Origin of the sequence: Campylobacter sp. CNRCH_2015_0814 (assembly GCF_025772765.1) — a bacterium.
GTDB lineage: Bacteria > Campylobacterota > Campylobacteria > Campylobacterales > Campylobacteraceae > Campylobacter_D.
In genome coordinates this window covers 1-57,671 of record NZ_JAKMSR010000006.1, presented here as the reverse complement: position 1 = coordinate 57,671, position 57,671 = coordinate 1, and the positions used below count along the sequence as shown (strand labels likewise).

At 29.7% G+C, this 57,671-nt stretch carries 56 protein-coding genes (1 of these 56 running past the window's edge); 10 read left to right on the top strand and 46 right to left on the bottom strand.

Annotated elements, in window-relative coordinates; translation table 11 throughout:
* The 10 genes from L8X24_RS04520 to nspC all read right to left on the bottom strand — a co-directional run.
* Positions 1–350 carry the 5' portion of a bifunctional proline dehydrogenase/L-glutamate gamma-semialdehyde dehydrogenase gene (locus L8X24_RS04520; protein ID WP_263663804.1) on the bottom strand. 3,148 nt of this gene lie to the left of the window's left edge, so the window shows 350 of its 3,498 coding nt (coding positions 1–350); it begins with the start codon at positions 348–350; the stop codon falls past the left edge of the window.
* A gap of 140 nt (positions 351–490) precedes the next feature.
* A complete protein-coding gene (selD, locus tag L8X24_RS04515) occupies positions 491–1,522 on the bottom strand; it encodes a selenide, water dikinase SelD (RefSeq protein WP_263663803.1) in 1,032 nt (343 codons plus the stop codon).
* The gene (gene yedF, locus L8X24_RS04510) at positions 1,519–2,097 is read right to left on the bottom strand and encodes a sulfurtransferase-like selenium metabolism protein YedF (protein WP_263663802.1); all 579 of its coding nucleotides are present in this window, start codon (positions 2,095–2,097) and stop codon (positions 1,519–1,521) included. The genes selD and yedF overlap by 4 nt, the downstream gene beginning before the upstream one ends.
* Before the next feature lie 48 nt (positions 2,098–2,145).
* Positions 2,146–2,874 (bottom strand): winged helix-turn-helix domain-containing protein, encoded by a 729-nt coding sequence (locus L8X24_RS04505; RefSeq protein ID WP_263663801.1) that lies wholly within the window; start codon positions 2,872–2,874, stop codon positions 2,146–2,148.
* A gap of 55 nt (positions 2,875–2,929) precedes the next feature.
* Positions 2,930–3,499 (bottom strand): formate dehydrogenase FDH3 subunit beta, encoded by a 570-nt coding sequence (fdh3B, locus tag L8X24_RS04500; RefSeq protein WP_039662920.1) that lies wholly within the window; start codon positions 3,497–3,499, stop codon positions 2,930–2,932.
* Positions 3,500–3,509: 10 nt separating this feature from the next.
* Complete coding sequence (locus L8X24_RS04495) at positions 3,510–6,332, bottom strand: formate dehydrogenase subunit alpha (protein ID WP_263663800.1); 2,823 nt, start codon at positions 6,330–6,332, stop codon at positions 3,510–3,512.
* Positions 6,333–6,348: 16 nt separating this feature from the next.
* A complete protein-coding gene (locus L8X24_RS04490; protein WP_012661099.1) occupies positions 6,349–6,552 on the bottom strand; it encodes a twin-arginine translocation signal domain-containing protein in 204 nt (67 codons plus the stop codon).
* Positions 6,553–6,728: 176 nt separating this feature from the next.
* Positions 6,729–7,409 (bottom strand): molecular chaperone, encoded by a 681-nt coding sequence (locus L8X24_RS04485; protein ID WP_263663799.1) that lies wholly within the window; start codon positions 7,407–7,409, stop codon positions 6,729–6,731.
* A 63-nt stretch (positions 7,410–7,472) separates the two neighbouring features.
* The gene (locus L8X24_RS04480) at positions 7,473–8,402 is read right to left on the bottom strand and encodes a formate dehydrogenase subunit gamma (protein WP_263663798.1); all 930 of its coding nucleotides are present in this window, start codon (positions 8,400–8,402) and stop codon (positions 7,473–7,475) included.
* A gap of 136 nt (positions 8,403–8,538) precedes the next feature.
* Positions 8,539–9,702 (bottom strand): carboxynorspermidine decarboxylase, encoded by a 1,164-nt coding sequence (gene nspC, locus L8X24_RS04475; protein ID WP_214134996.1) that lies wholly within the window; start codon positions 9,700–9,702, stop codon positions 8,539–8,541.
* A 144-nt stretch (positions 9,703–9,846) separates the two neighbouring features.
* On the opposite strand from nspC, the gene L8X24_RS04470 reads away from it, so the two are divergent.
* The 6 genes from L8X24_RS04470 (at position 9,847) to L8X24_RS04445 (ending at position 15,879) form a co-directional block, all read left to right on the top strand.
* Positions 9,847–11,391, top strand: a complete 1,545-nt coding sequence (locus tag L8X24_RS04470; RefSeq protein WP_263663797.1) for a multicopper oxidase family protein — start codon at positions 9,847–9,849, stop codon at positions 11,389–11,391.
* A 9-nt stretch (positions 11,392–11,400) separates the two neighbouring features.
* Complete coding sequence (locus L8X24_RS04465) at positions 11,401–11,622, top strand: MoaD/ThiS family protein (protein WP_087689516.1); 222 nt, start codon at positions 11,401–11,403, stop codon at positions 11,620–11,622.
* 3 nt (positions 11,623–11,625) lie between these two features.
* The gene (locus L8X24_RS04460) at positions 11,626–12,072 is read left to right on the top strand and encodes a molybdopterin synthase catalytic subunit (protein ID WP_039627992.1); all 447 of its coding nucleotides are present in this window, start codon (positions 11,626–11,628) and stop codon (positions 12,070–12,072) included.
* Between the two features lies 1 nt (position 12,073).
* The gene (locus L8X24_RS04455) at positions 12,074–13,255 is read left to right on the top strand and encodes a molybdopterin molybdotransferase MoeA (RefSeq protein ID WP_263663796.1); all 1,182 of its coding nucleotides are present in this window, start codon (positions 12,074–12,076) and stop codon (positions 13,253–13,255) included.
* A 34-nt stretch (positions 13,256–13,289) separates the two neighbouring features.
* Positions 13,290–14,633, top strand: coding sequence for a hypothetical protein (locus L8X24_RS04450; protein ID WP_263663795.1), 1,344 nt, complete (start codon positions 13,290–13,292; stop codon positions 14,631–14,633).
* Positions 14,634–14,796: 163 nt separating this feature from the next.
* Positions 14,797–15,879, top strand: a complete 1,083-nt coding sequence (locus tag L8X24_RS04445; RefSeq protein WP_263663794.1) for an NAD(P)-dependent alcohol dehydrogenase — start codon at positions 14,797–14,799, stop codon at positions 15,877–15,879.
* Here L8X24_RS04445 and L8X24_RS04440 read toward each other — a convergent pair.
* From L8X24_RS04440 to L8X24_RS04425, 4 genes are all read right to left on the bottom strand, one after another.
* The gene (locus L8X24_RS04440; protein ID WP_263659472.1) at positions 15,876–16,328 is read right to left on the bottom strand and encodes a lipocalin family protein; all 453 of its coding nucleotides are present in this window, start codon (positions 16,326–16,328) and stop codon (positions 15,876–15,878) included. The genes L8X24_RS04445 and L8X24_RS04440 overlap by 4 nt on opposite strands.
* Positions 16,325–16,654 carry a MarR family transcription factor RrpA gene (gene rrpA / locus L8X24_RS04435; RefSeq protein ID WP_263663793.1) on the bottom strand — a complete coding sequence of 110 codons (330 nt, stop codon included), beginning with the start codon at positions 16,652–16,654 and terminating at the stop codon, positions 16,325–16,327. Before rrpA ends, L8X24_RS04440 begins: the two co-directional genes overlap by 4 nt.
* Positions 16,655–16,880: 226 nt before the next feature.
* Positions 16,881–18,602 (bottom strand): GMC family oxidoreductase, encoded by a 1,722-nt coding sequence (locus L8X24_RS04430; RefSeq protein WP_263663792.1) that lies wholly within the window; start codon positions 18,600–18,602, stop codon positions 16,881–16,883.
* Positions 18,603–18,605: 3 nt separating this feature from the next.
* Positions 18,606–19,334, bottom strand: a complete 729-nt coding sequence (locus L8X24_RS04425) for a gluconate 2-dehydrogenase subunit 3 family protein (RefSeq protein WP_263663791.1) — start codon at positions 19,332–19,334, stop codon at positions 18,606–18,608.
* Between the two features lie 233 nt (positions 19,335–19,567).
* Between L8X24_RS04425 and L8X24_RS04420 the strand changes: the two genes are divergently transcribed.
* Positions 19,568–20,152, top strand: coding sequence for an NAD(P)H-dependent oxidoreductase (locus L8X24_RS04420; RefSeq protein WP_263663790.1), 585 nt, complete (start codon positions 19,568–19,570; stop codon positions 20,150–20,152).
* Here L8X24_RS04420 and L8X24_RS04415 read toward each other — a convergent pair.
* From L8X24_RS04415 to lgt, 6 genes are all read right to left on the bottom strand, one after another.
* Complete coding sequence (locus L8X24_RS04415) at positions 20,142–21,959, bottom strand: dynamin family protein (RefSeq protein WP_263663789.1); 1,818 nt, start codon at positions 21,957–21,959, stop codon at positions 20,142–20,144. The genes L8X24_RS04420 and L8X24_RS04415 overlap by 11 nt on opposite strands.
* Positions 21,949–24,174 (bottom strand): dynamin family protein, encoded by a 2,226-nt coding sequence (locus L8X24_RS04410; RefSeq protein ID WP_263663788.1) that lies wholly within the window; start codon positions 24,172–24,174, stop codon positions 21,949–21,951. The genes L8X24_RS04415 and L8X24_RS04410 overlap by 11 nt, the downstream gene beginning before the upstream one ends.
* Positions 24,152–24,877: a fumarate reductase iron-sulfur subunit gene (locus L8X24_RS04405; protein WP_012661078.1), complete on the bottom strand. Its 726-nt coding sequence runs from the start codon at positions 24,875–24,877 to the stop codon at positions 24,152–24,154. Before L8X24_RS04405 ends, L8X24_RS04410 begins: the two co-directional genes overlap by 23 nt.
* Positions 24,870–26,861, bottom strand: a complete 1,992-nt coding sequence (locus tag L8X24_RS04400) for a fumarate reductase flavoprotein subunit (protein ID WP_066007209.1) — start codon at positions 26,859–26,861, stop codon at positions 24,870–24,872. Before L8X24_RS04400 ends, L8X24_RS04405 begins: the two co-directional genes overlap by 8 nt.
* Positions 26,845–27,624: a fumarate reductase cytochrome b subunit gene (locus L8X24_RS04395; RefSeq protein ID WP_012661076.1), complete on the bottom strand. Its 780-nt coding sequence runs from the start codon at positions 27,622–27,624 to the stop codon at positions 26,845–26,847. The genes L8X24_RS04400 and L8X24_RS04395 overlap by 17 nt, the downstream gene beginning before the upstream one ends.
* 77 nt (positions 27,625–27,701) lie before the next feature.
* Positions 27,702–28,517, bottom strand: a complete 816-nt coding sequence (gene lgt, locus L8X24_RS04390) for a prolipoprotein diacylglyceryl transferase (RefSeq protein ID WP_263663787.1) — start codon at positions 28,515–28,517, stop codon at positions 27,702–27,704.
* Between the two features lie 72 nt (positions 28,518–28,589).
* Between lgt and L8X24_RS04385 the strand changes: the two genes are divergently transcribed.
* A complete protein-coding gene (locus L8X24_RS04385; protein WP_263663786.1) occupies positions 28,590–29,387 on the top strand; it encodes a membrane lipoprotein lipid attachment site-containing protein in 798 nt (265 codons plus the stop codon).
* Here the strand turns inward: L8X24_RS04385 and L8X24_RS04380 are convergent.
* The 6 genes from L8X24_RS04380 to L8X24_RS04355 are packed head-to-tail and all read right to left on the bottom strand — an operon-like array spanning position 29,374 to position 33,563.
* Positions 29,374–29,913 (bottom strand): hypothetical protein, encoded by a 540-nt coding sequence (locus L8X24_RS04380; RefSeq protein WP_263663785.1) that lies wholly within the window; start codon positions 29,911–29,913, stop codon positions 29,374–29,376. The two genes, L8X24_RS04385 and L8X24_RS04380, sit on opposite strands and share 14 nt — an antisense overlap.
* Complete coding sequence (locus L8X24_RS04375) at positions 29,897–30,451, bottom strand: hypothetical protein (RefSeq protein WP_039627963.1); 555 nt, start codon at positions 30,449–30,451, stop codon at positions 29,897–29,899. The genes L8X24_RS04380 and L8X24_RS04375 overlap by 17 nt, the downstream gene beginning before the upstream one ends.
* On the bottom strand, positions 30,448–31,413 hold the full coding sequence (locus L8X24_RS04370) for a hypothetical protein (protein ID WP_263663784.1): 966 nt from the start codon (positions 31,411–31,413) through the stop codon (positions 30,448–30,450). The genes L8X24_RS04375 and L8X24_RS04370 overlap by 4 nt, the downstream gene beginning before the upstream one ends.
* Positions 31,414–31,418: 5 nt before the next feature.
* A complete protein-coding gene (locus L8X24_RS04365; RefSeq protein ID WP_257928654.1) occupies positions 31,419–32,042 on the bottom strand; it encodes a lysophospholipid acyltransferase family protein in 624 nt (207 codons plus the stop codon).
* Entirely contained in the window at positions 32,026–33,324 is a 1,299-nt protein-coding gene (gene miaB, locus L8X24_RS04360; RefSeq protein ID WP_263663783.1) for a tRNA (N6-isopentenyl adenosine(37)-C2)-methylthiotransferase MiaB, read from the bottom strand. Before miaB ends, L8X24_RS04365 begins: the two co-directional genes overlap by 17 nt.
* Positions 33,321–33,563: an HP0268 family nuclease gene (locus L8X24_RS04355; protein ID WP_039617566.1), complete on the bottom strand. Its 243-nt coding sequence runs from the start codon at positions 33,561–33,563 to the stop codon at positions 33,321–33,323. The genes miaB and L8X24_RS04355 overlap by 4 nt, the downstream gene beginning before the upstream one ends.
* A 123-nt stretch (positions 33,564–33,686) precedes the next feature.
* On the opposite strand from L8X24_RS04355, the gene nusA reads away from it, so the two are divergent.
* Complete coding sequence (gene nusA, locus L8X24_RS04350) at positions 33,687–34,778, top strand: transcription termination factor NusA (protein WP_039617565.1); 1,092 nt, start codon at positions 33,687–33,689, stop codon at positions 34,776–34,778.
* Here nusA and L8X24_RS04345 read toward each other — a convergent pair.
* From L8X24_RS04345 to L8X24_RS04335, 3 genes are read right to left on the bottom strand one after another with little or no spacing between them, the layout of a single operon-like run.
* Entirely contained in the window at positions 34,775–35,128 is a 354-nt protein-coding gene (locus tag L8X24_RS04345; RefSeq protein ID WP_039627957.1) for a membrane protein, read from the bottom strand. The two genes, nusA and L8X24_RS04345, sit on opposite strands and share 4 nt — an antisense overlap.
* The gene (locus tag L8X24_RS04340; RefSeq protein WP_263663782.1) at positions 35,125–36,498 is read right to left on the bottom strand and encodes a cytochrome P450; all 1,374 of its coding nucleotides are present in this window, start codon (positions 36,496–36,498) and stop codon (positions 35,125–35,127) included. The genes L8X24_RS04345 and L8X24_RS04340 overlap by 4 nt, the downstream gene beginning before the upstream one ends.
* A gap of 9 nt (positions 36,499–36,507) precedes the next feature.
* Complete coding sequence (locus L8X24_RS04335) at positions 36,508–37,638, bottom strand: DUF829 domain-containing protein (RefSeq protein WP_263663781.1); 1,131 nt, start codon at positions 37,636–37,638, stop codon at positions 36,508–36,510.
* Positions 37,639–37,802: 164 nt separating this feature from the next.
* On the opposite strand from L8X24_RS04335, the gene L8X24_RS04330 reads away from it, so the two are divergent.
* On the top strand, positions 37,803–39,311 hold the full coding sequence (locus tag L8X24_RS04330) for an SGNH/GDSL hydrolase family protein (protein ID WP_263663780.1): 1,509 nt from the start codon (positions 37,803–37,805) through the stop codon (positions 39,309–39,311).
* Here L8X24_RS04330 and L8X24_RS04325 read toward each other — a convergent pair.
* The 17 genes from L8X24_RS04325 to L8X24_RS04245 are packed head-to-tail and all read right to left on the bottom strand — an operon-like array spanning position 39,308 to position 57,584.
* Positions 39,308–40,486 carry a capsule biosynthesis protein gene (locus tag L8X24_RS04325; protein WP_263663779.1) on the bottom strand — a complete coding sequence of 393 codons (1,179 nt, stop codon included), beginning with the start codon at positions 40,484–40,486 and terminating at the stop codon, positions 39,308–39,310. The two genes, L8X24_RS04330 and L8X24_RS04325, sit on opposite strands and share 4 nt — an antisense overlap.
* Complete coding sequence (locus tag L8X24_RS04320) at positions 40,483–42,510, bottom strand: capsular polysaccharide biosynthesis protein (RefSeq protein ID WP_263663778.1); 2,028 nt, start codon at positions 42,508–42,510, stop codon at positions 40,483–40,485. Before L8X24_RS04320 ends, L8X24_RS04325 begins: the two co-directional genes overlap by 4 nt.
* Positions 42,507–43,013 carry an adenylyl-sulfate kinase gene (locus L8X24_RS04315; RefSeq protein ID WP_263663777.1) on the bottom strand — a complete coding sequence of 169 codons (507 nt, stop codon included), beginning with the start codon at positions 43,011–43,013 and terminating at the stop codon, positions 42,507–42,509. Before L8X24_RS04315 ends, L8X24_RS04320 begins: the two co-directional genes overlap by 4 nt.
* Positions 43,010–43,771, bottom strand: a complete 762-nt coding sequence (locus tag L8X24_RS04310; RefSeq protein WP_263663776.1) for a phosphocholine cytidylyltransferase family protein — start codon at positions 43,769–43,771, stop codon at positions 43,010–43,012. Before L8X24_RS04310 ends, L8X24_RS04315 begins: the two co-directional genes overlap by 4 nt.
* On the bottom strand, positions 43,768–44,367 hold the full coding sequence (locus L8X24_RS04305) for a gamma-glutamyl-CDP-amidate hydrolase (protein ID WP_263663851.1): 600 nt from the start codon (positions 44,365–44,367) through the stop codon (positions 43,768–43,770). The genes L8X24_RS04310 and L8X24_RS04305 overlap by 4 nt, the downstream gene beginning before the upstream one ends.
* Positions 44,364–46,688: a PEP-utilizing enzyme gene (locus L8X24_RS04300; protein ID WP_263663775.1), complete on the bottom strand. Its 2,325-nt coding sequence runs from the start codon at positions 46,686–46,688 to the stop codon at positions 44,364–44,366. The genes L8X24_RS04305 and L8X24_RS04300 overlap by 4 nt, the downstream gene beginning before the upstream one ends.
* Before the next feature lie 12 nt (positions 46,689–46,700).
* Positions 46,701–47,474 carry a class I SAM-dependent methyltransferase gene (locus L8X24_RS04295; protein ID WP_263663774.1) on the bottom strand — a complete coding sequence of 258 codons (774 nt, stop codon included), beginning with the start codon at positions 47,472–47,474 and terminating at the stop codon, positions 46,701–46,703.
* 49 nt (positions 47,475–47,523) lie between these two features.
* Positions 47,524–48,291: a class I SAM-dependent methyltransferase gene (locus L8X24_RS04290; RefSeq protein ID WP_263663773.1), complete on the bottom strand. Its 768-nt coding sequence runs from the start codon at positions 48,289–48,291 to the stop codon at positions 47,524–47,526.
* 54 nt (positions 48,292–48,345) lie between these two features.
* Positions 48,346–50,172 (bottom strand): DUF2972 domain-containing protein, encoded by a 1,827-nt coding sequence (locus L8X24_RS04285; RefSeq protein ID WP_263663772.1) that lies wholly within the window; start codon positions 50,170–50,172, stop codon positions 48,346–48,348.
* Complete coding sequence (locus tag L8X24_RS04280) at positions 50,169–50,771, bottom strand: HAD family hydrolase (protein WP_263663771.1); 603 nt, start codon at positions 50,769–50,771, stop codon at positions 50,169–50,171. Before L8X24_RS04280 ends, L8X24_RS04285 begins: the two co-directional genes overlap by 4 nt.
* Positions 50,768–51,256: a YhcH/YjgK/YiaL family protein gene (locus L8X24_RS04275; RefSeq protein ID WP_263663770.1), complete on the bottom strand. Its 489-nt coding sequence runs from the start codon at positions 51,254–51,256 to the stop codon at positions 50,768–50,770. The genes L8X24_RS04280 and L8X24_RS04275 overlap by 4 nt, the downstream gene beginning before the upstream one ends.
* Positions 51,256–51,930, bottom strand: a complete 675-nt coding sequence (locus L8X24_RS04270; protein WP_263663769.1) for a cyclase family protein — start codon at positions 51,928–51,930, stop codon at positions 51,256–51,258. The genes L8X24_RS04275 and L8X24_RS04270 overlap by 1 nt, the downstream gene beginning before the upstream one ends.
* Positions 51,927–52,802 carry an NAD-dependent epimerase/dehydratase family protein gene (locus tag L8X24_RS04265; RefSeq protein ID WP_263663768.1) on the bottom strand — a complete coding sequence of 292 codons (876 nt, stop codon included), beginning with the start codon at positions 52,800–52,802 and terminating at the stop codon, positions 51,927–51,929. Before L8X24_RS04265 ends, L8X24_RS04270 begins: the two co-directional genes overlap by 4 nt.
* Positions 52,795–53,748, bottom strand: coding sequence for a phosphoglycerate dehydrogenase (locus L8X24_RS04260; protein ID WP_263663767.1), 954 nt, complete (start codon positions 53,746–53,748; stop codon positions 52,795–52,797). Before L8X24_RS04260 ends, L8X24_RS04265 begins: the two co-directional genes overlap by 8 nt.
* Positions 53,745–54,509, bottom strand: coding sequence for an HpcH/HpaI aldolase family protein (locus L8X24_RS04255; RefSeq protein ID WP_263663766.1), 765 nt, complete (start codon positions 54,507–54,509; stop codon positions 53,745–53,747). The genes L8X24_RS04260 and L8X24_RS04255 overlap by 4 nt, the downstream gene beginning before the upstream one ends.
* Positions 54,506–55,180 (bottom strand): cytidylyltransferase domain-containing protein, encoded by a 675-nt coding sequence (locus L8X24_RS04250; RefSeq protein WP_263663765.1) that lies wholly within the window; start codon positions 55,178–55,180, stop codon positions 54,506–54,508. The genes L8X24_RS04255 and L8X24_RS04250 overlap by 4 nt, the downstream gene beginning before the upstream one ends.
* Positions 55,170–57,584: a glycosyltransferase family 2 protein gene (locus L8X24_RS04245; RefSeq protein WP_263663764.1), complete on the bottom strand. Its 2,415-nt coding sequence runs from the start codon at positions 57,582–57,584 to the stop codon at positions 55,170–55,172. Before L8X24_RS04245 ends, L8X24_RS04250 begins: the two co-directional genes overlap by 11 nt.
* Positions 57,585–57,671: the final 87 nt, after the last annotated feature.

The following is a 57,671-nucleotide window of genomic DNA, read 5'->3' as shown; positions in this document are numbered from 1 at the left end:
TCTAAAACCATAGCTTTAGTATCTTCTCTTAAATGCTTAATGAAAAATGGCACACTAAGAGTTGGTGCAAATTTTCCAAAATTTAAAAATGAAAAAAGTAAAAATTTTTCAAAAGCACTAAAAAAATCAGCTATACCATATTTGTTTAAAGTATGTTCTATAAGCTCAAAACTCGCACTTTTATCTTTACATCTAAAAGAGCGATCTAAAAGCTCAATTAGCATTACTTTATTTTTAGGATTGTTTAAAAGTTTTTGCATTTTGGCATGAAATTCTTTTTCGCTTTGAGAGATATTACTTTCTATCTTTCTTTGTAATTCTTCAGCTAATTGCAAAGCTTTTTGTATCATTTTTTCCTCCACTTTAATAGTTAATATGTATTTATGATACAAAAATTGCAACGAAAATCAACATATATTTATTTGTAATTTATTTTTTTATGTAAAAAAGTAACAAATATAAACATATATTTTTGATTGTAAATAAAATATTAGCGCAATAATAAATAATTATGAGTATTTCTTACACATCTAGCAATAATCTTTGCCTCTATATTGTGATCTTTCAAAATTTTTAAAGCTTCAATTGCTTCATTTTCACTCATACTAGCTAAAAGTCCACCTGAAGTTTGAGGATCAAAATACACTATATCCTCATCTTTTTCATTTAAATTTTCAACCCAAATTTTTAGACTATCTTTATTTTTATAAGCTCCAGCTGGGATTATCCCCATATTAGCCATCGACAAAACTCCATCCATTAAAGGAATTTCATTTTTATATACTTCTATCATAAGCTCTTTATTTAACATTTCTTTTAAATGTCCCAAAAGGCCAAAACCGGTAACATCGCTTAAAGCACTAAGACTTTTAAAGCTCTTTAAAATACGACTTGCATAAAGATTTAAAAAACTCATTTGTTCTACTGCTTTTAAAATCTTTGCTTTTTCTAGCAAACCAGCCTTGATAGCAGTACTAATAATACCACTACCTATAGGCTTGGTAAGTAAAATCATATCACCATCTTTTGCGCTATTATTAGCTGTAAATTTCTTAGGATGAACTACACCTGTTACACTAAGACCAAAAATAAATTCATCATTTTCTATAGTATGCCCACCTACTAGCACAGCACCAGCTTCTTCAACCTTAACTCTAGCACCCTCTAACACTTCAAGTAAAATTTCATTATTAAAATGACAAGTATCAAAGCCTACAATATTTAAGGCATTAATCACCTCAGCGCCCATAGCAAATACGTCACTTAAAGCATTTGCAGCAGCTATAGCACCAAAATGATACGCACTATCAACCACAGGTGTGATAAAATCAAGAGTTTGCACTAAAGCTAAATCTTCATTTAACTTATAAACACTTGCATCTTCATTATTATCAATACCACTTAAAATATTTTCATGCGGTTTTAAAATGCCAAGAATTTTGTCAAGACCCACCGAGTCTAATTTGGCAGCTCAACCCGCAGCTTTTACATATTGGGTTAGTTTTTGATCTTTATATATCATAAAGAGATAATCTTTGCCTTTCCAAAAAGTTCATTTAAAATTTCATAAGCATTACCTATTTTACCTATTTTAAGCTCTTTGCTTTTGCCAAAAAATTCCAAACACGCCCCGCAACTATAAATTTCAACTCCTAAATTTTCAAGTTCTTTCATGGCTTCAAATGCCATATGAGAGCAATCAGTATTCATCAAAACACTATCATTAACACAAAGGATTTTTGCAGGTTTATTAGGTAAATCTTTTAAAGTTTTTAAAAAGCCTAGCATTAAATTTTTTCCAAGTTCTCCCTCGCCTACCCTATCGCTTTTTAAAAATAACACATTGTATTCTTGTAAATTTTGTTCTTGATTATGAGCTATATTGCCATCTTTTACAATGCTAATAATACTCTCATCATCTAAATCTTTAGCACTAAATTCCAAATTTAAAGATTTTAAAAATCTCATTACATTTTCTTTAGAAGCTTGAGAATTTAAAAGAATTTCTAAATTTTCATTTTCTTTTAACTCTTCTAAAGCTTTTTTTGTTTCTATCACAGGACGTGGACAAGCTAAATCTCTACAATCAATTTTCATCTTTTACCTTTTTTATTTAATGATATATTGTTATAACTTGTATTCAAATTAAGTTTTATCTTTTTCTTGATTTTTCTTGAAAAATAATTCTTTAAAGCGTTTATTGGTGTATTCTTCTACATCTTGTTGTAAAATTTTAAAATTTTGAATTAACTCATAAGCTCTTGGAGTAAGTTTGCTACCTGACTCACTTCCTCTTCCTTTTTTAGCAATAAGTAATTCTTCTTTCATATTTTTTTCTAAATCTTGTATATAAAGCCATGCTTTTTTATAATTAATCCCTAGTTGTTTAGCTGCTTGAGAAATACTTCCACATTCTCCTACTAATTCTAAAATATCTGTTTTACCTTTACCAAAAAGCAATTCTCCATCAGGATTTTCTACCCAAATTTTACTTTTTACATGAAATTTTTTACCCTTTTTTTCTTCAAAACAACCAAGTTCACAGTATTTAACATCAATCTTATAAGTTTTAAGCGTAGCTCTCATATCAGCCATGTTAAAGTCTTTAGCACATTCTAAAGCATCTTTACATGATATGCGACGCTTAGAATCTAATTTTGTTTCTAATTTTTCCAAAATTTCACTTTTTGCTATATTTTTATTTAACTTGCCAAATTGACCTAGCTCACAATCTGAAATTTTTACGCCTAATTCTTTTATAATGGCTTGAAAATCTTCTTTAGAGTATTGTTTTAAAAGTTCTAGTGCTTTTTTACAAGTAAGTTTATTATTTTCATCAAGATTTTTTTGAATTTGTAAAATTAGCTCTTCCATGAATTAACCTTGGATTATAAGTAGTAAAAAAGGGTGCTTGTAAACACCCTTTGAGTTATTTTGCATCAAGTCCTAAGTTTTGACCCTTGAGTAAAACTCTTTTTCTATACATTGCACTAACTTCAGCTGCATCACCAACCAAAAGTGCATTTGTAGAACAAACCGCAGCGCACATAGGTACTTTACCTTCTGCAATACGATTTTGTCCATAAAGCTCTCTTTCTTCATGAGAGTTAGTAGGCTCAGGACCACCTGCACACATAGTACATTTATCCATTTCACCCTTAATGCCAAAAGCACCATCTCTTGGAAATTGTGGAGCGCCAAAAGGACATGCATAAAGACAATACCCACAACCTATACAAGTTTTTTTATCATGTAAAACAATACCATCAGCTCTAATATAAAAGCATTTTACAGGACAAACTTGCTCACACGGAGCATCTGTGCAGTGTTGGCAAGCAAGAGTTGTTGAAAACTCTTTGCCTTCTATACCTTCATTTAGAGTGATTACTTTCCTTCTATTAATTCCCACTGGTACTTCATGCGCACTTGAACAAGCTACTTGACAAGCAAAGCAAGAAATACAGCGATTATTATCTACATAAAATTTCATTCTAGCCATAACTTACCCCTTAAGCCTTTTCAAGTCTGCAAAGTCCTGCATTAAACTCAGAAATTTGCGTATTTATATCAAAACCATAGTTAGTAACCGTGTTAGAACTTTCCCCTATAGTATAAGGTTTAGTACCTTCAGGATAATTGTAACTTAAATCCACTCCTTGCATAATACCTGCAAAATTATAAGGCAAGCAAATTCTATCTGGTGTAACTGAATGATTATGTACACATTTTACTTTAATCTTAGTACCTTGTGGCGAGTGAATCCACATCATATCACCATCATTTATACCATATTTTAAAGCAAGTTCAGGGTGTACATTAGCAAACATCTCAGGTGTGATTGCAGCAAGATATTTACTAGTTCTCTCAAGCATACCCGCGCCACTTAAATTTACTAAGCGCATACTTGAAATAATAGTTGGAAACTCTTTACTCCAATCTGTTTTTTGTTGCTCGCTAATAAATTTACTCTCAACCCTAAAGTTTTTCTCTTGATCACCCCAAGTAGGATATTTTTTAACCAAATCCCAGCGAGGCGAGTGAATAGGCTCTCTATGTAGTGGAATAGGATCAGCAAATTCCCAAACTTTCATTCTCGCTCTTGCATTACCTAAACAACAAGCACTTTTTTCTCTACATTTTTCTAAGATTATACCTGAAATATCTGTGCTCCAGCTAGCGCCCATTAATTCTTTTTCTTTATCGCTTAGTTTGATATTAAACACTTTTTCGATATTTTCTTTAGTGATTTGCGGGTAGCCACCTTTAACTTTACATCCTTTTGGAGTAAAGGCCTCATCTGCTAATTGAGAATGCCCATCATGCTCTAAACCAAAGCGATTTCTAAAGCCCATACCACCTTCTTCATAAGGAATATCTGTATTCCACATGATAGAAGTACCTGGGTGTTGTTTATCCCAACAAGGCCAAGGTAAACCATAATATTCACCTTTAACTTCACCGCCAATACCTCTTTGAGTATCAGGATCAAAATGCTCCCAATTTTGTTGGTGTTTTCTTAGACGTTCAGCTGAAATACCTCTTAAGCCTATACTTAAAAGACCATTACTCATTTCTCTTGTAGCATCATCAGGCCATATGAAATTATCATCACTATCATCTCTTGTTTGTACAAGTTTATGATCTTTTAATTCCATTTTCATACCACGAGTATATTCTTTATAAAAACCAAATTTTTTAGCAAAAGCAAACATAATCTCTTGATCTTCTTTACTTTCATAAATTGGTTTTACTACTTGAGAACGCCATTGCATAGCACGGTTAGTCGCTGTTACATAACCTTCTGTTTCAAATTGAGTACAAGCTGGGATGATATAAATACCATCTGGACGATCTGCTAAAACTGCTACTTCATTTACAAAAGGCTCAGCAATTACGATCATATCAAGTTTTTTAAGTGCTTCTTGAATTTTTACCGTATGTGCCATAGAAGTAATACCTGTTCCTTGCACCCAAAGTACACGGATAGGTGAGTTAGAATAAGTTTTCTCTTCATGTAAAACGCCTTGCCACCATTTTGCTAGCGAAAAGCCTTTTTCATGCATCCATTCTTTAGAATAAAATCTTGAATTTAAATACTCTCTCTCAACATTCCATACATTAGAGAAGTGATTCCAAGCATTATCATCAAGTCCATAATAAGCTGGTAAAGTATCTGCCAAACAACCCATATCAGTAGCACCTTGAACATTATCATGACCTCTGATGATATTTGTTCCTGCGCCTGGTTTACCTATATTACCAAGAACAAGTTGCAAGATAGCTAGAATTCTTGTGTTAGAGCTACCTACTGAGTGTTGAGTAATACCTAAAGCCCAAAATAGCGTAGCAGGTTTGATTGTAGCTAGCATTCTTGTGATTTTTTCAAGTTGAGCAGCTGGAACACCTGTTACATCTTCTACAACTTCAGGAGTCCATTTAGCAGCTTCTGCTTTTATTTCTTCAACCCCATAAGTTCTGGTTTTTATTAGTTCTTTATCTTCCCAACCGTTTTTGAAGATCAAATGAAGCATACCATAAACTAAAGCTATATCTGTACCTGGACGAATTCTTACGTATTCATCAGCATGTACTGCAGTTTTTGTAAATACAGGATCTACAACTACTAATTTAGCATTATTACGATCTTTTGCTTGCAATAAGTGTTTAAATCCAATAGGATTAGCCACAGCAGTATTTGCACCAAAAATAATCATCATTTTTGAATGTTTAGTCACATCACCAAAATGATTTGTCATAGCGCCATAACCCCATGTATTCGCCACACCGGCGACTGTTGCGCTGTGTCAAATTCTAGCAACGTGGTCTATATTATTAGTACCCCAAAATGCTGCAAATTTTCTAAAATAATAAGCTTGTTGGTTATTAAATTTAGCCGAACCTAAGAACATAACGCTATCAGGTCCATTTTCTTTACGGATTTCAAGCATTTTATCACCAATTTCATTGATAGCTTGCTCCCAAGTTAAACGTACCCATTTGCCATTTTCTTTTTTCATAGGATATTTAATACGCTGTTTTGATTTAGTAAGATCGATTTGATCTATCCCTTTACAGCAGTGTGATCCTTGAGAAATAGGATGTTCTATAGCGTTTTCTTGACGCACCCAAACTCCATCTTGCACTTCTGCTTTAATTCCACAGCCTGCACTACAGATACTACAGATTGTTCTAACAATCTTAGAATCCGGATAAGGATTTGCTACTTCTTGTTCACTTGCAACTCTAATAGCTTTGTTTTCACTACCAAAAGCCGCGCTTCCAAGACCAGCAATACCAGCAAGCTTAAGAAAATTTCTTCTTGCTAATGCCATCTTCTTCCTTTCTTAATTAGTAAGCTATTTTGTAGTATTTTTCCCAATGCATAGTTTTTTTATAAAGCACTTCTTTTTTAGTACTTTTTCCTAAAACTACGGTATTTTGCTCTTGGTAATCATCTTTAGCTAAAGCATTAACGCTCGCTCCAGCTACTACCCCTAAAGCACCAATTTTCAAAGATTTTTTTAAAAAATCCCTTCTTTGATTGGCCTCCATGTTCTCTCCTTTGAAATAAAAGTAAAGAATAACTATAAATACTTAATTTTAAAGTATTTACACACTTAAACATTATAACTTTTGCATATTTTCACTTAAGATTTTATTTAATTTCTATTTTCATAAAAAGATGATTTTGATAATATGTATTTTGGTAACAAAATACATATTTATTTTTATAATTTGCTAAGTTCTTCTATATTTGTTTTACTAAATTTAGTAGGAAGTCTTGGTTCATAAGGAAGTCTTTGTAAAGCTTCATCTGCTATACTTTTACCTTCTTTTTTTATAGGTGCTTGTACTTCTAAATAAGCTCTTTCGTTTGTAAAAAAGACTTTCATAATATTAGCAATAGCAATGTAAAAATTTGAATTTTTGTGGATTTGTAATTTTTCTATAAACTCATCTATTACAGGATTTATCACAAAGCGAAATAATTGCTGTGCAACTTTCAAATCATGCTCAATAATGCTTGCCATAAAAGCAAACAAAAAGCCAAATTCATCTTCACTTTGTCTGCAATCTTCTTTTTTTCTAAATTTGGTTTTTCTAATGATTTCACAGGCTTGAAGCTTCATTTTGCCATCATCTCTGCCCTCATCATAAAAAGAAGCGCTAATAGGCACATTCACGTAAGAAAAATCAAAAAACACCGCATTTTGTTCTTCTTTAAAACTTGCAAAATCGCATGCGCTAAGTTTTTCAAAATCAGACTTTAAACTATCATCTAAAGGACTTTGAGCTAAAACTAAAACTTGTTCATGCCAAATTTTAAACTCTTTTTCATCGATAAAATTAAAAGCTTTTGAAAAAAATTCATAAAAATATTTGCGCGAAAGATCAATATCTTGTATCATTAATTTTCCTTGTTATTTTTATTTGATTATAACAAGGAAAATTTAAAAAAATCAAGTGAGATTTTAAAATTTTGTTTTAGAATCGTAAGTAAATGATGGATTGATTTGTTTTTTATCGCTTAATTCTTTATACCAATAAGAATGTAAAATATAAACTTCCTCTTCTTCTTTATAACCACTAATCATAGAATGGATACTTCCTTTAATAGCAAATACAGCCATATAAATATGAATAGCAAAAAATACCGCACATAAAATACCCAAAATATTATGGATGATAGCTGAAGCTCTTAAAATATCTATATGAGAAATTCCAAAAATAGATTGTAAAGAAGTAGAATTAAAATCAAGGAAAAACATAAACGCACCGGTGATTATCATCAAAAATCCACCAAAAACAGCTATATAATACCAAGATTTTTGACCAAAATTAAACTTGCCAGCAGGCACAGGTTTTTTCTCTTTACTTAAATATCCACCAACCATCATCATCCATCTTAAATCATAACTTGCAGGAAGCATTCTTTTAATCCAACATAAAAGCATAGGAATGATAGAAATGATAAATAAAATAGTAGCAATGCCATGTAAGTTTTTACACATTCTTACAAAAAATCCACCACCAAAATATGATCCAAAAATCATAATAAGACCGGTTGGCACAAGGATAATCCAAGAAATTGCCGCTACAAAATGAAACAATCTTTCAAATACCGAAAAGGCATAAATTTTCTTACCATCATGAGAAAATTTCTTTGGACCTATGACCATATAATGCAATGCAAAAGCTGAAATTACCACTATAAGTATAATCAAAACAGCACTTGCAATATATTCACCTTGTAGTTTAGTCCACAAAGCACCAAAATTTTGATAACTTTCTATATTCATCACTCTTTGCACATCCCAAATTTGAGTATTTTTAACTTCAAAATTTTCTTGAGCAAATAGAAAGTTAAAACAGGCTAAAAGAGCTAGTATAACCCTATGCATAAATTACTCCTAAACATTACACGCTAGCTAAAGCTTAGCATTGTAGTTTTGTTAATTTTCAGTTTCCATTTTTATTTTAAAAAAAGTTTTATTTAAAAAACATAAATTTGCAAAAAACTACAAAAAAACTCAATTTTTAGTTTCTTTTTGAATAATTTTCATAACCAAATTCTCTTACCATAGATAAATTTTCATTCTTATCTAAGAACATTAAATTTGGAAGTCTTACTCCATTAAAAGTGGTGTTTTTAACTATAGAATAATGAATTTGATCTAAAAATACTATTTTTTGTCCTATTTTTAACTCTTGATTAAAAGCATACTCACCCATGATATCTCCTGCTAGACAAGTATTGCCACCAAGTAAATAAGCAAATTCATTTTCTTTTAACTCACTATATTTTTCCCCATCACGACTTGATAAAATTCTAGCATTTAAAACCTCGCTTGTATAAGGCATGATGATAGTATCTGGCATATGAGCTTCGCTTGAAGTATCTAAAATAGCTATTTTTTTCTCATTTTCTACTATGTCTATCACACTTGCAACTAAAGTCCCACACTGCCAACCCACAGCCTCACCTGGCTCAAGATACACTTGCACCCCGTATTTATCGCTAAATTTTTTACAAAGATCAATTAATTTTTGCGTGTCATAACCTTCTTTTGTGATATGATGGCCTCCACCAAAATTAACCCATTTCATATTTTTAATAAATTTTGAAAATTTAGCTTCAAAAGCATTTAACACAAGCTCTAAAGAATGTGCACTTTCTTCACATAAAGCATGAAAATGAAGCCCACTTAAGGCACTTAAATCTTCATTTTCAAAATCAATCGCACGAATTCCTAGTCTTGAAAATCTACCACAAGGATTATAAAGTTCTTTTGGAGCCACTGAAAGCTCTGGATTGCAGCGCAAACCAAGAGACTTTTTACTTGCTTTGTCTTTAAATTTTTTAAACTGATTAAAAGAATTAAATACTATATGATGTGAAAGATCGATGATTTCATCTATTTCATCCTCTTTAAAAGCAGGTGAAAAAGTATGAATTTCTTTATCCATATATTCTTTTGCAAATTTAGCTTCCCAAAGCCCACTGCAAGTACAACCTGATAAATACTCACCCACTATATCCATAGCACCTGAAAAAGCAAAACCCTTTAGAGCAAGTAAAACTTTTGCTCCACTTTGCTCGCTCACTTTAGCCAAAAGTTCACAATTTTTTCTAAGTTTATCTTCTTCTAAAATATAAGCGGGGGTTTGAAAGTCTTTATCTAAATGATTTTTAATTAGCATTATTTATCCTTAATTTTTGATTTAAAACCACTTGTATAACAAATCATATTAAAATTATATCTTGTTTTTATAATTTACAATCATTAATCAAATAATAGCTATAATCAAAATCCAAATCAAAATTAATTTAGGAGTAAAAATTTGATGGACAGAAGGTTATTTTTAAAATTTAATGCTTTAGGTTTAGCAAGTATTAGCAGCGCTTATGCAATGGGGGATCATTCTCATCATAATATGCACTCAAAACATACACAAAAAGATACAAAAGAAATCGATACTTCTTTTATCAAACTAGAAAATCCAAACATTAAATTACTCGATGAAAAAGACTTTCCTAACGGACAAACATTAGCAAATTTAAAACTTCTAAAAAACACAAGCACAAAGAAAAATTTCTTTAGATCAAGTATAGAAGTCAAAGAAAGTCAAATAGAACTTGTTAAAGGTAAAAAAACAAAATGCTTTACTTACAATGGCTCTATACCTGGACCTAAAATAGAAGTTTATGAAGGTGACACTGTAGAAATTTTGGTAAAAAATAGTTTAAAAGAACCAACTACTATCCACTGGCATGGACTTGATATACCACCTGAACAAGATGGTAATCCACATGATCCTATCATGCCTGGTAGAGAAAGAATTTATCGCTTTAAACTTGGAGAAAATTCAGCAGGAACCTACTGGTATCATCCACACCCACACTATACCACAGCAAAGCAAGTTTATAAAGGTTTAGCAGGGATATTTGTAGTAAAAGCTAAAAAAGATGCATTGTCGCATTTACAAGAACAAGATTGGGTGATTAGCGATTTGCGTTTAGATGAAAATGCACAAATTCCTGATAATAATTTATTTGATTGGCTAAATGGTAGAGAAGGAAATTTAGTTCTTATCAATGGACAATTAAAGCCAAAAATAACACTTGACAAAGCTCAAAGAATTCGTATTTATAATTTTTGTGCGGCAAGATATTTAAATTTACGCATTAAAGGTGCTAAATTTATTTTAGTAGGAACTGATGGAGGGCTTATAGAAAAAGGTATTGAATTAGATGAGTTATTTTTAAGTCCTGCTTCAAGAGTAGAAGTATTAATCAAAGCAAATAAAGGTGATTTTAAACTTGAAAGTACTTATTATGACCGCGATAAAATGCTTGTTAAAGAAGAACCTTACACTCTTATGTTAGCTGATCTTAAAGTAGAAAAAACTATAGAAAACATACCTGAAAAATTACGCGAATTTCCACCTTTAAAAGAAGCTACAAACTTTAAAGAAGTGATTATGAGTGAAGATCATATGCAAATGCATGGTATTGATAAAAAAAGTGAAGAAGAAATCAAAAAAAGCCTTGCCTCTATGTTTTTAATCAATGGTAAAACATTTGATATGAATAGAACGGATTTAACCTCAAAATTAAATGAAGTAGAAGAATGGGTAGTAAAAAACAAATCACATATGGATCATCCTTTCCATATACACGGAACACAATTTGAACTCATTTCTTCTAAATTTAAGGGTAAAATAACAAAAGCAAAATTCAGAGCATTGCAAGATACGATTAATGTAAGACCTGGGGAAGAATTAAGACTTAGAATGAGTCAAAAATTTACCGGTATTAGAATGTTTCACTGCCATATTTTAGAGCATGAAGATCTTGGAATGATGGGAATTTTAGAAATCAAAGAATAAAGGTAAAAAATGGTAAAAGTCGAATTTCTAGGGCCAATTGACAAAGAAAGCTTAGAACTAAACATAAACAATCTTAAAGAATTAAAAGCAATTTTAGGGCAAGATGAAAGCTTAAAAGAATGGCTTGAGCTTTGTGCGGTTGCTTTAAATGATGAAATGGTTTTTGATGATGAAACCACCTTAAAAGATGGGGATAAAATCTGCCTACTTCCGCCGGTTTGTGGAGGATGAGTTATGTTTGAATTACACCAAGGAGCCTTAGAAATTCCTAGCATTTATGCTAGATGGTATGAATATGCTAAAGACAAAAACTGCGGAGCTTTGATCACATTTTGCGGTATAGTCAGAGCTGAAGATGAGATTGAGGCTTTGAGTTTTGATATATATGAGCCTTTATTAAAAACTTGGTTTGAAAAGTGGTGCCAAAAACTTGCAAATGAAAATGTAAGCTTGATGTTTGCTCACTCTATCGGCGAGGTTAAGGTGCATGAGAGTTCTTATTTTGCTGGGGTTTTAAGCAAGCAAAGAAAACTAGGACTTAAGCTGATTAATGACTTTGTAGAAGATTTTAAAGCAAGTGCGCCTATATGGAAATATGATATCATTAATGGCGAAAAAATTTATGCCAAAGAACGCTCTTTGAAACTTCAAGGAGCAGGAATTTTAAGCACTAAGGACTAAAATGCTAACTTCTTATAGTCAAAGTTTAGACATACTTCATTCACATATAAAAGCATATGAAAAGATAGAAAATATCGCTTTAACACAGTGCTTAGATAGAATTTTAGCCATAGACATCAAAGCTTCTACTAATAACCCTCAATTTCCCACTGCTTCTATGGATGGCTATGCGATTAAATTTAGTGAGCAAGATGAGCCTTTGTCTATCATAGGTGAAGTGCCTGCGGGAGTTTTTCCAAGCTTTAAAATACAAAATAAAGAATGTGTTAAAACCTTTACAGGCTCTTTAATGAGTGATGGTTGTGATACCTTAGTACCTGTGGAAAAAGTAGAAGTTAAAAACGATGTGATTTATATAAAAGAAAAAGTTCCACAAGGCTTTGCTGTAAGAAAGGTGGGCGAGAGCTACACCGAAGGTGAAATTTTACTCACTAAAGGTACAAAACTAGGCTATAGCGAGATAGCACTTTTAGCCGAGCTTGGACACTTTCACATTAGTGTTTTTGCTAAACCTATCATAGGCGTGCTAAGTAGTGGAAGTGAAATCAAAGACTTGGGCGAAAGCTTAGAGCACCCTGCACAAATTCGCTCATCAAACCATGTAGCCATAGCTAATATGGCAAAAAAACTTGGTACTGAAGCTAGAATTTTCCCACTTTTAAAAGATGATATGCAAAAAACTCCAAGTGTTTTAAAACAAGCACTTAATGCATGTGATATTTTAGTTACCACTGGTGGAGTTTCCATGGGGGATTTTGACTTTTTAAAGCAAGCTGTTAAAGAGTATGAAGTCATCATAGACAAAGTCGATGTAAAGCCTGGCAAACACATCAAAATAGCCAAATTTGAAGATAAATTCATCTTTGCGCTACCGGGTTTTCCATACTCGGCTATGGTAATGTTTAATTTATATGTAAGAGAACTTTTAAATGCTTGGCTTTTACAAGAAAAAGACTATGTATTTAAGGCATTTGCAAATACTGACTATAAGAAAAAAAGTTCGCATTTAGAATTTGTAGCTTGTAATGTAGAATTTAAAGACGGAAAAATTTATGCCAATTTAAAAGGCAAAAAACAAGGTTCAAGTGCCATCATCAACAACCTTAACCACAAAGCCGCATTAATGATAGCGCATGATAATATAAAAGAAAATGATTTGGTAGATATTGTTTTAATGCCTTAATACTAATTGTGATAATATAAAATAAGGATTATTAATGAATTTTGAAACTCTGTTAGCTACAAAAGAAAAAAAGCTACAAGATTGTCAAGAATTAATTGAAGAACTTAAAAAAGAAGAAGAAATTTTAAACCATGAGAATATAAAGATAATAAATAGAAGATTACAAGAACTTATAAATAAAGAAATATTATTTTTTAATAATTTAGAATACACAAAATTTAAAAACAATCCTCATGAAATCAATGATTTAGAAGATGAAATTTATTTTTGTTTTAATTTGTATGTAAAGAATATTGATGAAATAAAACTAGAAAAGCTCAATAAACATAAATCCGAACTTACAAAATCTCATAGAATAAGAAAATATATGCAAGATTTTACTAATACATTAAAATCAATTTTTAAAAACCCAAAAGAGTTAATTTTTAAATCTGAATCCAAATTTATAAAATATAAAGAATCTTATAGAGCAAGAAAAGATACGCAATATTTTACCAATATTTCAAAATTAGTTTTAGAAAATTCAAAAGATTTATTTTCATTGATTAATATCGTAGGATTTTTTATAGTCATATTCATACTAACACAGCATTTTATACAAACAAAAACTATTCCTTTTATAGACAGCCAAAAGATAATCGCTTTGGCAGTAACAGGTATTTTATTTGGAGGTATTTTTTGTTTTTTCTATATAGCAATATTCGTTTTTTCAAGAGAATTGCATAAATATTTTCTTAAAACACCAAGAATAATTCCTATAGTAATTTGCTTTACCGCATCAACAACAGCTTTTGTTACACTAAGCGACCTTAGTTTATTTTTAATTATATTAGTTATTGTAAATATAATACTATTGTTTTTTGGGAGAAAATATATAATTTCATCAAACACGATAGAAATTTGCGCAATGCAGATTATATTAATATTTATATTATATGCAGTTATTGCTTTTATTTATGCCCTTGTTATTATTAAAACACAAAAAATTAATGATATTTATTTATTCTTTGCTTGTATTCTTATTTTAGGTTTATTCAGTTTTTTATTTTACATTAATGATTTTAAATTTTTTATACTTGCCAATGCCATCATCTTGATTTTTTCTCTTTATGCTTTAAATAAAAATATTATTTCATATTTAAAAATAGGTAATTTTGACGCAGAATTATTACTAAGCAAAAATAAAACTCTAAAAGATAAATTAATAGATAATAATATCAGCTTTATTGAAAACACAGAAGATATAAAAGTAGAAAATGTGCGTATTCTATCGGATGCAAAAGATGTTTATTATATACAAAGCAAAAAAGAAGATAATACATCCACAGAAAAATCATTTATAATAGATAAAAAATATGTTTTAGATAAAAATTTTTAATTTTTGAAAAATTCACAACTACCGAGAAAAACTCGGTAGTTAAATTATATATTTTTTTTGCAAAACCCACAAACGCACCTTGAGTATAGTATCTTACTTTATTTTCCCTATTGCAATAAAAACCTAGCTTTAATATAATTTCAAAAACCACAAAGGAGAGAAAATGGACTCAAAAATCTTTTTAGAAAATGGTCGTGTTAAAAGTAAAGGTTATGCCATGCTTAGCAAGGATTCTAAATTCACGCCTTTTGAATTTACACGCCATAAAGTAGGTAAAAACGACATCTTAATCGCTATCAAATACGCAGGAATTTGCCATAGTGACATTCACACCGCAAGAAGCGAATGGGGCGAGGCAACCTACCCTTGCGTACCTGGCCATGAAATAGCAGGAGAAGTTATAGCGGTGGGTGAAAATGTGAGTAAATTTAAAGTAGGTGATTATGCTGGGGTTGGGTGCATGGTAAACTCATGCGGAGAGTGCGAAGCATGCAAAAAATCTCAAGAGCAATTTTGTGAAAATGGTAAAACCATCTACACTTATAACTGCAAAGATGTATTTCATGATAATGAAAACACCTATGGAGGCTACTCAAACAACATCGTAGTAAGTGAAAAATTTGCTATCAATGTACCAAAAAATGCTCCACTTGACAAAGTAGCGCCTTTACTTTGTGCGGGTATTACTACCTACTCACCGCTTAAATTTTCAAACATCAAAGAAGGCTCAAGTGTAGCCGTAGCAGGTTTTGGTGGGCTTGGTATGATGGCAGTTAAATATGCTGTAAAAATGGGAGCAAAAGTAAGTGTTTTTGCAAGAAATGAGAACAAAAAAGCGCAAGCTTTAGCTATGGGTGTGAGTAATTTTTATACTAGTACAGATAAAAGTGCGGTAAAAGAAAGATTTGACCTCATCATCTCTACTATACCAACCCCTTATGATCCACTAGCTTATATGGATTTGTTAAAATTTGGTGGTGAGATGGCTATCGTAGGATTACCTCCACATGAAGTAAGTCCTAGCATTAACATCATTCACTTTGTACATAAAGCAGGTAAAAAAGTATATGGCTCGCTTATTGGGGGCATTAAAGAAACTCAAGAAATGCTTGATTTTTCTTTAGAACATGGAATTTATCCTGAAATTGAACTCATCAAGCCAAGTGAGATTGACAAAGCTTATGAAAACCTCACTTCAGGAAAAGCCAAATTCCGCTATGTAATCGATATGAGTGCAGAAAATTAATACTCATCAAAAATCACATCGCTAGTATCAAAACCTCTTTGCTTGGCTATTTCAAGCAAAGAGTTTATTTGCTCTTTTGCTAAAATCTCTCTTGATAAAATCCAAAGATATTTTTTATCAGGACTACCTACGATAGAAACTTGATAATTTGTATCAATGTAAATAATCTCATAATTTGGTTTGTTAAAAATATTCATAAATATACTAAATTTAACCGCTAAAGATCTTGGAGATTTTACCCTAGCTTTGCCATTTGCTTGAGAGATTTCTCCATTTTCTTTTGTGCATATATTTTTAACTTTAATTATAGGCGTAGAGCCTTCATACTCTAGCTCATATTCTGCCTTGGCGCTTTTGCAAGTTTTTTGAAAAAATGCAGGTTTTCTAGCCATTTCTAACCATGTACCCATGTATTTTTCTAAATTTATACCATCTAATAATTCTATCATTTTTCTTCCTTTTGATTTGCCTCGCCCCAATCACACATCGCTTGTAAAATAGGGATCAAGCTTTGTCCTTTTTTAGCAAGGCTGTATTCTACTTTTGGAGGGATTTGTGGATATTCTTTACGCGTGATTAAATCATCATTTTCAAGCTCTCTTAAAGTATGTGTCAAAGTCTTAAAAGAAATATTGCCAAGATATCTTTTAAGTTCATTATATCTTACAACTTCATAGCGAAACAAGCAGTACAAAACACTCATCTTGTATTTGCCTGAAATCAAAGACAAGGTATAGTTAAACCCACATTCTGTAAAATCGCACTTTTCTTCCATATACTTTCCTTTAATATAGTATTATGCTTTTTTATATTATAATCCAAAATCATTTTTTATCAAAATGAATACACATTAAAAAGGATTTCGATGGATTTCATCACAAATCTTATCATTGCTGCTATTGTTGGTGGCGCATGTGGAGTTGCGCTTCATTTATGGAAAAAGAAAAAAGAAAAAGACAGTAGCGAAAAATAATATGTGAAGCAAAATGCTTCACATATATCTATACTAATTGTCTATCATTTTTATGATATTTTAAAATACCCTCTGCACAACGATAAGCCAAAGCTCCAACTGTATCAGTAGGATTATATCCGCTATTGTGCTGAAAATTTCCTGCACCCACAACAAAAAGATTATCCATATCCCAATGTTGCAAATAAGTATTAACAACACTTGTTTGAGGGTCAGCACCCATAGTAGTTCCACCCGTATTATGTGTAGATTGATAAGGCACTATACTATAATCTTTCAAGTATGCTCCTTTTTTAATCGATCTCACTCCTTGCATTTTTTTAGCTACTTCAGCTGTTTTATCTGTTATAAATTTATGTAAAGCACGATCTTGATCTGTAAAATTATAAGTAAGTCTTACCAGTGGCATTCCAAAAGCATCTTTATAGGTTGGATCCAAACTCAAATAGTTGCTTTTATGTGGTAAAGATGCACCTTGTCCTCCTACTGTAATAGCTCTTGTAAAATTATAATTTAAAGCTTTTTTAAATTCAGCTCCCCAACTTGGAGTTCCTTTTGGCAGCGGAGCTGATTGGATAGGGCGATTTCCAAGTTGCACACTATAAATCATAGCTCCGTGCAAAAACTTCTCTTTCGAGTGGTCAAAATTATCCCCATTATAATCATCGCAAGTTGTACCTAAAGCACCTGAACCCATATATGTATTAAATTGCTCATCAAAAAACGCTGTTGTTCCCATATTGATTTGATAACAATAGTTTTTACCTAAAGTTCCTTTGCCTGTATTTGGATCATATTGCTCACCTATACCACTTACCATTAAAAGCTTGGCATTATTAAACATATAGCTTGTAAGCACTACAATATCTGCTGGCTGAATATATTCTTTCATAGTCCTTGTATCTACAAACCTAACTCCTGTAGCTTTGCCATCTTTTTTTAGTATTTCTATAACATTACTATGAGTTCTTATAGTATATTTTCCTGTGCTCATAGCTTTAGGTATGACAGTATTAATAGGACTAGCCTTAGCACCATACTCACAACCAAAACGCTCACAATAAGCACAATATTGACACGGGGCTAGATCTTGACCATCTGGATTAGTATAACCGCCTTTTGAATTAGCCGCAGGTAATCTAAATGGGTGCAATTTCATTTCTCTTGCAGCTTTTTCGAAGCGTTTAAGCATTTTAGTGTTTTCTAAAGGTTCTTGCGGATAAGGACTTGATCTAAACAAACCCATTTTTTCAGCAAGTGGGTTTTCTTCTCCACAAATTCCACAGGTTTTTTCAAACTTATCATAATAAGGTTCCATATCTTTATAGGTTAAACCCCAATCTTGCAAAGTATAATCATCGCCTAATTTATTACCATATCTTTCAAAACTTTTTGTTTTAATCTCAAAATCATAAGGTAAAAATCTAAAGGTCCAACCATTCCAATGCACCCCTGCACCACCAACATTACTTCCAAGTAAAAAAGATCCCATTTTTCTATATGGTAAAGCCAAACCATTAACATTATGGCGAAAAGTTACTGTATCTTTTGAGCAATCTTGCATTAAACCATAGTTAATACCATATCTCCACTCATCGTGAATCATTGCAAAATTTTCCGTAGTTTGCATCATACCACGCTCTAAGCTCAAGACAGTCAATCCAGCCTTGGTAAGTTCTGCTGCAACTATACCACCTGTCCAACCAGCTCCTACTGTTACCACATCTACTTTTTTTAATACTTCTGCCATAATTTATCCTTCCATGTCAGCTAAGCTCATAGGCTCTATGTCAAAAAACTCATCACTTGTGATCTTGTCAATATAACTCATTTGAGCACCAGGATATTGCATCATTCTCCAACCATTTTTATTATCATTACCACCATAAATTGGATCAGATAAAACTCCAGCTATTGTCATATCTCTTAAAAGAGTAAAAAATTCAGAAGATTTAAATCCTATGAAATCGATTTTATTTTTTTCTAAATCAACTAAAATTTTATCTTGCTCAACCCCTTTTAAAGATGAAAAAGTTTTTTTATAACGCTTTTGAGATATTATTTCCAAAGCTTTAACACCCTCTAAAAAAATCTCATTACGCTTCATTGGGGTTTGATAACCTTGCTCAGCAATTCCTTCTGTAAATGGCCCTTGCAGATATTCTCTATCATTATAACCATAAGCTGAAGCTAATTGATTATCAATAAAATAAGGCACGCCTAAGCCTATAGCACCATCACCTTGCTCATCTTTTGGATAAATTCTCTCACATGCTGCACTTAGATTATCAAAATCAGTCTGCACTTGAAAAAACATTTTTCCTCTTATTTTATTTGAACCTCCTTGTGTTTTCTTGTGCGCATGAGTTAATTCTGCAGCATGCAATATAGCTCCACCACTCATAGCGCTAGCAGCAACCACACCACCACCCAAAAGACTTAATTTAAAAAAATTTCTACGATCGATGACATTATCTTGCATATTTTCCTCCTTTTTGTTGACAATATCAACTTATATTCATTCTATTCCTTGCTTTTTTAATATAGTCTTAAATAAAAAAAATAATACAATTTTTGTATTATTTTTAAAAAATCAATCATAAAAAGTAACATATTTGTTTTACACTTTCTTATAGTATAGTATCTTACATAAATTTCAGTATTGAAATAAAATTATAGTTAAATTATAATTTCAAAAAACGCAAAAGGATAAATATGCAAAAAGTATTATTATTAAACGGTGCAAAAGACTTTGGACACTCTAAAGGAAGATTAAACACAAGCTTGCATGAGCTTGCACTTAAGACTTTACAAGAACTTGGTTTACAAACCCAACAAACACACATAGATCAAGGCTATGATATAAACGATGAGATGGAAAAAATTCTAAATGCGGATGTTTTGATTTGGCAAATGCCTGGTTGGTGGATGGGTGAGCCTTGGATAGTGAAAAAATACATTGACGATGTTTTCACAGCAGGACATGGAGTGTTTTATAAAAACGATGGTAGAAGCAGAGATGATGCAAGTAAAAAATACGGAAGTGGCGGGCTTTTAAAAAATAAAAAATATATGCTTTCGCTAACTTGGAATGCTCCAATACAAGCCTTTAATGATGAGAATGAATTCTTTAATGGAGCTGGGGTTGATGGAGTGTATTTACACTTTCACAAAGCACATGAGTTCTTAGGTATGAGTGCCTTACCTACTTTCATAGCCAATGATGTAATCAAAAATCCTCAAGTGCAAGAGTATTTCACAAACTACAAAGCGCACTTAGAAAAAATTTTTAAAGCTTAGAAATTTGGGATTTGATGCTAGAAATCATTGATTTTTTAGCCTCAAATTCATTTTTTAAATTCAGAACAATCTGTCTTTTAGCTTCAATAAAATCAACAAAACTTTGCATATAATTTTTATAAATTTTTAAAACTACGGGCTTATTTAAAAGTAAATCTTCAAATTCATAGACATTAAGCTCAGTTAATACCCTTTGATGCACTTCACTTGCTTTTGGATGATATAAGCTAAACTCGGTACTATCAAGCTCATAAAATTCTTTACTCGCATTCATTTTAGCGCTAAAAAATCCCAAAGTAAGCTTAGTAGCACTTTCATAATTTGCTAAAGCTTTTAGATTAAGCTTTTCTAAAAATAGATCAAGTTCAAGTTGGCTTTTAAATAATAATTGCTTAAAATCTTTTAAAAAAAGCTCCTCGCTAGCACTAGCAAAGCTTCTAAAACTAGCAAATTCTTTTTCACTTTCTAAGGCATTTTCTTTTTGTAAATTTGAAAATTGAGCCTTAAAAAGCAAAATTTGCTCTTCTAAATGAGTAAAAAATAAAGAAAAATCATCTTTGATTTGACTAAATTCTAAGGCGATTTCATTTTTTAATCTTTTAAATTCCTTATTCATTACTTCAGAATTATAAAACATAGCCAAAAACGCATCATCACTTGAAAGATACGGTGCTTTATAAGCAACTTTTTCATAAAGATTTTTCTTAAATAAACCCTTGGCTTCCCTGTAATAACTACTATCTTTTTCTTTAATAAATTTTAAAATTTCTTGGGCGATTTTTTCTCCAACAAGTTTTAATTTATCTAAACAATTATGATTTAAAATTTTGATTTTTTGCTCTAGTTTGCTTACTTTGAAAGTTTGCAAAATAGCATTAAATTTAAGCTCTAATTGCTCTAGTGCATTTTGAAATAAATCGTATTGATTTGACAAAAGTTCGCATAAATTACCAAGTTTTTCTTTAATAAAATCTTTTTTAATACGCTCACAATCAAGTTCTTTTAAATACTCATAAAGTAAAGGTAAATTTGACTTTTGTAAATCAAATTTTGCTTCTTTGCATGAAATTGCGATGATTTTTTCAAAATACTTACCAAAAACTAAATGTGCATAATTTAAAACATTTTCTAGCTCATCTTGACTTAACTTGTCTTTTTGATTAAGCACGCAAATCCCACCACGCTCTAAAAGCTTAGTATTTGCTTTTATAGCATCTTCTTCACTTTTTTTACCTGCATTATCAATCAAACTAAGCCAAATAGCACTATGCATAAAAGAAAGCTCTTTAAAAGTAGTTAGCGTGTCGGTGGTGTTTGCATTTAAACCTGGGGTATCTATAAACGTGATATCTTTTAAAAGCTCAATAGGCGCAAAAAGATGCAAACTTTTAGTTTCTTTTAGCTCATTTCTTTGATCGCTAAATTTAGAAAGCTCATCTATATCAACAATCTCATCACTACCATCTTCATATTCAACTCTTAAAAAATACTCCTTAGCATAGCGTAAAAAAGTAGGCCTAAAAGTCACTGGAACCACACCTGTTGGCAGGCATTCTTTTTGTAAAATCAAATTTAAAAGCGTGGATTTACCACTAGAAAATTGTCCTATAATAGCCACATTAATGGCCCTTTTATAGCTAGCTATAATCATTTCAAGATCTTTTAAAAAAACATCATTTAAATGCAAACTTGGTTCTAAAAACGCATTTTTGATTGCTAGAATTTTTCCTTCAAAACTATCATCAAAGCTTTTACAATAAGCATTTTCATAAGCTTTTAAAAAATCATTAATCAAATCATTTTGCATTTAAAAGCTCCGTTTTTAAAGTCTTTAAACTTTGTAATTTTGTATTGTTTTTTTCTAAAAGCTCTTTGGAGTTTTGCTCATTTTGTTCTATTTGTAAAATCAAGTCTTTTAAGTCTTTGATTTGCTCTTCTTGTTCTTTTTCGTATAAATTTAAACTAAGCTCTAAATTAGTAAAAAATTCTTGATTGTTTTTTAAATCTAGGGCAATTTTTTCTATATTAAATGTTTGTAATTTTTTCAAAATTTGATTTTCTAAAGAGCTTTCTAGTTTATAAATATCTTGAGCAAACTCTAAATTTTTTAAAAGTCCTACTTTTAATGTCATAAAAAGTTCATTAGTTAAAATGCTTTCTATTTTTGCTTCAACCTTACTTTTAAAATCATCACAATTTTGCTCTAAAATAGCTTTTAAAAAATCATATTTCACACTTAGAGTGTTTTTAAGCTCATTGACCTTATACTCACTTTGCTGTTTTAACTCTCTTAAAAGATCAAAAATTCCATCTTTTAAAGTCGTATCGATGATAGTATTTAGTCTTTGAGTGTTGTTTTTGATTTTATTATTTTGATTATATTTTAGCTCATCTATGAGTTTTTCTTTTAATTTCTTAGCTAGTAAATGCAAAAGCGTTAAAATTTCTTGAGTATTTTCATCTTTTTTGTTGAAAATAGCACTTAGCTCTGCTTTTACTTGCATTAATTTTTCTTTTTTTGCTTTAAAATCATTGATAATAGTTTGATTTTGCTTATCAAGCTCAAAGTTTTCATAATTTAGCATTTTATTAGAAAATTTAATTTTTTCTTCTATTTTTTCTAAATGTAATAATAATTCTTTTTTATAAGCACTTAGAGCGATTTTGTTTTTATCATATAAGCTTTTAGCTATAAGTTCTTCTAGTGTTAAAATATTGCTTTGCTCTAAATTTCCAGCTCCTTTTTGATAAAAATCATTAGCTAGTTTTGAAGAAATACACACAAAATCTAAATTATTTAATAATTCTTGGCTAAGCTGCTTTTGTGCTAAATTTTCTTTGAGCTTATTTTTAGTATAGTTAATTACTTCTTGCAAGTCTTTTTGACTAAGCAAGTCAGCCTTAGTAAGCACAATCAAAAGCTTACTTACCCTTGAAGTTAGCAAACATTCTATAATAAAATCACAATCTTTTTGACTAAGACTTTGAGAAGCATTCATAAGGTGGATTAAAAAGTCAGCTTTACTTATATAAGCTTTTGTTAAAAGCTCCCTTTGGATGATCACATCATCAAGTCCTGGAGTATCAACTATACAAACATTATCTTTTAAAAAATCAAGCGATGAAAAAAGCTCTATTTTTTTAATAAGTGCTGAAATTTTGTTTTTTGCACTAGTGTAATTTTTTAATTCTTCAATTTTTATTTCTATATTTTTATTTTCTTTTTCAATATACTCATTTAGATTAAAATTTTGCTCTAATTGCTTGATTAGTTCTTGCATGTCTTGATTATCTTTAGAGCTTTTTAAAATATCTTGCCATTCTTCTTCACTCCAAAAATATATCTTAGCTTTTTGATTTTTACCATATTTTAAAATGCTCAAATTTGCAGTTTCAGGCACATTAGATACACCTAAAAAATCTTTTTTTAAAAGTGCATTTAGCATACTTGATTTACCTGCATTTACCACACCCGTTACTGCGATAGAAAAATCAATATTACTAAATTTAACCAAAGCTTCTTGTAAGAGTTTTTGAGCTTTTTCATCTTCGCAAAGCTCTTGTAAATTTTGATTAATGAGATCTAGTGTTTGATGTGAGTTTTTAACTTCTTGCTTGTAATCTTTTTGAATGACTTTTTGCCTAGATACAAAAGCATATATTAAAGTATTATCAGTGATTTTTTGAAGTTTTTCCAAGGCTTTTAAAAGCTCGTTTTTATCCAAAATTCCTAATTTTAAAGCGTTAATAAAACAAACCTGTGCATATTGAATACCATAAAGGTCTAAGCGTAAATTTAAACTTTTCATCAAACTTTTAAATTCATTCAAAGCGCTAAATCTTTCATACTTATCAAGATTAGTACTTAAAACAATTGCTGCTTTTTGAATATCAATCAAACTTTCATCAAAAAGTGTATTTGTGTCAAGATAAACGCTATGATTTTGCCAAATTTGTTTTAGTAAGGTTTTAAGAGCCCCCTTTTCTTGGGGGCTAGGATTATTTGTTTCTTTGAGCGACAAGCTGTCTTCTCATATAAGCGATTTTGCTTTGTAAAGGCAGTTCTTTTGGACAATTATCTTCACATGCAAGCAAAGACATACATCCAAACACACCATCATCATCACCCACTAATTCATAAAAATCTTCTATGGTTCTGTGATCATGTGGATCTTGTAAATATCTAGCTGTTCTTAAAAGTCCAGTAGCTGCGATAAAGTCAGGTCTCATTAGCTTAGTCGCACAAGAAGCAACACAAATTCCACACTCTATACAACGATCAAGTTCAAAAGTCTCATCAGCAACTTCTGGCTCAATACGTTCTTCAAGTTTAGAAATATCTGTTTCTTTTTCATTATGCACCCAGCTTTCAACGCGTTTGCACATACCATCAAACCACTCACCTGTATTAACACTTAAATCTTTTATGTGTCTAAATGCAGGTAAAGGCATAAGCTCTATAACGCCATCTGGATAGTCTTTTGTCAATGTTTTACAAGCAAGTTTTGGCTTACCATTGATCATCATAGCACAGCTTCCGCAAATCCCTGCTCTACATACAAAGTCAAAACTCAAATCCGCATCCATTTTTTCTCTGATTTGAGTTAAGCACACAAAAATCGTCATAAATGGAGTTTCTTCAAGCTCATAAGTAACAAAATGAGGTTTAGAAATTTTACTTAATGGATTATATTTAAATGCTCTTATTGTTAATTTTCTACTCATAATCAACTCCTATTCTTTGATTTGGTGCTTTAAATTTAGCTTGTAATTCATAAGGCATTAAAGCATGTTGAATTTCATATCTTCCTTTGCCTTCTGCTTCCATTTTTTCACGGATCGCATCAACTTCAGCTTGGCGTTTTTCACTTAATGGGTTTTCAATGATATTTCCTTTAGCACCATAACCTCTAAATGCAGGTGGGATTTCCATTTTCATAATGTCAAGATCTTCATACTCAACTCTAGGCATACTTTCACCTTCTACCCAGTAAGTATTTGTTCTTTTCATCCAGTTTAAATCATCTCTTTTTGGATAATCTTCTCTATAATGAGCCCCACGGCTTTCTGTTCTTAAAAGCGCACCATAAGCAACACATAAAGCAATTTTTAGCATTCTTGGAACTCTATAAGCTTCTTCAAGCTCTGGATTTGCACATTTTAATTCTTTATCATGTACTTTTAAATCAAGTGATTTTTGATACAATTCTTCAAGCTCTTTAACCGCTTCTTCAAGACCTTGGCCTGTTCTAAAGATAGCTACTTTTTCCCACATAATGTCTTTCATTCTATTTTTGATTTCAAATACATCATGTTTTCCTTCTTTGCTAACAAGAGATTTTAAGTAATCATACTCTTTAGAAAGGAAAGATTTAACGATATTTGTATCAATATCATTACCATTTTCTTTACAATATTGTGCAAAATAATCTCCCACGATCATACCTGCAACAACAGTTTCTGAACATGAATTTCCACCCAAGCGGTTAAATCCGTGCATATCCCAGCAAGCTGCTTCACCGCATGCAAAAAGACCATTTAACCATTGACTTTCGCCGGTTGGTTTAGTTCTAATACCACCCATTGAGTAATGTTGCATAGGTAAAACTGGTGCCCAGCCTTTTGGACCCTCATCAGCAGGATCAATACCATTAAATGTCTTACAAATATCTTGAACATCGCGAAGATTTTTTTCAACATGAGCACGACCGAGGATAGAAATATCAAGCCATAAATGATCCCCATAAGGGCTTTTTACACCTTTTCCTTTTCTAATGTGCTCCATCATTCTACGACTTACAACGTCCCTACTTGCAAGTTCTTTTTTCTCAGGCTCATAATCGGGCATAAAGCGGTAACCATCAACATCTCTTAAGATACCACCATCACCTCTACAACCTTCAGTTAGTAAGATACCGCTTGGTACGATTGGAGTTGGGTGAAATTGCACTGCTTCCATATTTGAAAGTCTGCAAAGTCCAGTTTCAAGTGCAATAGCAGCGCCTGTACCTTCACAAATAACAGCATTTGTAGTTTGTTTATAAATTCTACCATAACCACCTGTTGCAATCATAGTTCCTCTAGCAACATAAGCGATTAATTCCCCATTAGTTAAATCTCTAGCAATAGCCCCTAAACATTTTTTACCATCATGGATAATTCTCACTGCTTCCATTCTATCGATGATTTTAACTTGATGTTTAATCGCTTCATTTGCCACACCATATAGCATACAGTGTCCTGTTGCATCAGCGATATAACATGTTCTCCATTTTTTAGTACCACCAAAGTCTCTTGCATTTATAAGACCATGTGCTTCTTCTTTTTCTTCAATAGTAGTTTTTTGAGCGTTTATAACAACAGTTCTAGGTCCTTTTGTAACCCTAGTCCAAGGCACACCCCAAGCAGCAAGCTCACGCACAGCTTTTGGAGCAGTTTGTGCAAACATTCTTGCAACTTCTTGATCACAGCCCCAATCAGATCCTTTTACTGTATCAGCAAAATGTACATCTTCATTATCTCCCTCACCTTTAACGCTATTTCCTAAACTCGCTTGCATACCACCTTGTACAGCAGCTGAGTGAGATCTTTTAACTGGACAAATACTTAATAAAGTTACACTTTGACCACTTTTTGCAACTTCAATAGCAGCTCTTAAACCTGCAAGACCACCACCGATAACTAAAGCATCACTATATTGTATGTTCATATTTAGCTCCATCATAAGTTTTTACTATTTGCGCTACAGAGTTGTTTTGGTAATTATTAAAGCCTATTTTTGCAAAAGCAGCTAAGCTTAATACACCCAAAACTAAGAAGAAAATACTAATAAACCATTTTGCTTTTTTAAGTTTTTTACGACTTTCTTTTGCATCTTTACCTTCAAACCAACCCCATTTTACACATAATCTATAAAGACCAATACTACCATGCAACTCAACACAGATTAATAAGGCAATGTAAAATAACCACATAAAATGGCTCACTACTCTATCGCCTGACATATCAGCACTGATTTTATCTGCATTAGTAATGATAAAAATTAAGTGCGCAGAACCCAAGAAAAACATTACAAAACCAGTTGCAGCTTGAACCCACCATAAAGAAGAATCACCATGATTCATATATTTTAAGTGTGTTCTACAAAGTTGGTATTGTCTGAAATTAATAGGAAATTTTCTCATTGCAAGACCCGCATGCACAAAGAAAATAACCAAAACACAGGCAGCCAAGAAAGAAGTGATGTAGCTCATCATAGGGCTATTAATGATAAATTTTAGTTCTAAAAAGTGAACCACTGAATCAAAAAAATCATCACTAACCAAAATGGTAGAAACGAACAACATATGTGCCCACATAAACAAGCCTAAAATTAAGCCTGTCGCACTTTGAATATAGTCAAGTTTTGCTGGCATTTTGCTTTTTTTGCCATCAATACTCTTGCCTAAAAAACCTTCAATGAGTTGGCTCATATTTACTCCTTTTAAAAGTTGATAAGTTTTAATATCGGAGCAATTATAGAACTTTTATTCTTAAAATAAATAAAAATTTATAAATTTTTTTTAATATTTCTTAAATAAAAAGATAAAAATAGTCCTAATAAAAACATTAATAAGCTCAATATCTGACCCATGCTCATACCAAAAGCAACAAAGCCTATGCCAAAATCAGGCTCTCTAAAAAACTCACATACAAAGCGCGCTAGAGCATACAAAATCGTATAGTAAGCAATCAATTCTCCATTGTATTTTTTATATTTTTTTATTAGTAATAAAATAGCAAAAACCACAAAACCTTCTAAAAATGCTTCATAAAGTTGTGAAGGATGACGCAATATCCCATCTACATAAATACCCCAAGGCACTTCTGTAGCTCTACCAAATAATTCTTGGTTTAAAAAATTTCCGATACGACCAAAAATATATCCACATGGCACACTAATAGCAACCAAATCTAAATATTTCCATAAATTCTGCTTATTTTTTTTACAAAAAGCATAAGTTGCTATTAAAAATCCAACAACAGCTCCATGATAACTCATACCCCTAATCCCTACAAATTCTCCATTATAAAAGGGATTAAAAATTTGCCAAGGATGTGTAAGATACCATAAAGTATGCGCATCATAAATTAAAATATAACCCAATCTTGCACCTAAAATCACCCCTATTTCTACCCATATAAAATAGCTATCAAGCATAGCTTTAGAAATTCCCATATTATCTTTAATCGCATAGTATTTTGCGACCATTAAAGCAACAAGCAAAGCTAACACATACATAATGCCATACCAATGCACTTTTAAACCAAAAATTTCAAAAGCTACCACATCAAAATTTGTATAAATATTTTGCCAAAATTCCATAAAAAGCCCTTATTATAAAACATATAATATAGCAAAAAATTGTTATAATTATAAAAATCAAAAGGAGAGAAAATGAAAAAAATATTATTATTTTTTAGCATAATTTTATTTTTAAGTGCTTGCACTGGTAATCAAAAAACTTATTATATTTCTATGCCAAATTTTAAAAGTACTTTTGAAGAACACAACAACACAAATGCTAATAGTCCTAAAGTCAAAATCAATGATGTGGAAATTATAAAAAATACTTTTTATAGTTCATATTTTGAGCAATCTACCCTAAATCAAAGAATTAATAAAAGCTTAGAATTACTCAAAAAACAACTTTTAGAAGATAGCAAAGCATTGCTTCAAAGTAAGGGATATATTATAGATAATGAAAATCCTGATTATGCTTTTAATATAGTTATCAATGCTAGTTTATATGAAGATAAGGTTACGAGAAATTCAAGTCTTGGAGGCGATAGTGTGGAATCTTCTTTTATGATTATTTTAGAAGCTCAAAGTCATTTAAATAATTTACATCAAGAAGATACTTTTCAAAGCACAACAAGCTCAGCAAAATTAAACGATCCTATTATTTTAAATTATCCTATAAAAGGACAAGCAAGCATAGAAAGCTTTAGAGAGGTATATAGTGCTGTTCCAACCCAAGTTAATGAAAGTCTTGCAGCAAGTGCTTTAGAAATTGATAAAGTTTTTGTTGCTTTTTATAAAGAAATCACATCTAGTTTAAAAACTAGTGTAAAAGAAATCAAAGAAGAACCAAAAACACAAGAAAACTCAGAAGTTCAAGATGTAAAACAAGATGATAAAAAAGAAGAAAAAGCTACTCCTTATCAAAATAATGAAGTAATCATTTTTGAATAGCTTGTGCGTAAAACACTTTGATCTTAAATTTAAGATTGATGTGTTTTTCTTCGGATTTAAACTCTACAGGAGTGCTAATTTCTATTAAATTTTTATATCTTTGCAAATCATTTAAAAAAGAATAAAAAGCTTGAGGATTTTTCATCTTTACATTAACTCCAAACTGATATTTTAGATACTCTTGCTCTTTTTTAATAGGAATGAGATTGATTTTTACATCATCAAAGTAATTTTTCATAAATTCCAATAATTCTTTTTGTGAAAATTCCGTATTGATTTGAGCTAAATTTTGCGCATTCACTTTTTGAAACTCATCAATAACTTTTTCTAAAGCTTGTAACTCATTTATTGCTTTAGTGTTTTGAATTTGCTGGGTTGCTAATCTTGAATGTTCGATTTTATAATCTTTCAAAAAAGGCACGATTAAAAATAAAATCAAAATCGCACAAAGTGCAACAAATGAAAAAGAATAAATCAATATCTTTAATACATCAGCTTCTTCTAAGCTCTTATCGTTTTTGCTCATACATTTCCTCTGGTATAGTGATATTTACACTTACAAAGCGATACCACCCATTTTCTAATTGATAATAACTTGTTTGAGAATTGGAAAAAATACTTCTTAATGGAGCCTCTAATAACAACGCAAACATTTCTTTAGTAGGTGTAATGCCTCTTAAAATAAGCGATCTATCTTCCATTAAAACTTCATCCAAAGATATGTTTTTAGGCACTAGAGTAAAAAGATTTTGAATACTTTTTAATAAAACTTTATTTTTACCATTTTCTTGTTCTTGCTCTAAATCTCCCAAAATTAACTCTGCTTTATCATTTTGTCTTACTAATTCTTGATATTTAAGCTTATTAGCATTAATTTGTGCGATAATTTGAGCTAACTCTTCTTTTTTATTATCAAGTTGCACAGACGCATAATAGCTTTTAAAAACTACCACAATAAATACTACAAAAATTAAAGCAACACTAATACTAGTAAAATAAATCCAAATTCTAGTAAAAAGATTAAAAACAGGTTTTATCTTAGGTTTGATTAGACTATATCTCATAATTTTAAGTCCTTCACCATAAGTTCATTCATCAAATTTAAAGTATCTACAAGTTCTACTTTAGGCTTTATAAAAAGCTCATTTTCTAAATAATCAAGCGAGGTCGAACTAAAACTTTCCTCATCAAAAATCACAATTTCTTCCAAAAAGCTATTATCATACAAAGGATTTTGATAAAATTCTTTTACACTTGAAATGATGTATTCTATCATTTTCATATCTGAGCTAAAATTTTCTAAAGACTCGATAGGAAGCTCTTCTTTTTCTTCATCTAATTCCTCAAGTTTATCAAGCTCTTGACTCATTTCTTCTAAACTTTTTAAGTCATAATTTTGCTCATTTTCTTCTTCTTGATTTTCATCATCAATTTGTAAATCAAATTCTTCTTTAATATCATCAAAAAAATCATCTTCATCATAATTTTGACTAGCTATATTAAAATAACTTCCAAACAATATAGCTTCATTTTTACAAATTAACATCGCAACAAAATCATGGTATCTATACACATAAAGGCCTATTTTTTCTTCAAAACCTCTATTTGCCATACAATGATAAAGTAAAGAAAAAGGCGAATAAAGCAAATCCAAACCGCCAAAAGCCTCATAATCTTGCTCATATGAGCTTAAAGAATGATTAGATGCATACAATAAACCATTATTAAAAGAAATACATTTGACACTACTTGCATCGACACCAAAATTGGAAAGATCTTTAAAATTTGAGCTTGGCGCAACGCCTTGGGCAATAGGAGTAAAAAAAGTACATATATAATAAATTTGAAAATCTTTAGTTAAATTTTTTACATATTCTATGGCTTTTTCTTTATCTTCAAAGCTTTTTTCAAAAGTATCAACAGCTTGGGATTTTTTCCAAGTATGACATCTTATAATGTATTGTTTTTCATCATAGCAAATACAAACTAAAAGTTGTAAAATATATTTTCTAAAAAAAGATAACATAGTGTTTATCCTTTGTCTATTTGACTTATCATATCAAATTTTTCTTTTATCAATACTTTAGCTTCTTCTAAATTTAAATTTTGTATTTTGATTTCTTCACTTAGTCTATACGTAATCTTAGAAAAAGGTTTAGGTAAGATCATTTTATCCCAACTTTTAAATTCCCAAAAAGAGCTTGCTTCATAATTTAGCAAAAAAAGTGGAGTATTTTTTTTCAAAGCTATCATCACAGAACCATCTGAAACACTATGATAAGGTCCTCTTGGCCCATCTGGAGTGATAATCACATCATCGCCTTGATCTAAAATTTTAAAAGATTGTTTTAATAAAGCCAAAGCACCTTTACTTGTACTACCTCTTAAAGTATCCAAACCAAAAAAAGCAATATTTCTAGCAATGATTTCTCCGTCTTTATGGTGTGAAATCATCACATAAGCCTTTTTTCCTTTAATACCCATTTTACGATAGGCAAAAGGCATTAGAGCAAGACGCCCATGCCAAAAAAGTATCACACATGATCTTTTTGGAAGCTTTTGCCCTAAATAAACCTTTCTACAAGTTAAAAAAATCAGCCATTGTAATAAAAAAATTCCAAAAGCTAAAAGATTAATCTTAAAGGATTTCGCCATTTAACACCATACGCCTAGGATTGGTGATTTTTACTTTTCTCATTTGTCCTAATAACTCTTCACTACCTTTAACTTGAATCAAAAAGTTATTATCACTTCTACCTGCTACAAAACCTTCGCTTCTTAATTCTTCAAATAAAACTTCAAATTCTTTATCTTTTTGTTTTGCAACAATTTCATCTAAAATTTCTGTATGTCTAGCTTGTAAAATACTCAAGCGTTTTGAAGCTATATCATCAGGAATTTGATTTGGCATAGTTGCAGCTTTAGTTAGTGGTCTTTTAGAGTATTTAAAAGAAAACATTTGTTCAAAACGCACTTTTTCAAGTACATCCATAGTATCTTCAAAGTCTTTATCGCTCTCACCTGGAAAAGCTACAATCACATCAGTAGAAATACTCACATCTTTGCACATAGAACGAAGTTTCAAGGCTCTATCTAAATACCACTCTTTAGTATAACCGCGTTTCATAGCTTTTAAAATTTCACTCGAACCACTTTGTAAAGGCATATGCATAGACTTACACACTTTAGGATTTTTAGAAAAAACCTCTAAAAATCTATCATCCATATGTAATGGATGTGGGCTTGTAAAGCGGATACGCTCCAAACCTTCAATTTCACTTAGTCTTTCTAAAAGATCTGAAAAATTAATCTTTTCATGTGCATTAGAAAATCTTTTGCCGTAATTATTAACATTTTGCCCTAGTAAAAAAATCTCTTTGGCACCCTTAGAAACAGCTTTTAATGCTTCATTTTTAATAATCTCAAAAGGTATAGAAATTTCATCTCCTCTTGTGTGAGGCACTATACAATAAGTACAATGCTTATCACAACCTATAGAGATATTAATATAGGTTTTATAAAGGCTATTTCTAAAATCTGCAAAAGCATAATTACTCTCATCAAAATCTATATCATTGCCTAAAAATTTTGGCGTATTTACAGCCTTTGTGATTTTAGAAACATTCCTAGCACCCAAAACAAAATCCACATTTGGAGCACGCTTGAAAATCTCATCTCCTAAATGCGAAGCAGTGCAACCACAAACTCCTATTTTAGCTCCATTTTTTTTGATTTTTTCAAAGCTTCCAACTTCTGAAAAAAGCTTATGCACAGGCTTTTCACGCACTGAGCAAGTATTGATTAAAATCAAATCTGCTTCTTTTGCATCTTGAGTTAATTCGTAATTTTCTTTTTCTTTAAGTTCAGCTATCATATGCTCTGAATCACGCACATTCATAGCACAACCTAAAGTTTGTATAAAAAGTTTTTTACTCAAAGAATGTGTACCTCATACATAAAATCTGTATCATCTAAACCATATTTGATCGTTCTATGATAAACACATTTTCCTTTTTTTTCAAAATGCTCTACTAAAGCAATTAATTGCTTATGTGCATTGTCTTTATCAAAATAGAAAAATTTTTGACCTTCTTTATCTACAGCCTTTTCAATACTTTCTAAACTTATACTTTTTGGCTTTTCATCAACAGAGGTTCTTGCTATTTTTAAATCCATATCATCATCCTCAAGTTTTTTTAATCTGAAATTATAGCAAATTTTACTTTTAATTAAACTTATTAAAGATATAATTTTATTCTTCAAACTTTTAAAATCCAAAATTAAGGTTGTATTGTCATTATGGAAAAAATCACAGATATAATTGAATCCATTGCTAATGAGAAAAATTTACAAATAGAAGATGTCAGAGAAAGAGTTAAAAAAGCACTTATTAATACTGCTAAGAAAATTTATGGCGATAAATATGAATTTTTTGTTGATTCAGGTAAAAATTTACAACTTTATCAAAAAATCATCGTAGTAGCTGATAATGATGAAAGATTAGAAAATGAAAATGAGCATTTTATCGCTTTAAGTAAAGCAAGAGCGGAAGCTAAAGATGTAGAAATTGGTGATGAGCTAACTTATGAATGTTCTTTGGAAAATTTAGGTCGTACTGCTGTAAATATCTTACATAAAGAATTAGAATACAATATACAAAAACTCTTAGAAGAAAAAATCTATGAAAAATACCAAAAAATGGTAGGACATATGGTTTTTGGTAGCGTAGTAAGAGTAGATAGTGAAGAAAATACTTATGTAGAAATTGATGAGTTTCGTGCATATTTACCTAGAAAAAATCGTATCAAAGGTGAAAAATTTAAAGTAGGCGATGTGATTAAAGCTGTTATTAGACATGTATATATTGATAAATCAGGTATGAGAATGGAGCTTAGTAGAACTAGCCCTAAATTTTTAGAAGCTTTATTAAAAGCTGAAGTTCCTGAAATCAAAGATGGTCTTATAAATATTTATGCAAGTGCAAGAATTCCGGGCGAGAGAGCAAAAATCATCTTGCAAGCTAATAGTCCAAGCGTTGATGCAGTAGGAGCAACTGTGGGTATAAAAGGAGTTAGAATCAATGCTGTAAGCAAAGAATTAAAAAATGAAAATATCGACTGCATTGAGTATTCTAATGAAATGGCAATTTTAATCACTAGAAGCTTAGCTCCAGCCATTATAAACTCAGTTAGTATTGAAGATAAAAAAGCTATTGTAACGCTAAATAGCGAGCAAAAAAGTAAAGCCATAGGAAAAAGTGGTATTAATATACGCTTAGCTAGCATGCTTCTTGGATATGAGATAGAGCTTAATGAAGTAAATAATGAAGATAAAACTAATAATCAAGAAGAAGCGTTTAAAAATCTTAAAGCTTTATTTGGAGAAAATTAAAGTTGCTTACCGACAGTTTGTTCGGTAAGCTTTCTTTCTAAAACTAAATCCACTATAGGTTGTTCTCTTTTATTTGCCTTTTGGCAGTGATTTTTATCAAAAAAATCTGTGATTTTAATAACTATTTTAGCCCATCTTTTATCGCGTTCTCTCCAAGCATGAGATGATAAAGACTCCCAAGCATAACCATTAAACAAAGTAGCATTGACAAAATGATCAAGTGCTCTCACACCTTGTCTAACTCTAGCAGGATTACCAAAAGTACCTACTATAACAATAAAAAGATAACTAATTACCGCTAAAGGAACGATAGCACAAAGTAGTATGGTTCCTGCTAATTTTTCTTTCATTTTTGCCTTTTTATAAATCTTATATTCATACCATTTGCTGATCTTATAGTTAATCTTCCTACTATATCAGGTACAAAATTTTCTTCTAATTCTAACTTATAAGTCCTTAAAATATTAGCTAAAATCAAAACAGCCTCTTGCATAGCAAAGCCCTGCCCTATACACACACGCTCTCCCATACCAAAAGGCATATAAGTGTCTTTTTTAATCTTGCTTTTATCTTCATGGCGACTTGGATCAAACTCATGTGGATTTTCCCAAAAACTATCGTGTCTATGGATAAGCCATGGAGCTACTACTACGCCTGAACCTTTTTTGATAAGCTTATCTCTCATTTTGTTATCATTTCTTGCTTCTCTAGCAAAAAAACCAACTGGTGGATAAAGTCTCAAGCTTTCTTTAAACACATTTGTAAGATATTTCATTGCTCTAATATGTTCTATTTTAAACTCCTCATCACCTGCAACTTGCATGATTTCTTCATAGGCTTTTTGTTGCTCATCTGGAGAAATACTTAAAATATATAGCGTCCAAGTTAGCGAGCTTGCAGTGGTTTCATGGCCTGCTAAGAAAAGCATGGCAACTTGGTCTAAAATTTCATTAAAAGAAAATCTCTCATTAGTATCTGCATCTACTACCATAAGCAATGATGATAAAATATCTTCATATTTTCCTTGATCATTTATAGCATTATCATATCTTGGTTTTATAATATCTGATAAAACTTTGCGTATAGTAGTGCCTGCTTTAAGTCTTTTTCTCTCACCTAAAAGATTTGAAAGCCAAGTTGGGAAACGGAACATTCTTCGCATAGCTGTTTTAACTGTTTCTTCTTGCACAGTTACAAAAGCATCCAAAACAAGTTTGCCTTTTTGCTCATCAAGTTTTGATGACATGATAGTTCTAAAAATCACATCTGCAGTCACAAAAGTCATAGCTTCATCTACTTCTATAACCGCTTTATCTTCATACTTTGCAAATCTTGCCATCATATCAGAAGCTGCCTCACTCATCAAATTAAAAACCTTAGAAATTCTCGTCATTTCAAAAGAAGGTCTTAAAAGCTCTCTTTGCTTTTCCCATACTCTATCGTTAGTTGTAAAAATGCTTATGCCCAAAAGTGGCTCTAAAAGCTCATGCAAAAGTTGGCTTTTTGGGTATTCTCTAACCTCATCTACCATAATGCGTCTAACTTCTTTTGGATCATTTACTACATATAGATCAAATCCAGGCATTTTTACTCTACCCATCATCATTTTATAGCTTCGCTCATAAAGCCCATCAAGCCATGATCTTCTTTTTAGTAAAAAAGTGGTTAATGTAGAAGCTTTATTTTTATAAGGCTTTGGATGAAAGGGACACTGACCCATGTTTTTCTCCTATTTGATTTTTTCTTCTAATTTATTTTTGCCTATGATAAATTCAAAAAAGTTATACACCCCTTGAATTTGTGTAGCAAATAAATATAAAAAATGTGCTTTATATTTGTCTTTTTTGATTTTTTTATAATCTTTATTTTTATATAAGGTATGAAATTTAGCCGAAAGGTATTTTGGGCTAAATTGCGCTTTTACCCCGCTTGTATGTATGAAATCAACTTGTGCAAAACAAGCCCCATCAATAATAGAAGTAAAATCATACCATATTAAATTTTTATTTCCTAAATACTCTAAGTCTTTTCTAAACTCAAAAGATCTTTTTTGATAGCTTACCAAAGGTATACACTCACCTAGAGTTAAAACCTTTAAATTTTTAAAAGAAACATTTTCTTTTTCACATTTTCTAAGCACTTTTGCTAAAACATTTATGCAAAGCACCGTTCCTACACTATGTGCGCTTAAGATGAGTTCATAGTTTTTATCATTTGCATTTTCTTTTAATTTTTCAAAAATAACCCTAGCAAAATCATCCATTCTTAACTCAAGCTCGCCTTGGGAATTTTTCTCCCAGTTTGCACAAAAAGAACAAATTCTAGCTATCCAAAAAACAGCTAATTTCTTGCCTAATTTATAAAGCATTTTTGGTAAAAACACTAATGATAAAACAAAGGCTAAAATTCCCAAAACAATATGAAAATTTTGCAAATAAAATAAGCTTCCAAAGGCGCAAAATAAAGTAAAAATCAAACTCAAAAGTACATAAAAAAATGGATAATAACCTGTGATAAGTTGGTGCGGGGATTCTTTACCAAATTTTAAAAAAAGCCCTGTGATGGTATAAATTCTAAAAAAACTATAACAATCACTCAAAGCATCTTTTATACCTTCTGACCAGTTTTTTTTGACTATATCATTCCAGCTTAAAAAGGTGTAAGAAGTACTTGTATGCGGGGTTTGAATTTGCCAAGAAGGATAAGCATTAATCTGAGCTTTTGATAAAGTATAATCATAATTTAAAAGTGTATTTTGCTCAGCTAAATTTTTTTTAAACATAGCATAGTAATGCCTATATCCTCTAGGATCATAACCTGCTATATAAAAAACATCTCTTTTTTGACACAATTTATCCATTAAAATCCCAAATAAACTCAAAATGAATTTAAAAATATAGCTAAAGTTGTTATCTTTGTCAAATGCTTATTTAAAGGCAAAATGAGGTGTTTTTACTCTGAAATTATTCATTAAAAAATATTTTATAGAATAAATAAAATTTATTAAACTATGGAAAGGTTTAAATGAATGTAATCTTACTAGGTGGCAGCAATAGTGTAGTTAAAAATGGTCTTAGGATAGGTCTTGAAAATAAAGACATTACACTGCATAATTATGCTTTGGGACTTAGCACTTCTTTGCAAAATCTTTATGAGTTAATACGCCATGAAAAAACTATAAATAAAAGTGATTTTCTCATCAGCGAATCAAACATCAATGATTATTTAAGCCCTATGAGTTTAAAAATCATACTTAGAAATATTGACTATTTTTACGAAGAACTTTACAAAGCAAACAAAATTACCATAGTGCTTATACTCCCCATACCAGCTTACAATGACAAATCAAAAGCTATCAATGAAGCTCATAGGAAAAATTGTGCGTATTATGGTTTTAATCTAATCGATGTAGACTTTTACTATCAAAAAAATAATCTTTATGATTTTGATCAAAACTATAAATTCCACCCTATGCCACTAGCCATGCAAGAGCTTGGTAAAAACATCATTAAAAATTTACACAGTTTTAGAAAATCTAAAGAAAATATCATTTGCTCAAAAAGAAAATATCATATCTTTACACCCTCAAATTCAACTAAAATAGAGCATAAAAACTCATTTTTTTGTGAAAAAACTACAAAGATTAAAGCTAGTGAAAAAATCATTTTTCCAAAAGAGTTAAAAAACTATCAAATCTTAGGCATGCACACTTGGAATCACACTAACTCATCAACCCATGCTATATCATCTATAAGTATTGAAAACTCATCTTTTAAATTAATAAAAAATTTTGGACTTATCAATACTTTTCAAGATATACAAAATGAAAAAGCAATTTGCGATGAACAAACCTTTTTGTATGTCAATACACAAATTATCAAGCAAAGTGAAGAAAGTTCGGGCTTAAGCATAGCAAATGAAAAAACACCAAGGCTTGATTATGTGGACTTAATAGGAATTTTACTTTTAGAAAATGATAATGATAAAAAGATTGAATATAAAAATTATCTTGTAAATACCCATGATTCTTTAATACCACCTATAGCATTTTATAAAGAATTAGCACTAGAATACTATGAACTAAAAAAACTTGATATGCAAACATTTTTACAAAGTCAAAATCATAGTCTTTTACGTTTTTTAGACCACAAAGGCTTAAAAAATGAATATGAAATATTCATCCATCAAAACAACCAACTTTATGGAGCTAGTTTAAGGATAAAAGAAAGACTAAGCTATAAGCTTGGGGAAGCTATCATGAAAAATAGCAAAAGTTGTCTAGGGTATTTTAAAATACCTTTTGAATTAAGAAAAGTCAAAAAAGAGCATTTTAAAAATCAAAAAGATCAAAAAAATCTACCGCCACTAAAAGCTTATGCAGACTATAAACATGCTCAAATAGCCAAAACACACTTGCCCTATCTTTTAGGCAATGCACTTTTACAAGCTTCAAGAACCCCTTTTAAAATAGGCTATTTAAGCTTACCTTTTAAACTAAAAAAGATTGCAAAAAACTATAAAAAGAAAATTTAATCTAAACTAGTATTTTTGAAAAAATTCCCATTAACTTGGGTTTTATATATCACATAATTTCTAAATTTAGCATGTAAAACCACATCGGGTTTATAGGCTCTGCATTCCTTCCAAAAAGTATGCAAGCTTTTTTGATAAGTCAAACCTTCTATATCATAAAAGGCTTTTCCCATAACCTTTAAAGGACTATTGTGATATAAAGCAGAAAGTCCTACTGTGCTATTTATGACTATAGTACCTCTTGCATTGATTAAAAGTGTAGGTAAGTGTAAATCATGCACATATAAAATTCTACCCTCGACATTATATTTTAAGCTCAAATCTTCTATAAGCTTAGTATAATCTCTATAGCCACGATCCATAGGATGGTGCTTAAAAACTAGATAAGACTTTGCCTTAGCATGATTAGCAAAGGAGATGATCACTTCTTCTATAAATTTTTCTGTAGTTTTTTTATAATGATGAGATAGTTGAGTATCATTATGCACTTGCAAAATAGCTAAAAAATACTTTTGTTTTAGAGAAAGAATTTTTTCATTTAAACTTTTTTCTGTGATTTTGTATTTGTTTTTTCTATATACTGAGCAAAGCCAAGGTAAAAAGTCAAATAATTTTAAACTTCTATGGTGTAAAGAATTATTAAAATACCAAGAAAATAAAAAAGCAAAAAGCCAGTATAAAAACGAAGCAAAGGCCATATTTTTAAAAGTACTTGAGAAAGTTTTAAATTTAAAATCTTTATCAAATTTTTTCTGACTTAGATAAAATTCTTTTTCTCTTGGTAAAGTCGAGTTTGCATTCACTCCATCTTTTTCAAAAGTAATGAAATTTGGTCTTATATAACCTTCTTCAAAAATCCATACTTCAATACCCATTTGCTTAGCAACATTAATGGCTATCTCATGCACTTTTCTACAATCATTATACATCAAGATAACTTGAATTTGTCTTTCTTCAAAAAGCTTTTTATAAAAGTCTTCAAGCTCGGCTAAACTTTTAGTGTAATTAATGCTTTTAAAAGGATAAAAGAAAAAATCTCCACCATTAAAATTTACTTTATAAACCTTAGCTTTTGGAATTTTTGTGACAATTTTACGAAAAAATCCACCCACAGGCCCTTGGAGTAATAAAACATTTTTACCAGAAAATTTTTTTAACTTTTTACTTAAATTCATCTAATCAAAATAAATTCTATCAATCTTCTTATTTTTCTTAATATATAAATTCTTATATCTATAAACCAACGCAAATAAAATTTAGAAAAATAATCTTTTTGCATTTTTAACATTATATCTAATGCAAGCTCAACTTCACATAAATTTTTACTTTTTGGATGGATGTATCTTGGATAAAGGATCAAAACGCCAGCAACAAGCTCTTCTAAACTAAGCATTCTTGTGCGTCTTGGAATTTCATGTAAATCGCTTGTCAAGCCCCAACCTGCATAAAAAGGCTTGCCATACACCACTACTTTTTTACCACGCAAAAGAGCATCAAAACCACTTGTAGAAGTTATAGTATGTACCTCATCACTTGCATTTATAGCGCTGTCTATGCTGACATTTTCTATAATCTCATCACAATATTTTAAAATAATACTTTTATCTTTTAAACCCTTACGGTTACCACTTAAAACATCAGGGTGAGGTTTAAAAACTATAAAGGCATTTTCATTGACCTTTTTTACACTTTGTAAAAGTTTTAAGGTGTCAAAACCTGCACCACCTAAGATCATAGAAGCATCATCTTCTACTTGTGCAGGGATTAAAATGATTTTTTTATTTGTATTAAAATTTAATTTTTCATGTTTTAGGCCATTGTACTTTGAAAATTTATTTTGCGTGATGATAGTGATGAGCTTTTTTGCTCTTTGTTTTAAACTTTCATCAAAAATATGATTTTGTAAAATATCTTCTAAATCACTTGGTTTGCTTGGATCAACATACAAACCCTTACTATCTACTATTAAAGAAAAAGGACGCGTGAGATCTGAGCCCAAAAAAACAGAGCGTAAAAAGCCATCTTCTACTAAGAAAATTTCTTTTTTAAAATCTCTAGCTAGTAAAGCTTTATCATATTTTTTACCCCAAATGAAAATTTTATCCTCAGAATCCAAATTCGCTTTATAAAGTTCATCAAGTGAGTTTAAAAAAATGATTTTATTATTCTTGGCTTTAAAAAATGGCTTCATAAACCAACGCTTCCACAAAGTAAAACCTAAAAAATACAAAGTATTTGAATTAGCATGTTCTATCTTTTTATACTTTGTTAAGGTATGAATAGTATCAAAAATATCGCTTTTTTGATTTAAGTAAGGATTAAAATACTCACTATATAAAATATAAGCAGCATAAAAAACCTCTTCTAAAGTTCTTTTTTTAAGCCTCCTTTTGCACGCTTGCTTATCTTGAGTTAAACCCCAACCCGCATAAAATGGCACGCCATAGCACACACATTCACATCCCAGCATCAAAGCTTCAAAACCCATGCCGGAAGTTTTAGTATAGACTTTTTTAAAATGACTTAGTAATTCTATGGGATTATAATTTTCTTTTATAACTACACATTTACTTGGTAAATCTTGCACAACAAAATCACTTTGTTTTTTACCACTTAACACATCAGGATGAATTTTAATGTATATTTTAGCATTTGGATTTTCTTTAATAGCTTCATTTATAATATCTTGAGTTGAAAAACTATCAGCTAGACCAAATTTAAGAGAAGCATCATTTGCTACTTGAGTGATGATTAATACGCGTTCTTCATTATCATTAAAAAGCTCTTTTGGTACGCAAAGATTATTATTATACTTACTAAGTTTTTCTTTTTTTATAAGTTCTATAGCTTTTTTTGCTTGCTCTAATTCTTCGGTGCTAAACTCACAAGTATTCAAAATATTTTCAAGCTTAGATGGTGCAGTCGCATCATAGTAAATTCCCGCATCATCTTTGACGATAGAAAAACTTGGACTATTTTCTACACCTAAATTTAATGAGCGCAAAAAGCCATCTTCTAAAAGTAAAAATTTTACATTGTGCTTTTTAGCTAACTCTATGGCTTTTAACCCTGATTTTTTTCTACCCCAACCTACAAAAATATCTTCTTTGATAATATTTTTATAGATACAATATGAAGCTATTTTATAAAATTTTTTAACATTTTCCTTTAATCTTTTAGATGTAGTATAAAATTTCATAACAACTGTTTTACAATCATATTAACTTTTTCATCTAAATTTTCTTGTATTGAGTTATCTAAAGTAAAATGTGCATTTGGTTCATCATATTTTACATCAACACCTACAACATTTTTAATTTCACCATTTAAAGCTTTTGTATAAAGTCCTTTTTGATCTCTTTTAATTAGTTCTTCTATTGGGCATTTAATATAAATTTCAAAATAATTTTTTAATTTTTCTCTATTATATTTATAAATTTCATTAAACATGGATATGGTTGTCACAACTACTATCATACCTTGATCATTTAAAAATTTAGCAAATTGAGATCTTTTTAATGCTACGTCTATACGACCTTGCTTATCATAGCTGTAATGTCCTAGTAAATCTCTTAATTCATCCCCATCAAGATAAACAATATTTTTATACTCATTTTTTAATTTCTCATATAATGCTTTACCTATAGTACTTTTTCCACTACCTGCTAAACCTGTAAGCCAAATAATATATGGTTTTTTCATTCAATCTCCACTCTCAAATCACTCATAAAATCTATCTCACACCAATTTCCATTGATTTTTATAGCTTTTGCATTTTTGTATTTATTAATTAAAATTTGTAAAAAACTTGTCATATACATATTTTTAAAATCTTTTTCATTATAAAGTAAAGTTCTATCAAGCTCATCATAAGTTTTTAAAACTTCTTTTAAAAAATGATGAGAAAATTTAAATAAGCCTATATATTGTCCTTGAATTTCATCATAACTTTTTGCTTTTTTGCCAAGCTCTACTATAAAATCATCTTTTAGTTTTAAAGTTTCAGCATCATCAAGTGGATTTTCAAACCTTTTTGTCCATAGTTCTTTCCAAGCTTTATCTACAACAACAGCAAAATCATCTTTTGAGTGTTTGAGTTTTTCTATACTATCTTTAAAATAAACTATATCAGCGTAAGAAATAATCAAATCTTGCTTATCTTCAATACAACTTTGTAAAAATTCTCTAGCACAAAATAAAGTCTGAACCATATTAGTTTTATCATAGTTTTCATTTTTGTAAAATAATTCTAAATTATGATTTTTACCCACATAATCCTTTAAAACATCGAATAAATATCCACCAACTACACATATCTCATGAATATTATTTTCTTTTAAAGCTTGAATTTCATAGTCTATGATTTTTTTATTTTTATATTCAACCATACATTTTGGATTGTTCTTTGTTAAAGGCATTAACCTTGAACCAAATCCTGCTGCTAAAATTATAGCTCTCATTTTATATCCTTTAACCACGCATTAAAAATACTTTTTTCACTCATACCATTTTCTCTTTCAATATGCCACATTAGACCATAAATACTAAAATTTTTATGCTTAAAGGCTTCTATTGTTTCATCTTTTGCATTTGCTAATACCTCAAGCTCATTACCTAATATTTTAATGGCAAAATTATGATATGAATTGACATTAATTGTTTGATCTTTTAAATACACTTCATGATTTCCAACATGATCTTTACAAGGACAAATAGTAGAATTAAAATAAGAAGCGATCATCTGTGCTCCTTTACAAACCCCAAGTAGTGGAATGTTATTTTGCATACAATGTTTTATAATGTTTTTCTCATATTCATCTCTTTTTTGATTAATAAAAGAAAATTTACAAGAGTTTAAATCATTACCCCCACTTAAAATCACAGCACTAATACTAGAGATATAATTTTTAAAATCAATTTCATAACTCAATGGAAGAGGCAAAAACTCACTTAATTCTTTTTTAAAAAAACTTCCCCAATCAAGCGCTAAACACTCTCTTAATTCATAATAATCTTGATTTTCTAAAATTCTTTGACTAATAGCTATAAATTTCATAGACAAAATATCTGCTCACTTTGACAATCAATTTTAATTTTTTTTGCCTGAAGATATTTTTTAAAATTCTCTTCACCTACACCAATAACAGCAGGCATAGCAAGTTCAGAAGCTCTAATAGCCATATGTGAATTTGCACCACCATAGCAAGTGATAAAACCTGCAATATCTTTAGTAAATAAATAATCATATCCAGGATCAGCTGCATAGATTAACACTATCTTGCCTTTTAAATCTTGTTCGTTTTCTAAAGCAATATTAGCACTAATGCTTTTTTGCGTGATAAAATTTGGATGAATATAGCTAGTAAAAAACCCAAATATTTGATGTGCATCAGTTAGTAAAGCCGGAAGTTTTATAGCTAAACTTAATTGATATTCTTGTTTGTTTTCATTAATTTCACTCAAAAATTTATCTTTTGGATTTTTAGAATACACACTAGAATACAAATTTAAAATACTCTTAATATCCAAATGGGCCATATCTTCTTTAGATATTCCATAATAATTTCCAAGATCTTCTATCAGCGATATAGCTTTAGACAAGAGCTTGCTAAATTCAAATTTAACAAATTCGCGTCCTTCTATAGCTATTTTCAAAAAGCTAAAAAATTCTTTTGCATTAACTTCAATTCCATGTTCTTTTAAAATTTGATCAAGTTTTTGCAATTTATCATCACTAATTTTAAATTCCTTTTCTTTTTGAATTTCACTTTTTTGTTTTAAATCAAAATACCCATCAAAATCCTCATCATACCTTGGAGATAAAATATTATAAGTTCCCGCTCTTAAATGGCCAAATTGTTTTAAAAAATCTTGTTTGTTATTTTCATTTAAAGTTGCCAATTCATTGCTCAAAGTTTTGCTAACAGTATAGAGAGATTTTAAAAATTCACTTTTTTCTTCTTTACTAAAAAATCCGGTCTCAACCAAAGAATTAAGCATAGTCATGGCTACAAACGCAGCCCTTGCAACACCAGCAAATGGTAATGTTCCATATCTTTTACACTCTTCTAAAAGCCAATAAATTTTATCTAATGGTGAAAAATCTGAATGCACAATATTTTCATAATACACAATCATTTGTTTTGATTTTTCTATATCTTTTAAACATAAGCCATTTTTAATATTAACAATAGAATTAGTAAGATTTAATAAAGAAAATTCAATGCGTTTGATTTCATTTTTATTAAAACCATGATCTAATAAGCGTTCTAATTTATCAGCCATATGAAAATCATAACAAGAAAATACTATATCAAATTCTACTTTATCATGCAACTCATGATTTTCATATAATTTATCTAAATAATAATTCACTAACTTTTTAGCAATACTCTCATCAAGTGTTTTTGGTATAAAAGAATTAAAAGAAAGTCTCACATCTACATAAGGAATACCCAAAAAAGAATGGATTAAAGGATGCGATCTTAAATCTCTATAGCCATAGTTATCTCTTTGATAAGCCCAAATATTATCTGTAATGATTTCTTTATAAAGACTAAAAGCTAATCTTTTTGGTCTAAGTCCTATAATTTCTGCTGGATTCCAATCAGGCATTACACCAAAAATAGCTTTGTCTCCAAGTACTCTAGATCTTGGCTCTTGTAAAGATAAAAATCTTTTATAAAGTCTATGCAAAGCTCCTTTAGATAGACTATTAAAAAGATTAGTTTTTTCTTGCATTATTAAGGGTCTAACTTGCAAGCAAAAAAGTTCATCTTGATCATTAAAAGCAAATTCTACATCTAAAAAATTGCAACCATATAAATTTTCAAGTTCTTTTAATAGCAAAATAACTTTTTGCATATATGGATCTTTTATATCTTCATTTTCACGGTAGTGAAAATATGTTTTAGCATTTTTAGCACTTCCATCTGTAATGGAACTATTTGAACCATTTTCATCGTATTCTATACAAAAATATGGAGCAAAATTATCCTTATCTACACTAAAAGCAACGCCACATTTTTGAATATCTAAAAGCATAGGTTGGATTAGAATTTCATCATTCTCACTAGGCATAGAATGACCTACTTTGTCTAAAGCGTTAAAAAGTTGGCTTTTATCACTAGCATCTACATTAGCCAAACTTAGAAAAGCTCCAGCATTGGAGCTTTTTAAACTATCTTCACTATTAGAAGAACTACGGATGATTAGTTTTTTCGCATTTAGGTTGGTAATTTTTTTAAATACTTCTTCTTTATCTTGAATGATTTCTTTTAAAGAAGTGATAACTACATCTAAAACTTTTGCATTTTTAAGTATATTTTTTAAATTTTGTAAATTTCTTGCTTTTGTTTGAAAAACTAATCTATCCATAATATCACTCTTTTATATTTTTTTTGCACTCCACGATCTTGTTGTGTATTTGATATCAAATTCACTTGGTAATTCTTGTTTTAATTTATCAGCAATTTTCTCAAACAACTCATTACCTTCTTTAGTCTCAAGATCCCAATAAGGATTTTTTACACTTTTCCAAGCATTGATATAATTATCTACACTTTGATGAAAGTAAAAATCTTCTTCCAAATAAATAATATTATCAAAAAGCTCTTTATGTGCTTCTATAATAGGGCGTTGATCTTCTCTTCTTGTACCTCTTGTATAATTTGGAACAAAACTAACGATAATATCTTCTGCTATTTTCTGAATAGGATCATTTAAATCTCTATGATTCCACATGCAAGTAAAATAACATCCCTTTTTGAGTAATCTATAGCTTTCTTTTAATGCCATTGATCTATCCATCACATTAAAGCTACTTCCAAAGCTCACCCAATCAAACTCTCCATCTTTCAAAGTAGAGTCAATACCAGTAGCTCTTACCCATTCTACATCTTGACCTTGAGTTCTTTCTATACCAATTTCACGCATTGCATCATTTGGCTCAACTGCTACCACTTTACAAGCTCTCTCTAAAAGCATAATACTCAAATTCCCTGTACCTGCTCCAATATCTGCAATTCTTATTTTAGAACTTTGACTAGTTCTTTTGGCAAGCTCTACTAGCATATCTATACTAAGTGGTGCATAATTTGGTCTGTATGAGTAAAATTTTGCATGCTTAGTATAATCCCAAACTTGTTCTACTATTTTTTCCATTTTTTTCCTTTAACTTTAATAGCAAAGCTAAAAAAGCTAAAGGATTTTACTATGCCTTATGCACCGTCCATGCACGGATTTTATAAGGAATTTCAATCATATCCATAGAAGAAATTTTATTTTCTATCATTTTTAAAATTTCTTCCCATCTAGCTTTTCCAGCTTGTGCTTGAATGTCATTTACAGAATGCCAAGCCCCAAGATAACGTTCTTTACTCCAAAGCTCTTTATAATCGCACTCCATAAAAAAGCAATCCTTGAAATCTCCAGTACTTACTAAGATTTCTTCCCAATTTTTAACATTTTGAGTTCCACTACTTACACGAGTAAGCTCTGGTACAATATGTTTAATTTCCTCTTCAATTTCATAAAACACAGAGCCTTTAGCTATATGGCGTGGATTCCATATGGCAGTGAAATACCCCCCCCCTGCAAGCACTCTTGCGAACTCAGGTAAGGATTTTTTAGGATCTGTCCAGTGAAAAGAACTAGCCATAATCACCCAATCAGCATAATTACTAGGCATAGTGGTTTCTTCTCCACTACCTTTGTGCCAAGTAATCTTTTGTGAATTGCGAGTAAATTTAATACCTTCTTCACGCATATTATCATTTGGCTCGACTGCATCTATACAAAGGTTAAACTCATCAGCGAGCATTTTAGTAAGCTTTCCCGTACCCGCTCCTACTTCTACAACTTTTAATGTGTTTTTATTTTGATCATTTACACATTTTATGAGCTTTTCTATAAGCATACTTGAGTATGCTGGTCTATTATGATAATGTTTTGCAACTTCACTAAAGTCACCTTGTTTCATGAAACTCCTTTGAAAATTATTTTATAATTATATATTATATTTTTTATATTCTGATTAATTATTTTCTATTTGTTTTTGTTCTATTTTTTCTTCACCATCCAACTCCTCACACATTTTTTCAAATTCTTGATAGTATTTCCAAGAGGCAACTATATTTGGACAATGTTTTTTACAAAAATCTACCATTCCAACAAGAAAAAGATTTTTTAATTTCAATCTCATATTTTGATTTTCATATAAATATCGTAAAATTTCTTCAGGCTTAATTTTTTTCGCATTTTCCAATACTAATATATTAGAAATATACTCCATCAAACCATTAATATATTTTTGTATATTGAAAAATAAAGTTTTATTTTTAAAAATATTTTCATAATCTTTATCGGGCATATATATAATAACATTTTGAAATTTCTTCCTTATATCTTCACTAAAAAACTCTTGCGATCTATCTACTTTATTAGAATTTGAGTGCAACTGCTTAATCCCAATGAAAATTTCGATTTCATCATTAATAACTTTTTCTTTGATAGTAATAGGAAGATAATAATACAACAAACCTATGGCTTGACCATAAAAAAAATTATCCTCTTTTGGAATATCCAAGCTAAAAGATTTACATATTTTTTTAATTGCCTCAAAAGTTTTATTACCACTAAATTCAGAAGTGTCAATAAACAAATTACATGTTGCTAAGTTCATCAATTTACTACAAATTACATTTTGCACTATTACTTTCGTTTTTAAATTATAAAATTTCGCATTAATCAATTCAACCGAAGGAATATCAACAATATCTTTTTTTACAGAAAAGAAATAAAGTGGTTTTATAATGTCGCTATATTTTTGTTGCATGTTGATACAAGAAACCTTATCACAGCTAGGCCAATTTATAGCATGTGCTATTAATAATATCGGGTCACGAACGACACATAACACTGGAATACTTTTATCACAATCCAATAAACTAAAAAATTTAGAATCATCTTGAAATTCCGATTCTATTAAAACAAGTGCTTTATGTTTTAATTTTTTATTTAACAATAAATTATAACTACAACAATAACGCTCAATTCCACTAAATCTAAAAGTATGTGGTTGCCAAAATAAATTACACCTATTTAAAAACTGCCTTAGAGCTACAATACCAACCCCATGACTCCCAACAACCAAAAATTTATAAGTTTTAGGCAATGGAAGATTCAAATCCCAAGCTAATTTAGGGTCTATATCAATATAATTTATTTTAACCGGATTTAATAAAGGCGGGTAAAGATGATTTTTTTGTTTGTATTTTTCTTTAAATTCATTCGATAATAACCAAGATTCTACGGTATTAAAATGTCGAATAAAAAAATCAAAATTACGAAAAATATTTTCCAATATAGATTCATAATCCTTATGTTGTTTTAAGATATTAGTTAAATCTTGAATTTTTACTTTATGATACTTTAAAAATGAATTATATAAATAGTAATGTAGATTTCTAGGTAATAAATTTACGACTTCACGAATATTTCTATATAATCTATATTTTTCTTTCAACAAGAAAAATAATTTAACATACCCACCTTTATACCAAGTTTTATGAGCTTGAATCAAAGCTTCTCCCAATATATAAGAAAGATGATATTTATATTTTATGCTTTCATTATAGTCTTTACAAGATTCTACTTTAGGATATGCAAGCTGAGGAAATATTTTAATAGCTTGTTTATATAGTTTTTGTTCTTTAAAGTGCTGTTGTTTTATCTTATATAATTTATATGCTAAATTTATATACCTCACCTTACTATGTTGTTTTTTATGATCTATGATAGCAAAACCTAGTTTATAAGCGAGTGAATTTTTTATTCTATATTCCGCACTATCAAAATTCATTGCATAAATCCTTTGTAATTAAAATTTTTGAAACCATAAAAACAAATCTTATTATTTAGTGCAACCTCAAAGTCATTAACACTATCTCCAATTAAAATTGTTTCTTTATTTTGATAGTTGTTACTTATAAGTATATTTTTTACTAAAATATCTTTTTTTGTAGGAGAACCATGGATACTTAAAAAATATTGTGATAGCTTTAATTTATCACAAATCTCAAGCAAATCTTGCTCATCTGCACCTGATGCTATATGCATATTGTAACACTTTTGATTTTTTTTAATAAAATCAAAAGTTTCTTTTATAATATGCCTAGAATTGCTTAATTTCTCTTTTGTAAGCTTGGAATATTTTTTTGCATATTTTAAAATTTCACCATCTGAAATTTCTCTATGAATGATATTTTCAAAAAAATATTGAATTTTTTGATATCTAGAAATACCTCCATTTTTTAAATGAAATTCTAGCAATTCTTTCACCTTATTTTCAGGAAATTCTTTAAAAAGTTCAGCAAAGGCTTGTGTTTTTAATCCCACAGAATCAAGTATAACACCATCAAAATCAAAAATAATATTTTTTATATTTTCTATATTTATCATATCTTACACTTTATCACAGTTTTTATTATATAAGAATCATCTTCTATGCTTAAACCTGGCATATGCACATCCTCAGGATAAAAAATAGCAATATCATTTTCATTTAAAATCAAACTAGAAATTAAGAATTTAGGTTTTTTATATATAATTAAATCCTTGGTTTCATCATATTCTTTTTCAACTTCAAACAATTCTTTATCACCAAATTCAATCTTTTCTTTGCCGCTTACAATAAGCTGAATATCTATATAATCTTTATGAGATTCAAAAAAAGCTTGATTTTCATTTTTAGTAAAATAAGTTTGTTCTAGAGCAAAAATATCTTTAGTAAGTTCAATTTTTTCAAATGCTCCTATATTATACGCATGTAATCTCTGGAATTCTTTACTATTTGGATTAGTACAACTAGACAAATAACTAAAAATCAAATTTAGATCTTTTATATTATATCTACCAATATCTCTTAGTTTACAAAAAATAGCCATTACAATATCTCTGCTATAACCGTACAAGGCAATCCATCAGAATTTTCAATTCTTAATGGTGCAACTATAAGTTTTTTTATATTATTCTCTTTGGGTATTTCATTTAAATTCATATCTTCTAAAAGTAAAATTGGTTTTTTTGGATCTAGAAATTTTCTATGCGCAATTCTACCCAATTCTCTATTTGTAAAACTAGAAATAGAAATGCTATCAAAACCAAACAATCTAACATTAGGAAAAAATTCTCTAATATAATCAGCTATATCAGGATGAAAACCAAAATTTTCCCTCCAATATACCTCATCATTTCTCTTGGCACCATTACCTGTTTTTACAATAATGGCTTCGATTTTTATTTTATCTTCTACTTCTGATAATTTTTGAACTAAATTTTGATTAATGATAATGTCACTTGAATTAATTTCAACAAATAAAACATAATTAAAAATAAAATCACTACAACAAAAGTCATTTATACTTTGTCCATCAGAAAAAAAGTGCAATGGCATATCAATGTGTGTTCCATTATGAACACTTGTTGTTATTATGGTATGGTTTGCAATATCATTATGCTCTATAGAACTTTTTTTTGTTAAATTCACCTTATCACTATTACCATAAGTTGGAGTTGCTTCATTTAGACAATAAGATAAATATATATAGTTAGTCTTCATAAATATTTCTTTTCAATATTTTTCATACATTCCAAGATACCTTGTCCCATATCAATATGGGGATTTGCTACTAATTTTTTACTTCTAGTTGGATGAAAAGAATATGGAGTAGTTTTATAGTGATTATGATAACCCGAAGATTTTAACAAAATCTCTATTTTACCTCCAAGCATTTCATTTATCATTTCAAACAATTCTTTTCTTTGCATTCTTTCTGTACCAGTTAAAATCAAATGCTCATTTTCAAATTCACTATTCTCTATAATTTGCAAAGCCAATTTTGCAACATCATAAGCATGGATATATTCTCTAATTTCTTCACCATCACCACTATGAGAAATCTTTCCATTAAGCATTGCTTCCTTAACTAGATTATAAATATAATTATTATAATATTCTTTTTCTCCATATACTGAGCCATAACGAATAATGGTAAATTTTAACCCGAATTTTTTATAATATTCTTCGATAATTTTTTCAGAAGTTAATTTACTAATACCATAAAAAGACCCTTTATCGCTCATAGCATAAGCACTACTTGCATAAATATATCTTTTTATTTTATATATTTTGCATCCTTCTAAAATATGCATATTTCCTATAACATTTAATTCTAAAGTTTTCAAAGGATTTGCTATGGCATCATCTAAATTAGCAAAACCTGCAAAATTGAATACTATATCCACATCCTGACATAAAAGTTCAACTTCCTTTTTTTGCATAATATCACATTTTCTAAAATACTGCATTGGAATACTATCACATGGATTTAAATCAGCATATAACACATTGTAATTATTAGTCAACAACTCCTCTACAACATAGCTGCCTATAAAGCCTCCTCCTCCAAAAACTAATACCTTTTTATTCATTTTCAAAAATCTCATTTTTTAAAGAAATATTGTTTTTATATCTTATTGCTTCTTCTACAGCTTGTGTTTCCATATCTGTTCTACTTTCTATAGTACTAGCACCCATATGGCAAGTTAAAACAACATTATCAAGCTTTCTTAATTTACCTTTATATGGTTCTTCTTCAAAAACATCCACAGCCGCGCCAGCAATTATTTTATCTCTTAGAGCTATAAATAAATCTTGCTCATTTACTATACCACCTCTTGCAGTATTAATTAAAATAGCCGATTTCTTCATTTTTTTTAAATCATCAAATGTTAGATAATCTATTGTGTCTTTTTTTAATGGTAAATTTAAAGATATGACATCAGATTCTCTTAATAGTTTTTCTTTGTCTACTAATTTTATATTATACATCTTTAAAAAAGCAAAATCAGGATTTGGTTCACACACCTTAAAAGAAACATTGAAGGAAGATAAAAGTCTAATTAAACTTTTTCCTATTCTTCCCATACCAATAATACCAATTGTTTTACCATAAAGCAACATACCCATATGTCTATTCCAAACGCCCTGTTTTAAATTTACATCTGTAAAACTAATTTTTCTTGATAGATCGAGTATTAAACCTACGCATAATTCGGCCACAGCCATAGTAGGAGCATCTGGTGTATAAACAACCTTTATGTTATATTTGCGACATAGTTCAAAATCTATACCATCTAAACCTATACCAACTCTTGATATAAGTTTTAAATTCGGAGCATTTTGTAAAACTTCTTCTGTAATTTTTTCAGTTCCTGCTATCAAAATTTCAGCATCTTTAATATCATCGGCTAATTCTTGTGAAGTTATTTTTCTTCCATGATTGTTTAATCTCACATTAAATCCATTTTTACTTAACAACTTCAATGGATTTTCAGATGTTTCTCCGAATGGATGTGTTGAAACAAATACTTTCATTTTATATCCTTTTTGATAATTTCCATCCCCTTTATTGCATTATCACTCAAAAATAAAAAATCTATACTATAAGCTAAAAAAGTACAACCCTCATAGATTTTTTCCTGAAGTTTTTTTGGATCAGTTTCTATCACATGAAAACCTGAAGGAATATTGTATCTTTTACAGCATTTCAAAACTTTAGCAATAGCTTCTTTTACTTCTACTCTATGATACTCCCCAGGAAAACCTAAACTACCAGATAAGTCATATGGTCCTATAATAACTCCATCAATTCCATCTGTTTTTATTATTTCTTCTATATTTTCAACAGCTTCATAATGCTCTATCTGAGCAATAATGATAAGATTTTCATCAACCCATTGTTTATATTCTTCAAATTTTAGCCCATAATTTTGGGCTCTAAATAAGCCCACTCCTCTTTTCCCCATTGGAGGATACTTTGCAAATTCAACCGCATTAATGGCATCTACTTTATTTTTAATCATAGGGACTATAATACCATCAGCTCCCATATCTAAAACTTTCTTAATAATTACCTCTTCATTTTTACTCACCCTAACTAATGCTTTAATCTTTTTAGATTGAATAGTAATTATTAAATTTTGCACCGTTTCGTAATTCATCGATGTATGCTCAAAATCTATTACAAGCCATTCAAAACCTGCATTTGACATAAGCTCAGCAATACAAGGATGACCTATACTTATCCAGCTACCTATAGTTAGTTCATTATTTTGCAATTTTTCTTTTAAATTCATATTATATCCCTATTTTTATATAACAATTCTGCTAGGGTAAAATCTTCAGGATTATCTATATCAACAGCCTCAAGTTTATTCATAGGAAATATCTGCGGTTTCAAACCAATTCTTTTTTTACCAGCCAAACTAAAAGATTCTTTAGAAAAAATATAAAAGTTAGAATTTTCTTCGTACATAGGTTCTAAATCCTGTGTTCTTAAAAGCTCATTTGGATTGTGATTTATAGCCTTTGCATTCTTATCATAAAATCTAGTCTGTACTTTTGTAACACTAAATAGACTATCATACAAATCTAAACCATCAAAAAACTTTTTAATAGCTATATCAATAGTTGATGTTTTTAATAAAGGATTTGTACTATGCGTTTGTAAAAAATATTCACCATTACATTGGGTTAAATCATAAGCTATAATGTTATTCATAGATACAAAATCACCTTGAATTTCTTTAGGTCTTTTAATGATTACAACCTTATCCCTAAAATTTTTTTTAGCATCAAAAGCTATAATATCACTATCGGTATTAATAAGTATTTTATCAATATAATTAGATTTCAATAAAGATTTCACAATAGCATGATACAAAGGAAAACCATCAAATTCTCTCATATTTTTATTTTTAACTCTTTCTGAGTTCCCTTTCATTGGCAACAAAGCATTAATTTTCACATTTTTCCTTTAAAATATGACATAAAGCAATATTTATATCAATATACTTTCTTAATGAAATATCTACTTTTTTATAATTCTCTAGTGCTCCAAAATAATCCTTTTGACTAAAACACAAATTAGCTTTCCTTATTGCCTGCGTATTATCCAAATTAAACCCTATAATACTATCAATATCTAAAACAATTTTACTATTTGGGTATCTTTGCTTTAATAAAACAAATTTATCTAAAAAAAGACTATCATTAGACAAAATATCACTAGTTTTTAAAACATGTATTTTGAAAGTTCTAATAAAGGAAACTCTCATTTTTTCAATAAAATCAATTGTCTTATCATAAAAAATATCTGTGTAATTGGTATTTTCCAAAAAATCTTTCCAAGTATAAAAATCACATTTAAAAAAAAGCATAAAAAAACTAGATATACTTCTCATACGAATAATTTTTGATTTTATATCCTCTTTTTTATTTTCATCAATCATAGACTTTATTATATCATCGGAAAATATTTTATCTACTATTGCTAATAAATTATTTTCATGTAATTCATAGTTTTTAAGAACCGTAGATTCAGAATGCACTCGATAGGTTGAAATTGAATCGTAAACAAATTTTGAATTTAAATTATTCTTAAGCAAATTAAAATTAGCCAACCAATCTTCACCATTTGAACTTTGCTCATCAAAATGTAATAATTTTATCACATCTCTTTTTAGCATCATTGTATTAAATGAGATAGGGTTTCCATAAATACAATCTTTAACGGTCACCGTAGATCTTTTACCATATTCTATACCTAGATAATTATCATCTTCATCAATAAATTGTATTATTCCATGAACAATCTTTGTTTCTTCATCACGCATAAGAATACTATAACGAATATTCAATGAATTACCCAATACAGTGTCATCTGCATCTAAAAAACAAACCGCTCTTCCAGAAGATAATTTAATTCCTGTATTTCTTGCTCCAGATACTCCTTTTTTTCCAAAATTTTGATAAATTTTTATTCTTTTGTTTGACCGTGCCATTTTCATCAACAATTGCAAACTAGAATCATCTGAAAAATCATCTATTGCTAGTATTTCATAATCTAAATAACAAGTATTCTCTATAGATTTAATGCATTTTTCAATAAATTTTTCAACATTATACACAGGAATAATAATCGATAATTCACATTCTCTTTTTTTATACCAATCTATCATTATGATATTATCTACAATTCTATCTTGTAAAGGTTTAATATAAGATGGAGTTAAACTAAAAATTCTTTTTTTATTTTTTTCTGCCAATTCAAAAAATTGAGAAAGAAAATTAATATGCTTGTTATAATAATCATCATATTTTATATCAAAAAAACCCTTATGGGCTATTTTAATATCTTGCATTTTATCATTTATTTGCACTTCTTTATTATGACTCCAAAAATAAGAATTATTTTTTATCGGACGTCCGTCACAACCAGTAATATATATTTCCTCCCCTAAACTCGTAGCCAAAGGAAGTTGAAATAAGGTAAGAATATTATTTGTTGTTTTAACTTCCAAAGAATCAAAAATATTAAAATAAAATGGGCTACTATCTTCACTTGGTATTTTAAAGAAAATAGGCACTAAAAAATCTATCATATAATCAGGTAAATAGGTGCTATATATATGGTAATCTCTTAAAGGTACTACAATAGGACAAGGATTTAAATCAAAAACGCTAATTAATGACTCTCTAAATTTACCAGCATAACTTGAAGGCCCTGCGTGAAAAATTGGATCTGCTATAACAAAAATCTTAGGCTTCAATTTTTTTATAACATCTTGGTTGACCACCATACTATTGCATGCAATTACACATCCATCTTCATAGTTATATTTTTCACTATAACTGAAATTAGGCCCTGTACCGAATAAATATATCTTTTGTGTTTTCAATCCTTCTAATAACTCAAAAATTTTATTTTTTGAGATTTTTTTATATTTTGAATATAATTTAGGAATTTTTTCTGCGAACCTCAAATAAAAAGAATCTCCATATGATAAATTATTATGATCAACTCTTATTATTTCAAAATTCAGATTTGATTCTTTTTTAATATTTAATAATTCTTCACGATATTCTTCATTTATAAGAAAAACATATTGTAAATTTTCAAAATAATTATTGTGTATTTTTTTATATAAAACAATTTTTTTTCTAGGAATTTTATCTAAATATTTTAATATAGATAAATCTAGATACTTTGGAAATTTATTCAATATCATTCTGTTATCAAAATCAAAATTAACACATAGATAAATTTTTTCAATAAATTCTTCTAATGGCCACAAATACCAAATAGCTCTTGAGATAATGTCTACAAAATCTTCTTCATTTTTAAATTCCGGGTAAAAACCTATTTGCATATATCATCAACCTCTTTTATGTATTTTTACACATATAAATATTTTATATGGTAACATCCACAACTTTAAAGGATTTTTAAAGCTAGC

Bases quoted from the DNA above. Each gene is read 5' to 3' on its own strand.
- L8X24_RS04420 (WP_263663790.1), top strand. From the start codon at position 19,568: ATGCAAAAAGTATTATTATTAAACGGTGCAAAAGACTTTGGACACTCT.
- L8X24_RS04300 (WP_263663775.1), bottom strand. From the start codon at position 46,688: ATGGATAGATTAGTTTTTCAAACAAAAGCAAGAAATTTACAAAATTTA.
- L8X24_RS04405 (WP_012661078.1), bottom strand. From the start codon at position 24,877: ATGAGTAGAAAATTAACAATAAGAGCATTTAAATATAATCCATTAAGT.
- L8X24_RS04480 (WP_263663798.1), bottom strand. From the start codon at position 8,402: ATGCATAGGGTTATACTAGCTCTTTTAGCCTGTTTTAACTTTCTATTT.
- nusA (WP_039617565.1), top strand. From the start codon at position 33,687: ATGGAAAAAATCACAGATATAATTGAATCCATTGCTAATGAGAAAAAT.
- L8X24_RS04370 (WP_263663784.1), bottom strand. From the start codon at position 31,413: ATGTTATCTTTTTTTAGAAAATATATTTTACAACTTTTAGTTTGTATT.
- L8X24_RS04255 (WP_263663766.1), bottom strand. From the start codon at position 54,509: ATGAATTTAAAAGAAAAATTGCAAAATAATGAACTAACTATAGGTAGC.
- L8X24_RS04455 (WP_263663796.1), top strand. From the start codon at position 12,074: ATGCTAACTTCTTATAGTCAAAGTTTAGACATACTTCATTCACATATA.
- L8X24_RS04485 (WP_263663799.1), bottom strand. From the start codon at position 7,409: ATGATACAAGATATTGATCTTTCGCGCAAATATTTTTATGAATTTTTT.
- L8X24_RS04310 (WP_263663776.1), bottom strand. From the start codon at position 43,771: ATGAGAGCTATAATTTTAGCAGCAGGATTTGGTTCAAGGTTAATGCCT.
- L8X24_RS04395 (WP_012661076.1), bottom strand. From the start codon at position 27,624: ATGAGCCAACTCATTGAAGGTTTTTTAGGCAAGAGTATTGATGGCAAA.
- L8X24_RS04260 (WP_263663767.1), bottom strand. From the start codon at position 53,748: ATGAAAGTATTTGTTTCAACACATCCATTCGGAGAAACATCTGAAAAT.
- lgt (WP_263663787.1), bottom strand. From the start codon at position 28,517: ATGGAATTTTGGCAAAATATTTATACAAATTTTGATGTGGTAGCTTTT.
- L8X24_RS04425 (WP_263663791.1), bottom strand. From the start codon at position 19,334: ATGCAAGATAATGTCATCGATCGTAGAAATTTTTTTAAATTAAGTCTT.
- L8X24_RS04330 (WP_263663780.1), top strand. From the start codon at position 37,803: ATGAATGTAATCTTACTAGGTGGCAGCAATAGTGTAGTTAAAAATGGT.
- L8X24_RS04385 (WP_263663786.1), top strand. From the start codon at position 28,590: ATGAAAAAAATATTATTATTTTTTAGCATAATTTTATTTTTAAGTGCT.
- L8X24_RS04345 (WP_039627957.1), bottom strand. From the start codon at position 35,128: ATGAAAGAAAAATTAGCAGGAACCATACTACTTTGTGCTATCGTTCCT.
- L8X24_RS04280 (WP_263663771.1), bottom strand. From the start codon at position 50,771: ATGATAAATATAGAAAATATAAAAAATATTATTTTTGATTTTGATGGT.
- L8X24_RS04325 (WP_263663779.1), bottom strand. From the start codon at position 40,486: ATGAATTTAAGTAAAAAGTTAAAAAAATTTTCTGGTAAAAATGTTTTA.
- L8X24_RS04270 (WP_263663769.1), bottom strand. From the start codon at position 51,930: ATGAAGACTAACTATATATATTTATCTTATTGTCTAAATGAAGCAACT.
- L8X24_RS04355 (WP_039617566.1), bottom strand. From the start codon at position 33,563: ATGGATTTAAAAATAGCAAGAACCTCTGTTGATGAAAAGCCAAAAAGT.
- L8X24_RS04445 (WP_263663794.1), top strand. From the start codon at position 14,797: ATGGACTCAAAAATCTTTTTAGAAAATGGTCGTGTTAAAAGTAAAGGT.
- L8X24_RS04315 (WP_263663777.1), bottom strand. From the start codon at position 43,013: ATGAAAAAACCATATATTATTTGGCTTACAGGTTTAGCAGGTAGTGGA.
- fdh3B (WP_039662920.1), bottom strand. From the start codon at position 3,499: ATGGCTAGAATGAAATTTTATGTAGATAATAATCGCTGTATTTCTTGC.
- L8X24_RS04450 (WP_263663795.1), top strand. From the start codon at position 13,290: ATGAATTTTGAAACTCTGTTAGCTACAAAAGAAAAAAAGCTACAAGAT.
- L8X24_RS04245 (WP_263663764.1), bottom strand. From the start codon at position 57,584: ATGCAAATAGGTTTTTACCCGGAATTTAAAAATGAAGAAGATTTTGTA.
- L8X24_RS04380 (WP_263663785.1), bottom strand. From the start codon at position 29,913: ATGAGCAAAAACGATAAGAGCTTAGAAGAAGCTGATGTATTAAAGATA.
- L8X24_RS04430 (WP_263663792.1), bottom strand. From the start codon at position 18,602: ATGGCAGAAGTATTAAAAAAAGTAGATGTGGTAACAGTAGGAGCTGGT.
- L8X24_RS04265 (WP_263663768.1), bottom strand. From the start codon at position 52,802: ATGAATAAAAAGGTATTAGTTTTTGGAGGAGGAGGCTTTATAGGCAGC.
- yedF (WP_263663802.1), bottom strand. From the start codon at position 2,097: ATGAAAATTGATTGTAGAGATTTAGCTTGTCCACGTCCTGTGATAGAA.
- L8X24_RS04440 (WP_263659472.1), bottom strand. From the start codon at position 16,328: ATGATAGAATTATTAGATGGTATAAATTTAGAAAAATACATGGGTACA.
- L8X24_RS04335 (WP_263663781.1), bottom strand. From the start codon at position 37,638: ATGGATAAATTGTGTCAAAAAAGAGATGTTTTTTATATAGCAGGTTAT.
- nspC (WP_214134996.1), bottom strand. From the start codon at position 9,702: ATGCTAATTAAAAATCATTTAGATAAAGACTTTCAAACCCCCGCTTAT.
- L8X24_RS04415 (WP_263663789.1), bottom strand. From the start codon at position 21,959: ATGCAAAATGATTTGATTAATGATTTTTTAAAAGCTTATGAAAATGCT.
- L8X24_RS04400 (WP_066007209.1), bottom strand. From the start codon at position 26,861: ATGAACATACAATATAGTGATGCTTTAGTTATCGGTGGTGGTCTTGCA.
- L8X24_RS04365 (WP_257928654.1), bottom strand. From the start codon at position 32,042: ATGGCGAAATCCTTTAAGATTAATCTTTTAGCTTTTGGAATTTTTTTA.
- L8X24_RS04460 (WP_039627992.1), top strand. From the start codon at position 11,626: ATGTTTGAATTACACCAAGGAGCCTTAGAAATTCCTAGCATTTATGCT.
- L8X24_RS04305 (WP_263663851.1), bottom strand. From the start codon at position 44,367: ATGAAATTTATAGCTATTAGTCAAAGAATTTTAGAAAATCAAGATTAT.
- L8X24_RS04375 (WP_039627963.1), bottom strand. From the start codon at position 30,451: ATGAGATATAGTCTAATCAAACCTAAGATAAAACCTGTTTTTAATCTT.
- L8X24_RS04465 (WP_087689516.1), top strand. From the start codon at position 11,401: ATGGTAAAAGTCGAATTTCTAGGGCCAATTGACAAAGAAAGCTTAGAA.
- L8X24_RS04295 (WP_263663774.1), bottom strand. From the start codon at position 47,474: ATGGAAAAAATAGTAGAACAAGTTTGGGATTATACTAAGCATGCAAAA.
- L8X24_RS04490 (WP_012661099.1), bottom strand. From the start codon at position 6,552: ATGGAGGCCAATCAAAGAAGGGATTTTTTAAAAAAATCTTTGAAAATT.
- L8X24_RS04340 (WP_263663782.1), bottom strand. From the start codon at position 36,498: ATGGGTCAGTGTCCCTTTCATCCAAAGCCTTATAAAAATAAAGCTTCT.
- L8X24_RS04505 (WP_263663801.1), bottom strand. From the start codon at position 2,874: ATGGAAGAGCTAATTTTACAAATTCAAAAAAATCTTGATGAAAATAAT.
- L8X24_RS04470 (WP_263663797.1), top strand. From the start codon at position 9,847: ATGGACAGAAGGTTATTTTTAAAATTTAATGCTTTAGGTTTAGCAAGT.
- L8X24_RS04320 (WP_263663778.1), bottom strand. From the start codon at position 42,510: ATGAAATTTTATACTACATCTAAAAGATTAAAGGAAAATGTTAAAAAA.
- rrpA (WP_263663793.1), bottom strand. From the start codon at position 16,654: ATGGAAGAAAAGTGCGATTTTACAGAATGTGGGTTTAACTATACCTTG.
- L8X24_RS04290 (WP_263663773.1), bottom strand. From the start codon at position 48,291: ATGAAACAAGGTGACTTTAGTGAAGTTGCAAAACATTATCATAATAGA.
- L8X24_RS04285 (WP_263663772.1), bottom strand. From the start codon at position 50,172: ATGAATTTTGATAGTGCGGAATATAGAATAAAAAATTCACTCGCTTAT.
- L8X24_RS04275 (WP_263663770.1), bottom strand. From the start codon at position 51,256: ATGGCTATTTTTTGTAAACTAAGAGATATTGGTAGATATAATATAAAA.